The organism is Billgrantia endophytica (genome assembly GCF_002879615.1).
Classification (GTDB): domain Bacteria; phylum Pseudomonadota; class Gammaproteobacteria; order Pseudomonadales; family Halomonadaceae; genus Halomonas; species Halomonas endophytica.
Genome location: NZ_PNRF01000032.1, coordinates 169,279 through 224,586 on the forward strand (window position 1 = coordinate 169,279; position 55,308 = coordinate 224,586).

Below are 55,308 nucleotides of genomic sequence, written 5' to 3' on the forward strand. Positions count from 1 at the left end.
GGCCATGCGTGCCTCTATCGCGGTACCCGGCGTCATTACCCCCGTACATGTGGGAGAACAGACCCTGGTCGACGGTGGTCTACTCAATCCGCTACCCATCATTCCTACCGTATCGGCTCACGCCGACTTCATGCTGGCCGTGAACGTTACCGCTCACAGCCCGCATCCAGTGACACTGAAAGACCTGATGCCGCCTGAAGACGAGACTGCGGAGGCTGAGGCCGGTTCGTTGAGCGGCTGGATGGACGTGCGTGGCGTGACGCGTCGGTTGCTGGATGGGCTGGGCAATGGCGGCAACGAGACGGGTGGTGATATCGAGGAGAGCAAGGCCGGCAAGGTGGCCACGGGTCGTCGAGCCTGGGGGCGGCTGGACATGGTCCTGGCCTCCTTCGATACCACCCAGGCGGCATTGGCCAAGTACAAGATCGCCGGCTACCCCCCTGATGTGCTGATTGAAGTGCCCAAGACGGTCTGCGGCGCGTTCGAGTTCCACCGTGCCGAGGCGTTGGTTCGGCTGGGACAGCACCTGGCCATGGAAGCGCTGGACCGTTACGAAGGTCGCACCCGAAGTGGTCCGGGAGGTAACGCGGGAATGGTGGTGGAACCGGCACAGATAGCGGCGGAACGGGAGTCGGGGGGTGGGGCCTAGGCCTGGGATCGGCTAGGCATTCTGCCCATGGCGCCGGAGCAGGACATAGACGGCGCCCGTGCCGCCGTCGACATCCCGGGCCGACGTGAATGCCAGCACCGCGGGCCACTCTCGTAGCCAGGCATTGACATGGCTCTTGATGACGGGGTAGTTCGCCGTACTGCCCCACGCCTTGCCATGAACCACCAGTACGCACCGCATCCGGCCTGAGGTCGCCTCGCGCAAGAAGCTCTCCAGCTCGCGTCGGGCTTCATCCAGGGTGTGGCCATGCAGGTCCAGGCCCGCCTCCCAGGCTATCCGCCCCCGTTTCAGCTGGCTCCGGGTACGGTAGGGCAGGTCCGGCAGGGCAAACTCCAGGGCTTCCGATGGGCGAACCGGCTCGACACGGCCGTCGCTGGTCCGGCTGCCCGCCGCCTCGGTGTTGTCTGCGGCTACCGCGGCGGCACGGCGCTCGGCCGCAGCGGTGTCCTGGCGGCGGGGGCGTCCCGGGTCGGCACGATCAGTCGTGATAGGCCGCACGCCGGCTTCCCGCAACGCCTGGCGAAAGGCATTGACGTCGTCATCTTCCGGGGGCGGGTGGCGTCGGCTCATGCGGGACTCTTGCTGGCGAATCGAGCCGCCAGTATAGCGAGCTGAGAGCCGCTGTGAACCGCCCGCCGCCACGGGTACAATCAAGAACCTGTTCGCAACCGATCCGCAGGACCTCCCGTGGCCGAATCCCCCCCCGTTTCCCGTTCGACGTTGACTCTTGACGACGAGGCGCTCTGCGCCGGTCTCGTCACCCTGCGTGACTACCTGCGCTGGGCCGCCAGCGAATTCCACCTGGCCGGCCTGTTTCATGGTCACGGCACCGATTCCGCCTGGGACGAAGCCGTCACGCTGGCATTGGGGTCGCTGCATCTGCCCTGGAACGTGGATCCGGCCGTACTCGATGCGCGCCTGCTTCCCATGGAGCGCCTGCGCATCGTGACCCTGGTGCGGGAGCGTATCACCACCCGGCGACCGCTGCCCTACCTGTTGGGCGAGGCCTTCTTTGCCGGTTTCCCGTTCAGCGTCGATGAGCGCGTGCTGATCCCGCGATCGCCCATTGCCGAGCTCATCGAGTCGGGCTTCGCCGCCTGGTTTCCCGAGGAGCCTCCGTCGCGGGTGCTCGATCTGTGTACCGGATCGGGATGCATCGGCATCGCCACGGCACTGCACCTGCCCACCAGCGATGTGGACCTGACCGACATCAGCCCGGATGCCCTGGCCGTAGCCAAGCAGAACATCCAGCGCCACGACGTGGGCGCGCGTGTCCGGGCCGTCCTCTCGGATGTGTTCGACGGGCTTGCCGGCCAGCGCTATGACCTGATCGTCTCCAACCCGCCCTATGTGGATGCCCGCGACCTCGCCACCATGCCTGCCGAGTTCCGTCACGAACCGGCACTGGCGCTGGGGGCTGGCAGTGATGGATTGGATATCGTGAGGCGTATCCTGCGCGGTGCCCGTGCTCATCTTGCCGATGATGGGGTGCTGATCGTGGAAGTGGGCAACTCCGACCGCCACCTGGAAGCCGCCTTTCCCGAGGTGCCTTTCCTGTGGCTCGATTTCGAGCGTGGCGGTCAGGGGGTCTTCGCCCTTGCCGCTGCGGAACTCGACGCCCATGCGGCGTCCTTCGCCTGATCGTCCGGGGCGATCACCCGATACCAGGAGGCACGTCCATGTCCGGCAATACGTTCGGCAAGTTGTTTACCGTCACCACCTTCGGCGAGAGCCACGGCCCGGCCCTGGGAGCCATCGTCGATGGTTGCCCCCCGGGCCTTCCGCTTGCCGAAGCGGATCTGCAGCATGACCTGGACCGCCGTCGTCCGGGCACCTCGCGCCACACCACCCAGCGCCGTGAACCCGACCGGGTCAGGATCCTGTCCGGCGTCTTCGAAGGGGTGACCACCGGCACGTCGATAGGACTGTTGATCGAGAACACCGACCAGCGCTCCAAGGACTATTCGAACATCAAGGACCAGTTCCGCCCCGCTCACGCCGACTATACCTATCATCACAAGTACGGGGTACGCGATTACCGGGGCGGTGGGCGCTCAAGCGCCCGGGAAACCGCCATGCGGGTGGCTGCCGGTGCCATTGCCAAGCGCTACCTTGCCACCCGGGGAATCCGGGTGCGCGGTTACATGAGCCAGCTCGGTCCCATCGAGATCGCCTTCAAGAGCTGGGAGGGGGTGAACGACAACCCCTTCTTCTGCCCCGACCCTGGCAGGGTGGCCGAACTCGAGACCTACATGGATGAACTGCGCCGTGATCAGGATTCGGTGGGCGCGAAAATCACCGTCGTGGCGGACGGGCTACCGCCGGGCCTCGGTGAGCCGGTCTTCGACCGACTCGATGCCGAACTGGCCCATGGGCTGATGAGCATCAATGCGGTCAAGGGAGTGGAGATCGGTGACGGCTTTGCCGCGGTGTCACAGCGTGGCAGCGAGCATCGCGACGAGATGGCGCCGGAAGGATTCCTGTCCAACCATGCCGGCGGTGTCCTGGGCGGTATCTCCTCGGGCCAGCCGCTGATCGCTCATCTGGCGCTCAAGCCCACTTCGAGCATCACGACGCCGGGACGTTCCATCGATCGACATGGTAACCCGGTCGACGTCGTCACCAAGGGACGCCACGACCCTTGTGTCGGTATTCGTGCCACGCCGATCGCCGAGGCGATGATGGCGCTGACGCTGATGGATCACCTGCTGCGCCATCGGGCCCAGAACATCGATGTGCGGGTGACGACACCCATACTGCGTTGAGTGAGGTGCCTGGACCGGCCCGTCGAGACCGACACGGGCTGCTACACTCAAAGGACAACTAGAGCCGAGTATCGCCATGAAGATCAATGTCGAGTTCGACCTGACGCCCGACGAGTTCCGTCGTTCCCTGGGCCTGCCCGATGTCGAGGCCTTCCAGCAGGACCTGCTGAACCGGATTTACAAGCAGATGGAGTCCGGCGTGGAAGGCTACGACCCCATGAGCCTGATGCAGCCTTTCCTGCAGCAACAGGGGCTGCCGCAAGGGCTCACGCAGGGCCTTTCCCAAGGGCTTGCCAGTTTCGGCACCTATCAGCAGATGATGCTGGATATGCTGCGACAGGCGGGTAGCGGTGCAGGCAAGAGTCGTGCAGGAACGGCGGAAACGGAGAGCGGCGGCGATGGCAAGCAGAAGGGGGAAAAGGTGAAAGAGCCCCCCGGACGAGCAGCCAAGAAGACGGCGAGCGCTCGCTCTCGTTCACGGCGCAGCGAGTGAGCCCTGCGCCCGGTGCTGATGTTGGTCCTTGTGGTCGACATTGTGTTGCAACAGGGCTCATGGCAGACTACGCTTTGTGCAGTGCAGCATGATGCCATGCGGCTTGCTTGAGGTGCGAAACTGCGCCCCGCATGTTTCCCGGCCCACAGGAGGTTACCACCATGCAGGACAAGATGATCGACAACTTCAATCAGCAGACACGCCGCTTCTTCGAGCCCATGCGCAAGCTGAACTCACTGATGCTCGGCAACATGGAAAAGATGACCGAATATCAGCTCGAGGCCATGAAACGCTACAGCCAGATGGGTACCGAGCGCATGCGCAGTGCGTCTGAAATCAGCGATGCCGAGGGCCTCCAGCAGTTTGGCGCCGAGCAAGCCGAAATGATGAACGAGCTCTCCAAGCAGATGATGGAAGATGCCAAGGTGCTCGGCGAGATGAGCCAGGAATTCAAGACCGAGCTGGAAACGCTCTTCAGCGAGGCTAGCCAGCAACTGGCCGAGCAGGCCCGCGAGGCCGGTGCAAGTGCCAAGCAGGCCAAGGCGGACGCCCCGGCCAAGGCGGACGCCCCGGCCAAGGCCGCGAGCCAGTCCTCTCGCAAGAGCTGAGGGTCGAAAGCGAAAGGTGCCGGAACGGAAAGTGTCATTGCGCTGTTCGGGGTAGCCCGGGCAGTGCTACCTGCCTCCACAGGGCCCGGCAACGGGCCCTGTGGAGGCAGGTTCGTTGCAGTCACGCAGAGAGTCGATGATCAGGAGAGGGCTATGCAGCCAGGGTTGGAAGGTCCGTCTCAGGCCGAGTGGGAAGAGTGGAACGCACAGTTGCAGGAAGTGGGGCAGCAATACCAGGCCTTGTTGCAGGACCTGCTGGAAAAGATGGCGCCCGATGCGGCGGCCGATACCATCCATACCGATATGCGGGAAGCTTTTCAGGCCGGTGCCGAGTCGCTGATGCGCAACCCGCAGCTCCTGTGGCAGACCAAGGCTTGCCTGTTGCAGGATCAATGGCGGCTTTGGCAGAACGGCTGGCGAGCCGTTTCGGGTGAAGCGGTAGAGCCGCTGGTAGTGCCGATGCCTGGCGACCGGCGTTTCCAGGACGAGGCCTGGACCCAGGATCCCTGTTACCAGGCCATCCTGCAACAATACCTGCTGTTTTCCCGTACGGTCGAGGGGCTGATCGAGCAACTGGAGGGGTTGCCGGAACAGCAGAAGCGCAACCTTGCCTTCTATGCCCGTCAATTGGTCAACGCCATGGCGCCGACCAACTTCATTACCACCAACCCGGAGGTGATGCGCCGTATCCAGGAAACCCGCGGACAGAACCTCGTGGATGGCCTGACGCAACTGCGCAAGGACCTGGCCAATTCCTCCGATGGCCTGAATGTGACCATGACCGATCGCAGTGCCTTCGAGATCGGTCGCAACGTTGCCGTGACGCCGGGCCATGTGGTCTTCGAAAACGAGTTGATTCAGCTGATTCAGTACACGCCCACGACGGATACGGTATTCAAGACCCCGCTGCTCGTGGTGCCGCCCTGGATCAACAAGTACTACATTCTCGACCTGCGGCAGGACAACTCACTGGTCAAGTGGCTGGTCGACCAGGGTCATACCGTCTTCCTCATTTCCTGGCGCAACCCTGGTCCCGAACAACGCGACCTGACCTGGGCCGATTACATGCAGATGGGGCCGATCACGGCGATGGAAGCCATTGGGCAGGCCTGTGGCGAGAAATCGGTCAACCTGTTCAGCTATTGTGTCGGCGGTACTCTGGCAGCATCCACCGTGGCCTATCTCACCAGTACTCGTCGTGGCCGCAAGGTCAAGTCGGTCACCTACATGGCCACGCTGCAGGATTTCCGTGACCCGGGAGAACTCGGCGTGCTGCTCAGCGAGCCGATACTGGCCGGCATCGAGGCGCGGCTCGAACAGAATGGTTACCTGGATGGGCGCTCCATGGCCTATACCTTCAACCTGTTGCGCGAGAATGACCTTTTCTGGTCCTTCTATGTCAGCAACTACCTGAAGGGCGACAATCCGGCACCTTTCGATCTGCTCTACTGGAACACCGACGGCACCAATCTGCCGGCGGGCACCCACGGCTGGTATCTACGGCACATGTATCTGGAGAACCGGTTGGCGCAGCCTGGCGGCATCGAGCTGGACGGGGTCAAGATCGATCTGCGCAAGATTTCCACGCCCAGCTATTTCGTGTCCACCCGTGATGATCATATCGCCAAGTGGAACAGCACCTACTACGGAGCCCTGTTACCCAAAGGGCCTGTGACATTCGTGCTGGGAGGCTCGGGCCATATTGCCGGTATCGTCAACCCGCCTCACAGGAACAAATACGGCTATTGGACCAACAGTGAGCTGCCGGACACCCATGAGGAGTGGTTCGAGGGTGCCGAGTTTCACGAAGGCTCCTGGTGGCCACACTGGCAGCAGTGGATGACGGAAGGGGGCTACGCCGATCCGGACAAGCGGGTTCCGGCCCGACAGCCCGGCGAGGGGGAGCTGCCCCTGCTCGAGGAGGCTCCGGGCCGCTATGTGCGCGCGACCATCCCCGAGGTACTGGGCGAGGTGCCGTCCAGTCAGGCATGAGCCAGCCATCGCAGGTTGGTAAAAGAACGGGGCCCGCCGAGTGCGGGCCCCGTTTCGTCAGGTCCTGCAAGAAGGTTCAGGTCCGGGTAGTCGCATGGCCACGGCGTGGTAAGCGAAGGCCAGGTACCACGAGCAGGGCAGCCAACAGCCATGCCGGCCAGCTTCCGGTGCGGGTGAAGGGGGTCAGTCCCTGCATGGGAACGGCTTCGCCGGTCAACGCGATCGTCTCGAACTGTGGTGCGCGAGCGATAACCCTTCCCTGGTCATCAATGATGGCGGTAACGCCGTTGCTGGTAGCCCGGACCACGTAACGGCCATTCTCCAACGCGCGCAGCCTGGCCATCTGCAGGTGCTGCAGGGGGCCGATCGATTCGCCAAACCAGGTGTCGTTGGAAACCGTCAGGATCAGCTCGGCGTCTCTGGCGCGGTTGGCCACCAGGTCGGCGTAGATGATTTCGTAGCAGATGGCGTTCCCGATGGTGGTGCCTACGGCCTGGATTGGCGGCTGATCGGAAGGCCCGCGAGTCATCGCCGGCATGGGCAAGTCGAAGAAGGCAATGGTGCCGCGCAGCCAGCGTTCCAAGGGCAGGTATTCGCCGAAGGGCACCAGGTGCGCCTTGCGGTATTCGCCTTCCGTATCGCCGATCCCGATCACGCTGTTGTAGTAAAGACCCCGCCCCTCTCGCTGCAGAATACCGGTAAGCAGGGCGCTGCCGGGGGCAAGATTGGACTGGGCGCGCTCCAGAATCGGTAGCGCCTCGTCCTCGAACATGGGCAGCGCGGCCTCTGGCCATACGATCAGGTCGATGTCGTCCGGTTGGTCGCGTGTCATCTCCAGGTAGGTATTGGCGGCGATACGCCGTCCTTCAGGTGTCCACTTGATCAACTGCGGCAGATTGCCTTGCAGCAGTGCCACTCGAAGGGGGCTGCCCGCAGGCTCGGTCCACTGGTCTGGCAGGGCCAGGGGGGCCAGCCATAGAGCCGCGATCGGTGCCGCGGCCCACCAGCGGCGGCGCAGGAACTCGATCGCCAGAGTGCCGCTCAGTACGGTGATCAGCGACAGGGCGTAGACGCCGCCAATCGGTGCCCAGGGCGCCAGCGGTGAGTCGACATGGGCACTGCCCAGCAGGAGCCAGGGAAAGCCGGTGAACAGCCAGGTGCGCAGCCACTCGCCCAGCACCCAGGCGCCGGCGAACGTCAGGACGGCGAGTCGTGGTCCGGTCAGCAACCGGTATAGCCAGAGCGTCGCGGCGAAGAAGAGCGCCATGGCGCACACGAACAGGGTGGTCAGGAATAACGCCAGCGGGACCCCGGTGTAGCCATAGTCGTGTATGGAGACGTAGACCCAGGAAGCCCCGGAGCCGAACAGCCCGACACCATAGATCCAGCCCTTGAGGGCGGCCTGGCCGGGCGTCAGGGCGTGGATGCCGAGATAGATCAGGCCGGCGGCTATCGGCCCCAGCCACCAGAGTTCGAAGGGGGAGGCGGTCAGCGTGGTCAGCACCCCGGCGACAAGCGCCAGGAGGTGGCCGATCGCCGGGGATGGGCGTAGCTCGGTCATGGGTCGTCCCTATCCGGGGTATCGTTCATTCGTTCTGGGAAAGCGACTCATCGCACGCGGCGGCTTCCAGCAGTCGGATGCGCCGGTTGTCGGCATTGAGTACGGTGAAACGCCAGCCGCCGAGTTCGGCATGCTCGCCGCGTCCGGGAAGGTGACCGAAGCGCTGCATGATCAGGCCACCCACGGTATCGAACTCATCGTCGGAAAAACGCGTGCCGAAGCGCTCGTTGAAATCCTCGATGGGTGTCAGGGCGCGAATGGCATAGCGACCTTCGCCCAGCTCGCGGATGTCATCGTCCTCGTCGGTATCGTGTTCATCCTCGATGTCGCCGACGATCTGCTCGAGGATATCCTCGATGGTCACGATGCCTGCCGTGCCGCCATACTCGTCGACCACCACCGCCATGTGGTTGTGAGTGTCGCGAAACTCCTTGAGCAGGCTGTTGAGTCGCTTGGACTCCGGGACGAACATGACGGGACGCAGGACATCCTCTATCCGAAAACGCTCACGCTCCTCGTCGGGACAGTTGAGCAACTGTAACAAGTCCTTGACCAGTAACAACCCCTTGACCTCATCGAGGTTCTCGCCGATCACCGGGTAGCGGGAATGACCGGTCTCGTGGATCAGCGTCAGGTACTCTTCCGGAGGCTGGTCAGCGGCAATGGCTGCGACCTGGGAGCGGGGGATCAGGACTTCGCGTACCTGCTGATCGCTGATCTGCAGAGCCCCCTCGATGATCATCATGGCGTCCTGTTCCAGCTTCAGCCGGGTGGCGGCCTGGCGCAGGAACTCCATCAGTTCATCCCGCGAACTGGGGCCGTCATTGTCACCTGAAAGGGCGCCGAGTAGTCTTTCTAGCCAGGACTTTCCGCCCTGGCCGGTCGATCGGTCTTCGCTCATGGATCGAGTCTCTCGTCCTTGCTGTCGAAGTGTCGCTCGTTGTCGTGAATGTATCGGGGAGGCGCATAGGGATCCTCGATGCATAGACCGGCCAGTATGTCGCGCTCCAGCTGTTCCATCGTTTCCGCTTCGTCCTCTTCGAGATGATCGTGGCCCAGCAGGTGCAGGGTGCCATGAACAACCAGGTGTGCGTAGTGTTCTTCCAGGTTCTTGCGCTGCTCAAGGGCTTCCCGTGCGACCACCGGATGGCAGATTACCAGGTCGCCGAGTAGAGGGAGCTGGATACCGGGAGGGTTTTCGAATGGAAACGACAGCACGTTGGTGGGCCGATCCTTGCCACGGTAGTCGCGGTTCAGGGCTTGGCTCTCTTCACTGTCGACGAAGCGGATGGTGATCTCGAGCCGCGTTTCTTCGGGGTGGCGGGCCAGTACGGCTGCGACCCAGGCTTCGAGCTGGCCCTGTTCCGGTAGCGTCTTGCTCGACGAGGCTACCTGTCGGTCCACTTCCGGTGAAGGGGTCATGTCGCGCTGTCGCCCCTGTGGCGTTCGCGTTCCTGGCGCAATATTTCGCGCTCGCGGGTGCGTGCCTCCTGGCGGGCGCGCTCCTGAACCTCCTGGTCGGCCTCGAAGCTTTCATAGGCTTCGATGATCCGCTGCACGAGGGGGTGGCGAACCACATCCTTGGCGGCAAAGTGCGTCACACCGATGCCGGCGGCCCCCCGCAGGACTTCCAGTACCTGTATCAGGCCCGAGCTCTGGCCGCGGGGCAGGTCGACCTGGGTCACGTCGCCGGTGATCACCGCCGTGGAGCCGAAGCCGATCCGGGTCAGGAACATCTTCATCTGCTCGCGAGTCGTGTTCTGGCTTTCGTCGAGGATGATGAAGGCATTGTTCAGCGTGCGTCCGCGCATATAGGCCAGCGGGGCGATCTCGATCACTTGGCGCTCGATCAGCTTGCCCACCTGCTCGAAGCCGAGCATTTCATAGAGTGCGTCGTAGAGCGGGCGCAGGTAGGGATCGATCTTCTGAGCCAGGTCGCCGGGCAGGAAACCCAACTTCTCGCCGGCTTCCACGGCGGGGCGTACCAGCAGAATACGGCGCACCTCCTGCTGGTTGAGGGCCTCCACCGCCGCGGCCACGGCCAGGTAGGTCTTGCCGGTACCGGCTGGCCCGATGCCGAAATTGATGTCGTGGGTACGGATGCTCGAGACGTAACCCTGCTGGTTCTGTCCGCGCGGCTTGATCAGTACCTTCGGCGTGCGCAGCAGCACCTCTCCGTCGCTGTGCCCTTCGTCCTCTTCCAGCGCCTCGAGACCGGACTCCTGCAGGAAAAGATGCACGGTATCCGGCGATAGCTGGCTGGCTTCCGCTTCCCGATAAAGGTGCTCGAGGACATTCGCCGCGGCCTTCACCCGCGGCCCTGGCCCGGCCAACTGGAACACGTTGCCGCGATTGCGCAGGGTGACACCGAGTCGTTCCTCGACCAGTTGCAGGTGCTCGTCTCGCTGGCCGCAGAGATTGGCCAGTCGTTGGGGGTCATTGGGCTCGAGGCTCAATGTGATGATGCGGTTCGCCTGAGAGGTTTGCTGGCTCAAGACAGGGGGATCCATGCGTTGCGTGTAGGTAGTGCCCAGCTTACTGCCCCGGCGAAGGCCGGGGCAATGGCAGAATGCGCCGAGGCAGAGCGTTCCGTGGCAGCGTCAATCAGTGTAGCGCTGGTGAAGCCAACTCGCCGCGTAGCGAGTTGGGTAGCGCTTCCGTGATGGTCACGTCGACGAAGTGGCCGATCAGGGCCGTGGGGTTGGGCGCGCGGAAATTGACTACCCGGTTGTTCTCGGTTCTCCCGGAGAGCTGGCCCGGGTCCCTGGGCGAGAACCCGGAGATCAGGATGCGCTGGGTCGAGCCCACCATCCGGCGACTGATCTGCATCGCCTGCTGAATGATGCGATCCTGCAGGATCGCCAGGCGCTGTTTCTTGACGCTCTCCGGCGTATCGTCGTCGAGACTCGCCGCCGGTGTGCCTGGGCGAGCCGAATAGACGAAGCTGAAGGAGTGGTCGAATCCGATACGGTGAATCAAGGCCATCGTGTCCTCGAAGTCGGCCTCGGTCTCGCCGGGGAAGCCGATGATGAAGTCCGAAGAAAAGCTGATGTCCGGACGCAGCGCGCGGATGCGCTCCATCTTCTCGACGTATTCCTCCACGGTATGGCCGCGCTTCATCGCCGCGAGAATGCGGTCGGAGCCCGACTGCACCGGAAGGTGGAGGTGGCTGACCAGCTCCGGCACTTCACCGTAGGCTTCGATCAGGGTGTCGGAGAACTCAACGGGATGAGACGTGGTGAAGCGCACCCGGTCGATACCATCCACCGCCGCCACGCAGCTGATCAGCTCGGCCAGGTCGATCTCGTCGCCCAGCAGGTTCTCGCCCCGGTAGGCATTCACGTTCTGGCCCAGCAGATTGATTTCACGTACGCCCTGGTCGGCGAGATGGATCACTTCCTCCATTACCCCCTCGAAGGGTCGCGACACCTCTTCGCCCCTGGTGTAAGGCACCACGCAGAACGTGCAGTATTTGGAGCAGCCTTCCATGACCGAAACGAAGGCAGTGGCTCCATCGGAGCTTGGGCTCGGCAGGTGATCGAACTTCTCGATCTCCGGAAACGTCACGTCGACGACCGAGATCTGGTCGTTGCGGCGGGCATCCAGCATCGAGGGTACGCGGTGCAGGGTCTGTGGGCCGAACACCATGTCCACGTGGGGGGCTCGCTTGCGCAGGGCCTCGCCTTCCTGACTGGCCACGCAGCCGCCCACGCCGATCACGAGGTCGGGCTTGGCTTCCTTGAGCTTCTTCCAGCGGCCAAGCTGGTGGAAGACTTTCTCCTGTGCCTTCTCGCGAATCGAGCAGGTGTTGAGGAGGATGACGTCGGCATCGCCTTCGTCGTCGGTCAATTCAAGCTGGTGGGATTCCCCGAGCAGGTCCGCCATGCGCGCGGAGTCGTACTCGTTCATCTGGCAGCCATGAGTCTTGATGAAGAGTTTCTTCGCCATAAGAATAGAGGCCATGGTCGGTTGCCCGACGTGTGCGTCACCGGTGAGTGGAGCGTCGCGGATACGGTCGCAGGGGCCGTTCTCGAAGGTCAATCATTATACGGAAGCACTCGCGGCGGGGCCAGCATGGTCGCCTTGCCCCCCATTGACCCGTTGCGCGACAAGCCTCGGCGTTCAGACCGAGGAAGGATAGCGTGAACAGCGTAGCTGTTCTATAGTGCTGTATATCAATACAGCCAAGGTGCGGTAATGCAACGCCTCCAGGCCTTCAAATACGAACTGATACCGACAGGCGAGCAGGTGCGCAACATGCGCCGCTTCGCTGGCTCGTGCCGGTTCGTGTTCAACAAGGCGCTGGCGTTGCAGAAGGAGCGTCACGAGCGGGGCGAGAAGATGCTGGGCCATGCGGCACTGTGCAAGCGGCTCACCGGCTGGCGTCGTAGCGATGATACCCCGTGACCCACCCGCTCCAACAGTCGCTGAAAGACCTGGAGCGCGCCTACGCGCACTTCTTCGCCAAGCGGGCCGACGTCCCGCGCTTCAAGAAGAAAGGCCGGCGCGACAGCTTCCGCTATCCCGGCCCCAAGCAGATCAAGCTTGACCAGGGCAATAGCCGCGTCTTCCTCCCCAAGCTTGGCTGGCTGCGCTATCGCAACAGCCGAGACGTGTTGGGTCGGGTGAAGAACGTCACCGTGAGCCAATCATGCGGCAAATGGTTCGTGGCAATTCAGACCGAACGCGAGGTTGAACAGCCGGTGCCGAAAGCCACCCGCGCGGTCGGTATCGACATGGGGATTGCCCGCTTTGCCACGTTGTCGGATGGGTCACTCGTCGAACCCCTCAACAGCGTCAAGCGACACGCAACGGCCTTGCGCAAGGCGCAGCAGGCCATGAGCCGCAAGACCCGATTCAGCAACAACTGGAAGAAGGCCAAAGCCCGCGTCCAGCGACTCCACGCCCGCATCGGCAATGCCCGCCGCGACTACCTGCACAAGACCTCGACCACCATCAGTCAAACCCACGCGATGGTATGCATCGAAGACTTGCAGGTACGTAACATGAGCCAGTCGGCGGCAGGCACTACCGAACAGCCGGGCCGAAACGTTCGGGCCAAGTCCGGCCTGAACAAGGCCATCCTCGATCAGGGCTGGTTCGAGTTCCGTCGTCAACTGGACTACAAGCTGGCGTGGAACGGCGGTTGGCTCATTGCCGTGCCGCCGCGGAACACCATCCGCACTTGTCCCGAGTGTGGCCATGTGTCGGCGGACAATCGCCGGACCCAGGCGCGCTTCGAGTGCGTGGATTGCGGTTTCGCGGAACACGCCGATGTGGTCGGCGCGATCAATGTGTTAAGGGCAGGACATGCCGGTTCGCCTGTGAAGTGAGCGATGCGGTAATGTCGCCAGCAGCAGGAACCCACCGAGGTGAGTCAGCCCTGGTGGGCTGAACACGGTAGGAATCCCCTTCCTTTCCGCCCTTTCTTTGGGTGGTGAGCGTCAGCGAGAGGAAGGGGAGGATGTCAATGTGATACCCTTGCGAATCGGCATGGGTGCGCCCCGATCCGGTGGCGCAGAACGGCAAATTCGTACGGGAAGGAAACACGGTTTTATGGCGGCCAAGCCGATCTATCGGGTGGTTTTTCACCAGCAGGGTGAAGTCTGGGAACTGTATGCCCGCGAGATTTTCCAGAGCGATCTCTGGGGGTTCATCGAAGTCGAGGAATTCGTTTTCCAGGATGGTTCGAAGCTGGTGGTGGACCCGTCTGCCGACAGGCTGCGTCATACCTTCGATGGTGTGACGCGAAGCTATTTGCCCATCAACTCCATCGTCCGTATCGATGAGGTGGAGCGTGAGGGGACGCCGCGGGCAGTCAAGAGCGAAGGTCGGGTGGCGGAGTTCCCGCGCGGCCCGATGCCGCCGACTCGGGAGCGCTGAGGGCTGGTCAGGAATTGACCAGTTGGGCGCCGAACCATGCCGGGCTGCATGTGTCGGTTACTTTCCAGCGGTTTTCCCGGGACTTATCCACAGAAGCTGTGGATAGACTCAAGAAGACAGCAGTCTCATCGGCCGTCGTTAGAACGGGAGGTTCGGCAACGGCATACAGGTCGCGGCAAAGCAGCTGCCGCAGGAGCCTTCGATAGCCAGGACAACGGCATGACGATGCAACGATTCAAGACACTGTTGGCGGGTGTGGCCCTGGGGCTCGTGACCCTGCCATTGCAAGCCCAGCAGGACAATGACGGTACCCGGTGGGTGTCCGACGAGCTGACGACCTACGTGCGCAGCGGACCGACGGACGGGTATCGGATCGTCGGCACCCTGACGTCTGGTGAGCCGGTGACGGTTCTCGAGACCAGCGGTAACTACAGCCGGGTCGAGAACAGTGAAGGCAATACGGTCTGGATATTGAGCAATGAGTTGCAGCAGGAACCCAGTGCCCGGGAACAGTTGCCCGACCTGGAGAGCCAGGTCGTGGCGCTCCAGGCCGAGCTGGACGGTATCAACGAGACCTGGGAAGGGCGGGTCTCGGCGATGACCGAGACGCTGGAAGTGCGTGAGCAGCGCATCGCCGAACTGGAAGCACGCAGCCAGCAGTTCGATAGTGAAGCCGACCAGGCGCGCCAGACCATCCGCCAGCTCCAGGCCAGGCTGGACACCCAGGAAGAGGACCTGCTGATGCGCTACTTCATGTATGGCGGCGGTGTGGCCGGTGCGGGCTTGCTGGTCGGGCTGATCGTTCCCCACTTGCCCCGCAAGCGGCGCAAGCGTGACCGTTGGTTCTGAGGAGACCCCATGGCTCGGGAATGGCTGGACCGGTGGCGTGAGGGTCGAATCGGTTTTCATCGCTCGGATACGCATCCCGCCCTGATCCGGTACTGGCCTCTGCTTGGTGCCAAGCCCGGCACCAAGGTGCTGGTGCCGCTATGCGGCAAGAGCCTCGACATGCGCTGGCTGGCGCGGCACGATCATCCGGTATTGGGTATCGAGCTGGCCGAAGAGGCTATCGAGCAGTTCATTGCCGAGGGCCGGGGGGAGGTGTCGCGTTATCAACAGGGCCCTTTCTCCGTCTGTCGTCAGGGAAGCGTGGAGCTCTGGTGTGGGGATTTCTTTCATTTCCATATCGAGCAGGCCGCAGAGATCGGCGCCTTCTACGACCGAGCGGCACTGATTGCGCTTCCCCCGGCGACCCGTCAACGTTATGCCTTCCATCTCGCCCAACTGATACCGCCGGGGGCCCGCGGGCTGCTGGTCAGCCTCACGCGTGCGCCCGGTGACGACGGTGGTCCTCCCTTCACTGTCACCGCAGAGGAAGTCCGTGAGCTCTTTGAGCCCAACTTCCAGGTCACGCACCTGGAAGATGGTGATCCGGAAGAGGGCAGCGGGTTTCGCGAGAGTATCTGGGCGATGGTTCGCCGCGGGCCTCTGCTTTGCCCATGACCCGACGTGTCGTCATGGTGTGGCGCTGTGCTCAGCGGGCCAGCAGTTGACCGAGTTCGGGGTCGCGGAAGGCACGGTCGAGAGCGTCGCTGAGCAGGTCATTGAGCATGCGGGTATTGGTGTCCCGGTCCGGGCGCACGGCGAAGCTTTGAGTGCGCCGTGAGGTATAAGTACCGGTATAGGTGTTGCCCCGGTTGACCACCCTGGCCTCGAGTACGGCTTCCAGGCGGGCCTCGTCGATGACCGGCCGGCTTTCGCCCCGCTCGTAGCCCAGGTGCAGCAATGTCAGGGTGAGGCTGGGCTGCCCATCGGCAGCTTGAGTGGTGGGCGAGAAGCCCATGTCGCTGACGGCGCGCTCGGCCTCGCGCTGCAGGTGCGGTATCAGTTCGTGAGCGCTGACGGTAATGGTGGCGGTCGACATGGCACTGCCGGTACGGGTGCCGATCACTTCACCGTCACGATCATCGACTGCCATGACGGTGATGGACTGGCCGCTGCCGGTACTTGGCACGTCGGCGCTGCGCTGGGGGTTCAACTGCAGGTAGTGGGGGCTGGCGCAGCCAGCCAGCATGGCCCCGGCCAGCATGGCGGCACCGGCACGCAAGAAGTGACGTCGAAGCATCCGACTCTCCCGAGTGTCATGATGGGGCTCGATCCCTGGGCCTGATGCACAGGATACGAGCCTGGTTTGAGAAAGAATCCGTCTCGTCGAGACGCGGTAGTGACGCAAAGGGCGAGTATAACGTTCTTCATCGACCCTGACGTAAAACGCTTCGCCATGGCATCATTCCCCATCGCCAGGGGCCCTCCTGATCGAGGAGGGCCGCGGGGAATCCATCGGGCGGAGAGGACGAGGCCGTGATGGCCTTGCCGGGTCAGGACACGGTTTCGAGGAGGCTCATTGCCGCGGCAGTCCGCTCCTCGGGAAATCGGTGCCAGCGACGGGGCACCGCGAAGAGCCGCACACCGCGGGCCAGGTTCAGCCGCTCGAAGTCGGCATGGCGTATCGTGGCCAGCCAGGGTTCGCCCAGCCAGTCGGCTTCCAGTTCCACGCGCACTTCGGCACCAACCGGTGAAATGGCGGTGACGGTAACAGGCAGGTGAGCGTCGGCGGTGGGAGCTTCCACCAGCTCCACCTCATGGGGGCGCAGCAACAGCTCATCCTCGCCGTCGGGTAATGCCACCTTCAGGCTGGCATCGCCGCAAGTGAGCACACCACTGCGCACGGAGCCTTCCAGGTGGTTCACGTCCCCCAGGAACTCGAACACGAATCGGTTGACTGGTGCGCGATACAACGCATCCGGCGTATCGATCTGCTCGATGCGTCCATTGCTCATCACGACCACACGATCGGATAGCTCCAGGGCCTCTTCCTGATCATGGGTGACAAAGACGCTGGTGAAATTCAGTTCGTCATGCAGGTGACGCAGCCAGCGACGCAGCTCCTGGCGTACCTTGGCATCCAGCGCGCCGAAGGGTTCGTCGAGCAACAGGACATCCGGGCGCAGGGCCAGCGCCCGGGCCAGGGAGACACGCTGCTGCTGGCCGCCGGAGAGCTGGGCGGGGTAGCGATTCGCCAGTTGCTCGAGCTGCACCATTTCCAGCAGGCGGTGCACGCGGGCACGGATCTCACCGCTGGTAGGCCGGCTCTTGCGTGGCATCACGGTCAGTCCGAATGCCACGTTATCGAAGACGGACATGTGGCGAAACAGGGCATAGTGCTGGAAGACGAAGCCGACACGGCGATCCCGCACATGGAGGTTGGTCACGTCGCGATCACCGAACTGGATGCGGCCGGCGGGTTCCCGATCGGCCGATTCCAGGCCCGCCATGATGCGAAGCAGGGTCGTCTTGCCGGAACCCGATGGTCCGAGCAGACCCACCAGCTCGCCGTCCCGGATATCCAGGTTCAGCGGCTCCAGGGCGCGGCTGTTGCCGAAATGCTTGGCCACATTCTGTAGGCGGATGCTCATGCATGAACCTCCCGGCGCGCAGCGCGCCATTCCATGCTGGCCTTGGCGGCCAGCGTGAGCAGGGCGATCAAGGCCAGCAGCGATGCGCTGGCGAAGGCGCCCACGGTATTGTAGTCCTGGTAGAGCTGCTCCAGGTGCAGTGGCAGCGTATTGGTCTGGCCACGTATCGCCCCGGACACTACCGAGACGGCGCCGAATTCGCCCACGGCCCGCGCATTGGTCAGGATCACGCCATAGAGCAGTGCCCAGCGGATGTTGGGCAGCGTGACCCGGCGAAAGATGGTCCAGCCCGGTGCGCCCAACGTTACCGCGGCTTCCTCCTCGCGAGAGCCCTGGGCCTGCATCAGTGGAATCAGCTCACGCGCCACGAAGGGGCAGGTCACGAAGATGGTGACCATCAGAATGCCCGGCCAGGCGAACATCAGCTGAATGTCGTGTGTGTCGAGCCAGCCCCCGAGCCAGCCGTTGCGTCCGTAGAGCAACAGATAGATCAAACCGGCGACGACGGGCGAGACCGCGAAGGGGATGTCGATCAGCGTCTGCAGGATACGCCTGCCGGGAAAGCTGAAGCGGGTCACCAGCCAGGCCAGGGCCACACCGAATACCAGGCACATGGGTATCGTGAGCACGGTGACGAAGAGGGTGAGGCTGATGGCCGCCAGCGTGTAGTGGTTGTTGACGTTGGCCCAGAACACTCCGATGCCCTGAGCGAAGGCCTGGGCGAAGATCGCGACCAGCGGCAGCAACAGGAACAGGGCCGACAGAGCCACGGCCAGGAAGACGAGCAGGCGCCGGACCGCCGGGGCATCACCAATTCGCTGCATCAGCCGCGCCCTCCATGCAATCGCTTGATGAAGCGACCTTGCCAGATGTTGATGGCCAGCAGTAGTGCCAGTGACACGAACAGTATCACCGAGGCGATGGCCGAGGCGCCGGCATAGTCATATTCCTGCAGCCGGACGAAGATCATCAGCGAGGTGATCTCGGTCTCGTAGGGCATGTTTCCGGCGATGAAGATGATCGCGCCGAACTCCCCAAGCGAGCGCACGAAGGCAAGCCCGGTGCCGGTGACCAGCGCCGGCCAAAGATGCGGCAGGATCACCCGTCGAAAGGCGGTTCCATCCGACGCGCCGAGGGTCAGGGCCGCCTCGTCCACCTCGACGGGCATATCTTCCAGCACCGGCTGCACCGTGCGCACCACGAAGGGAATGCTGGTGAATGCCATGGCCAGGGCGATGCCCACCCAGGTATAGGCGACCTGCAGGCCCAGCGGCTCCAGCAGGCGCCCCATCCAACCGTTGCTGGAGTAGAGCGTGGCCAGGGTAATGCCGGCCACGGCCGTGGGCAGGGCAAAGGGCAGATCCATCAGAGCGTCGAGCAGACGCTTGCCGGGAAACTCGTAGCGTACCAGCACCCAGGCCAACAGCAGGCCGAAGGCGGCATTGACGATGGCGGCCACCGCCGCCGCACCGATGGTAACGATATAGCTGGCTACCACACGTCCATCGCTGATGATCGCCCAGTACTGGGCCAGGCTGAGGTCCGCCAGCTGCCCGACGAGCCCGGTCAACGGCAGCAGCAGCACCAGCGAGACGAAAGTCAGGCTGATGCCCAGCGACAAGCCGAAACCAGGCAGCACCCGCTTGGGGGTGCTGCCGATACCGATGGAAAGCGATCTGGTGCTCATGACTGGCGTCTCATGGCGTCTGTCTCATGACGTCTGTGGCGGTCGTCTCAGCGACGTTGCAACTGGTCGAGCAGGGCGCCGCCGGAGAAATGGGCGTCCATGGCCTCTTCCCAACTGCCGACGATATCCTCCACCCGCATCAGCTCGGTCTCGGGGAACTGGTCGGCGAATTCCTCCACCACGGCCTCGTGATGGACGCGGTAGTTGAAGCCGGCCAGCAGACGCTGTCCCTCCTCGGTATAGAGGTAATCCAGATAGCCGCGGGCCAGGTCATCATTGCCGTTGCGTTCGGCGTTGGTTTGTACCACGGCGACCGGGAATTCCGCCAGGATACTGATCGGAGGCACGATGACTTCATAGTCATCCTCGCCATATTCGCCGCGGATGTTGTTGACCTCGGATTCGAAGCTGATCAGCACATCCCCGATGCCGCGTTCGATGAAACTGGTGGTGGCGCCACGGCCGCCGGTATCGAACACCGCCACGTTGCGCAGGAAGGTGCGCATGAAATCGTGAACCTGCTCCTCGTCGCCGTCGAACGCCTCCTCGGCGAAGCCCCAGGCGGCCAGGTAAGTGTAACGCGCATTGCCGGAGGTCTTGGGGTTGGGGAACACCAGGCTCACGTCGTCGCGAGCCAGGTCGTCCCAATTTTCGATGCCCTTGGGGTTGCCCTCGCGGACCAGGAACGCGGTGGTGGAGTAGTAGGGCGAGGCGTTGTTGTCGAACTGCTCCTGCCAATCCTCGTCAACCAGGCCGGCATCCGCCAGCACCTGCACATCGGTGACCTGGTTGTAGGTCACCACGTCGGCGCGCAGGCCCTGCAGGATTGAGCGGGCCTGGGCTGAGGAGCCACCATGGGATTGCTGGACTGCGATGCTCTCACCGTGCTCGGCCTGCCACCACTCCTGGAACTCCGGGTTGATGGCGGAGAACAGCTCACGGGCGATGTCGTAGGAGGAGTTGAGCAACTCGCGGTCGCTGGCCATGGCGGGAGCCGTGAGGCTGGCGCCCAAGACAATGGCAACCACGGCACGGTGAAAACGTTTTAGTGCATACATGCATGTGACTCCAGATAGCAGGCGGATTGTCGTAAGGGTAATCCTGCAAAACAGGAATTACAATCATAGTTTTTATTCTATTTGGAGATATGACTGTGGCGCTTTCTTCTCTGGCTCCGGTCTCGTTTCCCGGCTTCTGACGGATCCTGATAGAATAAACCCTTCTTCCGAGGGACAGCCTGGACACCCGCCTATGACCGATGCGCCAATCACCGACGCGACCCGCGATTTTCTCATAGCCCCCTCCATCCTCTCCGCCAACTTTGCTCGCCTGGGCGAAGAGGTGGACAACGTGCTGGCTTCCGGCGCCGATATCGTCCACTTCGACGTCATGGACAACCATTACGTCCCGAATCTGACCATCGGTCCCATGGTCTGTGAGGCGCTGCGCCAGCATGGCATTACCGCCCCCATCGACGTGCACCTGATGGTACGGCCGGTGGATCGACTGATCGGTGACTTCATCGAGGCGGGCGCCACGTACATCACCTTCCATCCGGAAGCCTCCGATCACATCGACCGCTCGCTGCAGTTGATCCACGACGGGGGTTGCAAGGCCGGGCTGGTCTTCAACCCGGCCACGCCGCTGTCGTACCTCGATTACGTCATGGACAAGGTGGATATGGTGCTATTGATGAGCGTCAACCCGGGTTTCGGTGGGCAGGCTTTCCTTCCCGCTACGCTGGCGAAATTACGGGAAGCGCGCCAACGGATCGATGCATCGGAACGGGCCATCCGCCTCGAGGTCGACGGGGGCGTCAACATCGATAACGTCGCCGAGATCGCTCGGGCAGGTGCCGATACCTTGGTTGCCGGCTCGGCAGTGTTCAAGGCAGGGCGGGCGGCCGACCCGCACCGCTACGATACGGTTATCCGCGATTTTCGTGAGCGCCTGGCCAGTGTCCACTGACGCGCCTTCTGCGGTGTCGCGCTGCTGGCACCTCTACATGATCGAAACTGCCAGTGGCGCCCTCTATACCGGCGTCACCACCAATGTGGCGCGTCGTTTCGCGGAGCATTGCCATGGCAAGCGCGGTGCCAGGGCGCTGCGCGGCAAGGGCCCGCTGGCCCTGGTACACCAACAGGCGGCAGGCAGCCAGGGTGAGGCGCTGCGGCTCGAAGCCGATATCAAGCGGCTCAGTCCGGCAGCCAAGCGGGCCTGGCTGGCCGGCCAGGGTGGCGCCGGCGAAAGCCGGTGAGAGGTGCCCCCCGAGTAGGCCTGAAAGATGTCATGGTTGCCCGGGCGAGAGGAGAAAAGTCAGCCAGGCCAGGCCTGGCGACTTTTCTCCAGCGGCCCGTTCAGTGGAGCTTCATCCTGGGACGCAGGTAGCGATTCAGGCCGTCTACCACTACCGTCATGGTGGTCTTGATGGCACCATGAATGGCGAACTGGTGCATACGATACAGGGACGCATAGAAGAACTTTGCCAGGCGTCCCTCGATGAACAGGCTGCGTGCCGACGCGCCTCGCATCAGACTGCCGATGGCTTCGAAGTGGGCAAGGGAAATCAGCGAGCCGCGATCGCGGAAGATGAACGTCCTGAGTGGTTTCCCATCCAGTGTGGCTCGGAGGTTGTGATAGAGCAGGGTGGCCTGCTGATGAGCGGCCTGAGCCCGGGGCGGAACCGGCTTGCCGTTCGCCTGGAGACAGCTGGCGCAATCCCCGAGGGCAAAGATGCGATCATCGTCGAGGCTCTGCAGGGTCGGGTGTACCTTGACCTGGTGATTGCGTTCGGTCGACAGCCCCAGTTCGGACAGGAAGGGGGGCGCCTTGATGCCCGCCGCCCACACGCTCAAGTCCGTCTCGATGCGGGTGCCGTCTGCTGTCGTGAAGCTGGTTTCGTCGACACGGGTGACCCGCGTGTCGACATGCAGTTCGACCCCGAGCTTCTCGAGCTCCCGGTGAACCGCCGTGGTGATGCGCTCAGGAAGAGCGGGCAGAATGCTGGGCGCGGCCTCGATCAGATGAACCTTGAGCTGCCCGCTATCAAGCGATGTGAAGCCATAGCTGTGCAGCATCTTCGAGGCGTCGTAGAGCTCCGCCGCGAGCTCCACCCCCGTGGCACCCGCGCCGACGATACCGACGGCAAGTTTGACATGCAGGCGGCGCTTGGGATCGCTGTAGCGCAGGAATGTATTGAGCATGTCGCGGCGGAAGGCTTCCGCCTGGGCCGGGCTGTCGAGAAAGTGACAATGTTCGGCCACCCCCGGCGTGCCGAAATCGTTACTGACACTGCCAAGCGCGAGTACCAGGTAGTCATAGTCAAGATGCCGGGACGGGAGCACGACGCTGTCGTCGTCGTCCACGATGGGTGCGAGGGTCAGCCGCCGGGCCTCACGGTCGATGCCATCGAGGGTGCCGCGCTGGAAACGGTAGCCGTGGGTCTTGGAGTGGCCCTGGTAGGAAACCTCGTCGAGGCTGGAATCCAGGGCGCCGGTAGCCACCTCATGCAGCAAGGGTTTCCAGATGTGGGTAGGGTTGCGGTCGACGAGCACGACCTCGGCATGCTTGCGCTTGCCGAGCTTGCGACCGAGCCGGGTGACCAGCTCGAGTCCGCCCGCGCCTCCGCCTACCACCACGATGCGTGGTAGTGTCATTCGAGACTCCTGACTGAAAATGGAAAGGGGAAGGGTGGAAACAAGGTTGCCTGGGTCAGGGCGGATCGTCCTGCCAGATGAGCCAGGAAGCATGGCTCGGCGGCGAAGGGGGTTTCACTCTGCAATCGGCAACCGCCAGCCCCAGCATAGCGGGCTACAGGGGTCACTGACCATGGGCAACGCCAGGCACGAGCCGACAGTGGGTGATGCCGGCGGGGTCGCCCCGTGACACGGAGGAGTGGACTTGCATGCGATTCTGAAGGATATACGTCTTGTCGCATTCGACCTGGATGGCACACTTATCGATTCGGTGCCCGATCTGGCGGTTGCGGTGGACATGGCCCTGGCCGACCTCGGCCTGGCGCCGGCGGGCATGGAAAACGTGCGTGACTGGGTCGGCAACGGGTCTCGCAAGCTGGTGGAGCGGGCCCTGGCCGCTGCCTTGAACGATACGCCGCCTGCGGAATTGCTCGAACAGGGCCACCGGGGGTTTCTCGAGCATTACGGCCGTGATCCGAGCTCTCGCACCCGGATTTATCCCGGCGCTCGCGAGGCCCTGGATGGGTTGAGGACCGGCGGGATGCCGCTCGCGCTGGTGACCAACAAGCCGTTCGCGTTCATTGCCCCGATACTGGCGGGCTTCGGCCTGGAGCGGCATTTCGGGCTCTGCCTGGGGGGCGATTCACTGGACCGGAAGAAGCCCGATCCTGCTCCGCTGCTGCATGTGGCGGCCCAGTTTGGCCTGCACCCCCGGGATTGCCTGATGGTGGGGGATTCACGTCACGACATCGCCGCTGGGCAGGCTGCGGGTTTTCGTACCCTGGCAGTACCTTACGGCTACAATCATGGCGAATCGGTTCGTGATAGCCGGCCCGATGACGTGGTTGAATCGCTGGCGGAACTCGTTTAGGGTGATTTTGGATGACTTCAGCAATCGATACGGGGACCCCTCTCATGGTGGTCATGCTTCCCCTTTCATCATTGAGGAACCGGGGATGATGACCCTCGAACGTTTCCAGGAGCTGGCATCCGCCGGCTATAACCGCATACCGGTCACCCGTGAAGTGCTGGCTGATCTCGATACCCCGCTTTCCACCTACCTCAAGCTTGCCGACGAGCCCTGGACGTTTCTCCTCGAGTCGGTACAGGGTGGAGAGAAGTGGGGGCGCTATTCGATCATCGGGCTGCCTTGCCGCGAGCGTATCGAGGTGCGCGGTTTCGTCGTTTACCACATGATCGATGGCGAGCAGCAAGGCGCAGTCGAGGTCGAGGATCCGCTTGACTGGATCGAGCAGTTCCAGGCGCGGTTCAAGGTACCCCGGCTCGACGACCAGCCGCGTTTCGATGGCGGCCTGGTCGGCTATTTCGGCTATGACACCATTCGCTATATCGAGCCGCGCCTGCGTGGTGTCGAAAAGCCGGATCCGCTGGGCGTGCCGGACATCCTGCTGATGGTCTGCAACGACCTGGTCGTGTTCGACAATCTCTCGGGTCGCTTGACGCTATGGACCCACGCTGACCCCGCCGAGGCCGATGCCCATGAGGCGGCGGTCGTGCGCCTGGAGCAGTTGGAAGTCCGCCTGCGAAGCGCCACACTGAACACCATCAGTCCCGGCACGGGTCGCAGTGCCGTGGAAGAGGGGCATTTCACGTCAGGCTTCACCGAAGCGGGCTTCAAGGCGGCGGTCGAGAAGATCAAGGAATACGTGCTGGCGGGCGATGTCATGCAGTGCGTACCCTCGCAGCGAATGTCGATTCCTTATCAGGCTTCGCCACTGGATCTCTATCGTGCGTTGCGAAGCCTCAATCCGTCCCCCTACATGTTCTTCTTCAACCTTGGGGATCACCATGTCGTTGGTTCGTCGCCCGAGATCCTGACTCGGCTGGAGGATGGCGAGGTGACGGTGCGTCCGATTGCCGGCACCCGGATCCGCGGCAAGACCGAAGAAGAGGATCGAGCGCTGGAAGCCGACCTGCTGGGCGATCCGAAGGAGGTCGCCGAACACCTGATGCTTATCGATCTGGGGCGCAACGACGTGGGGCGTATCAGCGAGACTGGCTCCGTCGTGGTGACGGACCAGATGGCAGTGGAGCGTTATTCCCACGTCATGCATATCGTCTCCAACGTTACCGGCCAGCTCAGGCAAGGGCTCTCCGCCATGGATGTCCTGCGCGCCACCTTTCCGGCGGGCACGCTCTCCGGCGCTCCCAAGATTCGTGCCATGGAAATCATCGACGAACTGGAGCCGGTCAAGCGCGGGATCTATTCGGGCGCAGTGGGCTATCTCTCCTGGCACGGCAACATGGACACCGCCATCGCCATCCGCACGGCGGTGATCAAGGATGGTGAGCTGCACGTCCAGGCTGGGGCCGGCGTGGTCGCCGACTCGGTCCCCGAACTCGAATGGCAGGAAACCCTCAACAAGGGGCGTGCGATATTCCGTGCCGTTGCCATGGCCGAGCGCGGTCTCGATAATCTCTGAGCATCAAAAAAGACGATTGAAGAAGGGCGTGTATGGCGGCTCAGTCGACAGGGGGAACGCTTGCGACGCCACCAGCACGGGCGCCGCTTGAAGCCACGTCGAGGACTACCGAGAGATAGAGCCCCAGCACGGCGGTGAGCAGGCCTCTCTGCATGAAGTGATAGGAGAAGGGGGCTGCGATCGCCTCTGGCAGCAACCCGACGATGGTCGTCAGGGCTGCAATCAGCCCGTCGATGATGGCCATGCCAAACAGGTTCGCTGTCTCGATCACGGCAGGACTTCCCCATGTGCGCCGAGGGCCTTCACTTCGACCTGTCCGGCTGTCAGACGAGCCAGCATGGCATCAGTCAGCATGGCATCGGGTGCCCCCAGTACCTGAATGGTGCCGGAACCCCGCTTTCCTCTCTTTCTTCCCCTCGTTCCGTTGTGTTTCCTCTTGCTCCTTCGTTTCATCGACTTCCGTCAACGCGTCGCGAATTACCCGTGCATTGTGACGCATGAGGGCAATGTAGTTGGCTGCTTCCCCATCCGCCTCGCTAAGGGAATCGACATAGAGCGGACCCGCGACGTCAGCGCCGGTATCGTTGGCAATGCTGCGAACATGCCGGTCCGAGATGGTGCTCTCCCAGAACAGGGCGGCCGGCCTGGCTTCGTTGACCAGGTCGATGATGCGCATGACTTGCTGTGGTGAGCCTTCCGTCTCGGCATTCGTGCCCCAGACACCATCATGGCGGAAGTCATAAGCATCGGCGAAGTAGACGAAGGCGGCCTCACTGGTGATCAACAAACGCTTGTCGTCGGGAATATTGGCCAGCATTTCCGCGACTTCCTCATGAAGGTCATCGAGCGCCTCGCGAGCCTTCTCGGCGCGTGAATAAAAGCTGTCCGCCGCCTCCGGGTGCAACTCGGCGAGGGTGTCGGCAATGACCTGGACATAGGCCGCCGCAGCCCGGGGGGCCATCCAGAGGTGTGGATCCGGTTCACCCGTGTATTCGCCGGTCACGATTGGCAGAGTCGGGTATTCAGAGTCTTCGGCCAGGGGCACCAGTGGTGCGCGATTTCCCACCGTGGCATACACCTGGCGCATCCATTGCTCCAGTTGGTAGCCGTTGTAGAACACCAGGTCGGCATCTTCCAGGGCGATGAAGTTGTTCGGTGTCAATTCCCACTCATGAACCTCGGCTCCGGCAGGGGTGAGGGTGACCAGTTGGATATCCCTGCCACCGACCTGGGCAACGAGATCGCCCAGTATCGAGAAAGTGGCTACCACCTTGGGTGATGCTGCCGCTGCGTTGACACCGCCGACCATGGCAGCGAGGGGGAAGGCCAACCAGAGCAGGGCATGGCGGGTAGAGCGCATCGTCAATCTCCTTTTTGCGGTAGCGCATGGGGCCGATGATAGAGTCTGGCGTCTGGCCTGACCAGCCGTGGCAGGCCGAGCTGACCATAGGGGCTTGAGCTGTTCCTCTTCTGCTTGTCCCCCCCGGGTCAGCCTGGTTCATGCCGGCCTGGGAGGAACAAAAAGACCGCCACGCGAGACACCTCTCGGCAGCGATTGACGGCAGGACGATTCATTTCCTCGGGTGGGTTCACTCCTTGGGTCGGCTGGCCAAATGATCGCGAATCTCTCGCAGCAGAAGGACCTCTTCAGGCGGGGGGGCAGGCGGTGTTGGCGATTCGACCTGCTGGCGTCTGAGGCGGTTGATCGCCTTGACCAGCAGAAACACCGCAAACGCGACGATCAGGAAACTCACCACGTTATTGACGAACACGCCAGCATTGAGCGTCACGGCGCCCGCCGCTGTGGCCTCTGTCAGACTGGCATAAGGCCCCTCTCCCTTCAGCACAAGAAAGATGTCGGTGAAATCCACTCCCCCCAGCAGTAGCCCAATCGGCGGCATCAACACATCATTCACCAGGCTCGACACGATAGTGCCGAATGCACCGCCTATGATGATGCCCACTGCCATATCCACCACGTTGCCGCGAACGGCAAACTCCTTGAATTCCTTCAACATGGACGCTTCCTCGCAGATCCGGCGCACACGGCGACGGAGTCGGTTCAACCGGTCAAGTTGAGTGTAGCCGGAACCAGGCGGACTTTAATGACTCGTGCAGCACTGGCCCCAACAGGTATCGCGTTGTCATTATCCGTGTTTGGCCTTCGATTGCCATGGATTGACAGCCAGCCCGGCACAACGGCACTATTGCGTGCATGACATCATCAGATCACATTCGTTCGAGCCGGAAGTGGTGGCGCTCCTGAAGCGGGGCGGCACCGTTGCGTCTTGAATGACCATGCCGCCGTCAGGGCGGCATTTTTGTGGCTGATGTCCCTGCACGGCTGGTGCGGTCAACGAACTCGATCTGGGTAACCTCTGCAAGGCCGAATTGCCATCTGCAACAGAAACAGGACCTTACAGCCATGTCCGTGCTGATGATCGACAATTACGACAGCTTTACCTTCAACGTAGTGCAGTACCTGGGCGAGCTGGGGGCCGAGGTGGTCACCTTCCGCAACGATGCCATCAGCATAGAGCGGATCGAGGCGCTGGCACCGACACACCTGGTCGTATCGCCTGGACCCTGCACGCCCAACGAGGCGGGCATCTCTCTGGCAGCGATTCGCCACTTCGCCGGCGAGCTGCCTATTCTCGGGATCTGCCTTGGACACCAGGCCATCGGCCAGGTATTCGGCGGCAAGGTGGTGCGAGCGCCCCAGGTGATGCATGGCAAGACCTCGCGAATACGGCATCGCGGTCAGGGCGTTTTCAAAGGTCTTGAGGAACCGTTGGAGGTCACTCGCTATCATTCATTGGTGGTCGAGGCGGACTCGTTGCCCGAATGCCTGGAAGTCACGGCCTGGACCGACGAGGATGACGTGACCCCGGGCTTGATCATGGGGCTGCGCCATCGCGAGATGGACATCGAAGGCGTGCAGTTCCATCCGGAGTCGATTCTTACTCGCCAGGGGCATGAGCTGCTGGCCAATTTCCTGAAGCGTCGCTGACCCGCGCCCGACAGAGGAGTGACTGCCCATGCAGATGCGAGACGCCATTGCTGCGGTGATGCGCCGTGACAATCTGGGGTTCGACCAGACCCATGCGGTGATGCATCAGATCATGACCGGAGAGGCCACCGACGCGCAGATTGGCGGCTTGCTGGTCGGCCTGGCCATGAAGGGGGAAACCGCGGAGGAAATCAGTGCCGCGGCTCAGGTCATGCGCGAGCTGATGAAGCGGGTCAGGATAGAAGCCGACAATATCGTCGATATCGTCGGCACCGGCGGTGATGGCGCCAACCTGTTCAATATCTCTACGGCAGCCAGTTTCGTTGCCGCCGCTGCGGGTGCCCATGTGGCCAAGCACGGCAACCGCAGCGTGTCGTCCTCATCGGGCAGTGCGGATCTGTTCGACGTGGCGGGTATCCATCTGGATCTCAAGCCGGACCAGGTGGGGCGTTGCATCGAGCGGGTCGGGGTCGGCTTCATGTTCGCCCCCAACCATCACCCCGCCATGCGCTACGCCATCGGCCCAAGGCGTGAAATGGGCGTTCGCACCCTGTTCAATATTCTGGGACCGCTTACCAACCCCGCCGGGGCACCCAACCAGCTGTTGGGGGTTTATTCTCCAGCCCTGGTGCCCTTGATGGCGGAAGTCCTGCAGTATCTGGGTAGCCATCATGTCATGGTGGTGCATGCCGAGGATGGGCTGGACGAGATCTCGCTCGCTGCCCCCACGCAGGTGGCGGAGCTGAAGGATGGTGAGATTCTCCATTATACGATTACGCCCGAGGAGCTGGGTATCGAAAGCCAGGATATGGCACAGCTCAAGGTGGTCAGTGCCGAGGATAGCCTGCGTCTGGTGCAAGAGGCGCTGGTGGGTGACGGTGCGGCGGCGGACATCGTATCACTCAACGCCGGGGCGGCACTGTATTGTGCCGATATTGCCGATTCACTGAAAGAAGGTGTGGCCATGGCCCAGGACGCCCAGGCTTCCAGGCTACCATTGGAAAAAATGAAGGAATTGGCCGACTTTACTCGAGTGCTGATTCCCTGAGCACTCCCAGTCTGCGGCAGTCGACTGCCGCCTCGATTTCAGGACTTTTCGCCATGAGCCCGACGCAGGACGCTCCCCCCACCATTCTTACCCGCATCCTGGCCCGCAAGGAGCAGGAGGTCGATGAGCGGCGCCGTGCCGTGCCCGAAGCCGAGCTGCTGGCGCTGGCCGAGCAGCAGAGTGCCCCGCGGGGTTTCATTGCCGCCCTGAATCGCTGCATGGATGAAGGCGATCCGGCAGTCATCGCCGAGATCAAGAAGGCCTCCCCCTCACGAGGTGTCATCCGGGAGGATTTCCAGCCAGGCGAGATCGCCAGGCAATATACCGCTGGTGGGGCATCTTGCCTCTCGGTCCTGACCGATGCCGACTTCTTTCAGGGCCACGAAGACTTCCTGATCGAGGCGCGCGAAGCCTGTGAGCTGCCGGTTATCCGCAAGGACTTCATCATCCACGGCTATCAGGTCAGCGAGGCGCGGGCCATCGGTGCCGACTGCATCCTGCTGATCGTCGCCGCGCTGGAGGATGCCCGAATGGCGGACCTGTATCAGCAGGCGGTATTACTGGGCATGGATGTGCTGGTGGAAGTGCACGATATCCATGAGCTCGAGCGGGCTCTCAAGCTCGGTATCGGCCTGGTAGGCATCAACAATCGCAATCTGCACACCTTCGAGACACGCCTGGAAACCACGCTGGAATTGCTGACCCGCATTCCGGCCGGTGTCACCGTCGTGACGGAATCGGGCATCAACACCCGCAATGATGTACTGCGCATGCGTGAGCATGACGTCCATGCCTTCCTCGTCGGCGAAGCCTTCATGCGTGAAAGCGACCCGGGGGAGGCGCTGCGACGGCTATTTTTCTAGGCTACCGATTTAGCAGCCAGAGTATTGCCGAAACCAGCAGGCTCAGCAGAATCATGGTGGTGATGGGGAAATAGAACGAGACATTCTCTCGCCTGATGGCGATGTCGCCGGGAAGCTGACCGAAGGGCAGCCTGGAGAGCCATGGCCAGAAGAGACCGATGGCAACGATGCACAGGCCGATGATGATCAGGGTGCGTGACATGTTGCCTCCTGTTCGCCCTATGGGTGCGACCCGGGAGACCGACGGCGTGCCGCCGGCCATGCTCTGCCAGTTTACCAGTTGAGCTGACGGAAGAGCGCCAACAAGCCCTGCAACGGGTGTGGCAGGCCCTGGTCGGAAAGCCGCTTCGCCTGGCTGCGGCAGGAGTAGCCGGTGGCCAGCAGGCGCCCGCTGTTGGTCTCGTCTTCCACCACCGGCTGCCACGACTGGGCGTAGAGGGTGGCCGAGGTGTGGCGGTTGCGCGCCTCATGCCCATAGGTGCCGGACATGCCGCAACAGCCGGTGGCGATCAGGTCCAGCTCGAAACCGAACGCGGTGAACACTTGCTGCCACGCCTTGGGGCTGCCCGGGGCGTTGGTCTTCTCGGTGCAGTGGGAGAGCAACCGGAAGCCGGGATCGGCCAGGTTGTCCATCTGCTGGCTCAGCCCCGCCGGAACCAGCCGCTGGCCCTGGGCGACGAGCCACTCCTGAAGCATCAGGACATCGGGCACGGCATCGGGTCCCAACGCCTTCACGTACTCCTGGCGGTAGGTCAGGGTCATGGCCGGATCGATACCCACCAACGGTACGCCGAACTCGGCCAGGGCACGCAGGCGTCGGGCCTGCGTCTCGGCGGTGCGCGCGAAGGCACCGAGGAAACCCTGCACGTTGAGCGGCTTGCCGTTGGGCGAGTAGGGGGCGACGAAGACCTTGATGTCGAGACGCGACAACAGCTCGACGATGTCCATCACCAGCTCGGCCTCGAAGAAGCTGGTGAAGGCATCCTGGACGATGACCACGCTGCGGGTCTTCTGGGCGTCGGTCAGCAGGCCAAGCGAGGTCGGTGTGGCCTCGGCCACCCCCCAGGCTTGCAGCTGCTTGCCCAGGCGCGCCCGTGACAGCCGCGGACTGTCGACCAGGCCGATGGGGCCAGCCAGCAGTCTGTCGACCAGGCGGTTGCCCAGGGCGGCGTTGTAGAGCGGTGCGACCCGGGCCAGTACCGGCACGAAGAACTCCATGCCGCCGATGAGGTAGTCGCGCACGGGGCGAAGGTAGCGACCGTGGTAGACCTCCAGGAACCGGGAACGGAACTCCGGTACGTCGACCTTCACCGGACACTGGCCGGCGCAGGACTTGCACGCCAGGCACCCGGCCATGGCGTCGTAGACTTCGTGGGAAAAGTCGTCTTCCCCCTTGCGCCTCAGCGTGTTCAAGGCACGCCGGGGCAGGCGCTTGAGAAAGCCAAGGCCGCCCTCGGTCTGCTGCGCTCGCGACTCGTCGAGCACATCGATACCGGCGTTGCCCTGCAGGCGCAGCCATTCGCGCATCAGGCTGGCGCGTCCCTTGGGCGAGTGCACCCGGTCGCGGGTCGCCTTCCACGAGGGGCACATGGCATCGTTCGGGTCGTAGTTGTAGCAGGCACCGTTGCCGTTGCAGTAGACCGCGGCACCGTATGCTTGCCACACCCGCTCATCGATCTGGCGGTCGAGCTGGCCACGGGTGGGCACGGCGTCGATGGCCAGCAGGCCGGGATCGACCCACTTGACCACCTGCTCTTCGCTGGCGTCGGGCGGGGTGGGCAGCGGTGTGGCGATCTTGCCCGGGTTCAACTGGTTGTGGGGGTCGAAGGCGGCCTTGATCCGCCGCAGGCTGGGGTAGAGCTCGCCGAAGAACCTGGGTGCATATTCCGACCGCACGCCCTTGCCGTGTTCGCCCCACAGCAGGCCACCATATTTCCGGGTCAGTTCGGCGACCTCATCGGACACCTCGCGGATCAGCCGCTCCTGGGCGGGGTCCTTCATGTCGATGGCCGGGCGCACGTGCAGCACGCCGGCATCCACGTGGCCGAACATGCCATAGTCGAGCTCACGTGCGTCCAGCAGCGCACGGAACTCGGCAATGTAGTCGGCCAGGTGTTCCGGCGGCACCGCAGTGTCCTCGACGAAGGGAAGCGGTCGCTTCTCTCCCTTGACGTTGCCCAGCAAGCCCACGGCTCGCTTGCGCATGCCGTAGACACGCTGGATGGCCGAACGGCCCTCGGCCAGCGTATAGCCGAGGCGTTCGACGCTGTCATCCGCCTCCAAGTGGTGGCAGAAGACGGCGACCCGCTCGGCCAGGCGCGCGGGATCGTCGTCGTTGAACTCGATCAGGTTGATGCCGCGAATCGCCACTGTCTTGCCTGGGTGGGCGATAGTGCTGGTAGCGTCGCTATCATCGGCGCCGTGACCGGCAGCGGCCTCGCCGGGAAAGAATTCCGCCACGCTGTCCCAGACGAAATCCTCCATGGCCAGCTGCAGGACCTTGTCGTCCACCGTCTCGATGGAGGTGGGGCGCGCCTGCGGCTGGGTTTGTGAAGAGCTGCTGCTCGACATCAGTGCCCGAGCATCGCGCAGGGCGTCCATGAAGCCGGCATAGCGGACGTTGACCAGGGTCGAGTGCCGGGGAACCGGCAGCACGTTGAGCACCGCCTCGTTGAGGAAGCCCAGCGAGCCCTCGGCACCGCACAGCAGGCTGTTGATGTCGAGCCGGCCATCCGCGTCCCGCAGGTGCGCCAGGTCATAGCCGGTCAGGCAGCGGTTGAGCGGGGGGAACTTGGCGGCGATCAGGTCGCCCCGGGTATCGACGATCTCCCGGGCGGTGCGGTAGGCCGTACCGATCACGCCGTCACGGGCACATAGCGCCTCGAGTTCTTCCGCCTGGACCGGTCGGCTGACCAGCCGTTCGCCGCCGAGCAGCACGCTGTCGAGTTCCAGCACATGGTCGCGGGTCTTGCCGTACTCGCAGCTGCCCTGGCCGCTGGCGTCGGTGGAGATCATGCCGCCGATGGTGGCGCGGTTGGAGGTGGAGAGGTCCGGCGCGAAGAACAGGCCGTGCGGCTTCAATGCCGCATTGAGCTGATCCTTGACGACGCCGGCCTGGACCCGCACGCGGCGATTGGCGACATCGATGTCGAGGATTCGATTCATGTGTCGCGAGACATCCACCACCAGGCCATCGGTGAGCGACTGGCCGTTGGTGCCGGTACCGCCGCCGCGGGGCGTCAGCACCACCCGGCGATGTTCCACCTGGCCGGCGAGGTGTGCGATGCGCTCGAGATCTTCCGCCCCCTTGGGGTAGAGCACCGCCTGGGGCAGGCGCTGATAGAGGGAGTTGTCGGTAGCCAGTACCGTGCGGTTGGCGTAGTCCGGGGCGATTTCGCCGGCGAAACCGGCGGCCCGCAGGGCCTCGAGAAAGCGCACGTAGTGGGCGCCGAGTCCGTTCAGGTGGCTCGCTTGTGTCGTGTCCAGTCGTGCGATCATGGTGTCGTGTCGGCCTTGGTCGCTGTCACGGCGGGGCCGGACAGGCAGAAGGAATGCCGCTATTTTACCCCGAGAGGGCGGTGGTGCGCATCCCGGCGCGTGGCGCCCAGGCGGCCTTTTCCCTACAATGGGGCGCCTTGATTTCACCTGCGACGGACTGGATGCCATGCTCGATCCCAAACTGCTGCGCAGCGACCTCGACAGGGTCGCCCAACGACTGGCCACGCGGGGCTTTGTCCTCGATACCGAGCGGCTCACCGCCCTGGAGGCTCGGCGCCGTGAGCTGCTGACCGAGACCGAGTCGCTGCAGAACGAGCGGAATACCCGCTCCAGGGCGATCGGCAAGGCCAAGGCCCAGGGCGAGGACATCCAGCCTCTGCTGGCGGAAGTGAGTGATCTCGGTGATCGTCTCGACGCCGCCAAGGTTCGTCTCGCCGACGTGCAGGCAGAGTGGGAGGACCTGGTCAGCGGCTTGCCCAACCTGCCCCACGCCAGCGTGCCGGTGGGCGTGAGCGAAGATGACAACGTCGAGCTGCATCGCTGGGGCACCCCCAGGACGTTCGATTTCGAGGTCAGGGATCATGTCGACCTGGGGGCGCTCAGGGGCGACATGGACTTCGAGCTGGGGAGCAAGCTGACCGGCGCACGTTTCACCGTGATGCGCGGCCCCATCGCGCGGCTGCACCGGGCGCTGGCCCAGTTCATGCTCGACAAGCAGACCCTGGAGCATGGCTACGAAGAGTGCTACGTTCCGTACGTGGTCAACGCCGACTCGCTGTTTGGCACGGGCCAGTTGCCCAAGTTCGGCGAGGACCTGTTTCGCCTCGACGACGAGCGGGGCTATCATCTCATTCCCACCGCTGAAGTACCGCTGACCAATTTCGTCCGTGACGAGATACTCGATCACCGCCTGCTGCCGGTAAAGCTGACCGCGCATACCCCCTGCTTTCGCAGCGAAGCGGGCTCGCATGGCCGGGACACCCGCGGCATGATTCGTCAGCATCAGTTCGACAAGGTCGAGATGGTGCAGATGGTCGAGCCTGGGCAGAGCTATGAGGCGCTGGAAGAGATGCGTGGCCATGCCGAGGCGATCCTGCAGGCGCTGGATCTGCCCTACCGGGTCGTCACTCTCTGCACCGGCGACATGGGCTTCGGTGCCACCAAGACCTATGATCTGGAAGTGTGGCTGCCCAGCCAGCAGACCTACCGTGAGATCTCCTCGATTTCCAATTGCGAGGACTTCCAGGCGCGGCGCATGCAGGCGCGTTTTCGCCATCCCGAACAGAAGAAGCCTCAACTGTTGCATACCCTGAATGGCTCCGGCCTGGCAGTCGGGCGTTGCCTGATTGCGGTCATGGAGAACCACCAGAATGCCGAGGGGGCGATCACGATTCCGGAAGCGCTGCGTTCCCATATGGGTGGCGTCGAAGTGATCAATATCTGAGTCGGTTTCCCTGCCTTCGGTTGCTTCCCGGGCGCAGGGTGAGCGCCTCGAAAGCCGATATCGCAACGGGCCTGGCAAGTGCCAGGCCCGTTGCGATGCCGCATGCAGCGTCTCCGGTCAGGGCTCGATGGTCCAGCTCACGCTGACTCCGGCCTCGATGGTGATGGTGCCCGGGCGATACTCTGCCGCACCGGCGCTTTCCCGACTATCGGCGCTCATGGCCATCATGCGCGGGGCATAAATGGGGGAGCGGGTCTCACTGATGCTGATCACGGGACCCAGGGAGACATCGAGGGTGGAGGCCATCAGTTCGGCCTTGTGGCGGGCCTTCTCCAGCGCCTTGATCAGCGCTTCGTCGGTAGCGGCCTCCCGGTCGGTCAGGTCGTAGGTTACCCCGTCCAGTGCATTCACTCCCGCCTCGGTCAGTGCGTCGAGCAGTAGCGGCAGGCGTTCCAGATCCTCGACTTCTACCCGGAAAGGACGCTCCAGGCGAGTCCGTGCCAGCGTCTCGCGCTCTCCGTCGGCCGTTCTGGTGCCCGGCACGTATTCCGGCTGTACGTTCAGCGAGCCGGCGCTGATCGCGTCGCGCTCAAGCCCTGCTTCTTCCAGTGTACGGATGAGAACCGCGGCGCGCTCCTCGAGTCGGTCACGGGCTTCGCGCAGGGCGGTGGGGTCGCTCTCGGTCTCGTCATGCCGCGGAATGGCCGGCGTACGCTCCCAGAGGCGGGCGCTGAGGGTCGCCCGGTCTGGAACGACATCAAGCTGGGCCTCGGCCTGAACGTCCAGCCGCGAGCGGTTGTCATCGGCAAGGGTAGTGGCGGCCATCAGCGGCGTCGTGGAAAGCAGGGCACCCAGCAACAGGTACCGGAATCGGGTTTGGCGGGGCATGGGAGCCTCCTTGCAGCAGTGGATAATGGCCGGCCAACTCGCCGGGCTCTGATTCGAGAGAGAAAGCGGCGTATGGTTCCGCACATTGGCGTGGTTCCACCGAATCTGCATGTTTGATCCTGAAACGGGAGAATTTGTGTGCCGGCCTCGCAAGCGGCATGATGAAGACGGACACGCCAGACAGGGATAGATGGCATGCTTGACAGCAACGAGGATGGGCAGCACGGCTACCCCCTGATGCTCACGCTGGCGCTGGCTGCACTGGTGATCATCATCGCCGGTATGAAGGCCGGTTCGGATTTGATCGTGCCATTGCTGCTGGCGCTGTTCATCGCCGTTATCTGCACGGCACCAGTGCAGTGGTTGAATCGCCTGGGCGTTAGCCTGCGCTTCGCGGTCTGCATCACCTTGCTGGTCATTGGCGCCTTGCTGTCGCTGGTCGGCGTACTGGTTGCCAATACCTTCTGGACCTTCATCGAGGCCCTGCCCGGGATCGAAGACCGCCTGTACGAACACTACCTGGACATTCTCGCCAGTCTGGCCGACATGGGGCTGGCCATCGATCCCGACCGCCTGGCGGGACTGTTCGACATGGAAGATGACAGTGCCTGGGTGCCCATGCTGCTGGGAGAATTGGGCAATCTTGTCATGCAGAGTGTCGTGGTGGCCCTGCTGGTCGTTTTCATGCTCTTCGAGACACTCAATTTTCGCACCAAGGTATCCCAGGCCCTGGACGATCCGGCACCGAGCCTGAGGCGTTTCCATGAGTTCAGCTTGACGCTGAAGCGCTACCTGGCGGTCAAGACCTTGATCAGTCTGGTGACCGGGGTACTGGCCTGGCTGGCCTGTGTTCTGGTCGGCGTGGATTTCCCGCTGTTGTGGGGTGTCCTGGCCTTTGCCCTGAACTATATACCCAATATCGGGTCGGCACTGGCTGCGCTACCGCCCATCCTGCTGATGCTGGTGTCCCAGGATGGGGGGCTTTTTCAGGCTTTCGTGCTGGCAACGGCTTATCTGGCCATCAATTTCGTGCTCGGCAATCTGGTGGAGCCACGCCTCATGGGGCGGGCGCTGGGCCTCTCGACCTTTGTGGCGTTTCTCTCGCTGGTGGTATGGGGCTGGGTCTTCGGCGTGGTGGGGATGCTGTTGTCGGTGGTATTGACCATGACCTTGAAAATTGCCTTGAATAGCCACCCCCAGACGCGATGGATCGCTCGATTGCTGGGGCCGGGTCGGCAAACGGACGATGCGCCAGCAGTCAGAGAGGAGAGAGAGCCGCCACTGGAGAGAGTCGACAAGGCCGAGTGATGCCCCAAAAGCGTTCGCCCCGGCCATGGCCGGGGCGAGAGGGTATTCATGGCATGGGATCAGGCGTTCTGATCGATGAATTGCGCCAACTGGGATTTGGACTGTGCGCCTACCAGAGAGGCGACCTTGGAGCCCGACTTGAACAGCATGACGGTGGGAACGCCGCGAACGCCCTGCTCGGCGGCGATTTCCGGAGCGTCGTCCACATTGATGCTGACTACCTTGAGGTTGCCGGAACGTTCTTCGGCGACCTCGTCGATCACCGGCGCCATGACTTTGCAGGGGCCGCACCAGGGCGCCCAGAACTTCAGCAGCACGGGTTGATCTGCCTTGAGGACTTCCTGCTCGAAGTTGGCATTGGTGACATCGACGTTGTTGGCCATGTGTTTCTCCAGTTACGTTGCGCTGCATCGAGCGGATCGAGATGACACGCCCGGGGGCATGTCTGGTCGGCTGATGTTAGCGGCCGACCGGGTCGCTGGCAAATAGTGCTCGCTTGCGGCTGCGTGTTCCCGCTTTTCCTCCGGTTTCCTGAGTCATTCTGTTTCGGGGTGTTACCAACGGCAGCCCGAATCGTTTCCCAAGCGCTGGGCTTGACACGTCCGCTTCCTCCGGATTTTCTCTAACCTATTGCTTTTCATGACCTTCCAGCCCGTTGGCGTGCCTGGTGCCCCGCCATTCAGCGCCGGTCATGGCGCGACGAAGGACTTCGACAAGGGGCGGGGTCTCGGCTACGTTGCCAGAGACAGACCGGACGTAACAGGGCAGGGTTCGGCACAGGCGCGTGTTGCCGGCACGGCCACCTACTCTTGGGGCCAGGATCGTGGCGCCAGAAAAAAGCGGTGCGGGGAAGCCTCGGTGCTTTCCACAGGTCAATGCCGTGCGCGGGCGTGTGTTGCCAGGCCCGGACAAGGAGAGCCAGGCCATGACGCCAGATTGTACGATCGTATTCGATGGGCAGCGGCTATCGGGAGAAGCCGATGAGCCGCTCGTGGACTTCCTCGAAGGCCACGGTATCGCACTTCCCCATGTCTGCTATCACCCCTCGCTTGGTGCGCTGGAAACCTGCGATGCCTGCTGGGTCGAAGTCGATGGCGGGCTGAAGCGGGGCTGCTCGATACGCACATCAGACGGATTGACCATCTCCAGCCGTAATGAACATGCCGAAGCCGCACGCCACGAAGGGATGGATCGGCTGCTCGGCAAGCACGAACTCTACTGTACGGTATGCGAGAACAACAATGGCGACTGCACGCTTCACAACACCATGGTGGACATGCAGATACCCATCCAGCGCTACGAGTTCCAGCGCAAGCCCCATGAGAAGGACACTTCCAGTCCTTTTTATACCTACGATCCCGATCAATGCATCCTGTGTGGCCGCTGCGTAGAGGCCTGCCAGAATGTCGAAGTCAACGAGACACTGAGCATCGATTTTGCGAGCGAGAATCCGCGGGTGCTATGGGATGGCGGCAAGGCCATCGACGATTCCAGCTGCGTACACTGCGGTCATTGCGTCACGGTCTGCCCCTGTAATGCCTTGATGGAAAACAGCATGGATGGCCAGGCCGGTCCTTTCACCGCAATGCCATGGTCGCTCAAGCGCCCAATGATCGAGATCATCAAGGCAGTGGAGATCACCATTGGCGCGACGCCGGTCTCGGGGCTATCGGAAATGGACATGAAGATGCGACAGCCCGAGATCAAGCGTACCAAGACCGTCTGTACCTATTGCGGGGTCGGGTGTGCCTTCGAGATGTGGACCCGGGACCGTCACATCCTCAAGGTCCAACCGGTACCGGAGGCGCCCGCCAACGGCATTTCCACCTGCATCAAGGGCAAGTTCGCCTGGGATTTCGTCAATAGCGAGAAGCGCCTGACCATGCCTCTGATTCGTGAGAATGGTCGCTTCCGGGAGGCAGGCTGGGACGAGGCGCTCGATCTGGTGGCGCGGCGGCTGCTGGAGGTTCGCGAGGCCCATGGCCCGGATAGCCTGGGGTTCATCGGCTCGAGCAAGGCAAGCAATGAGGAGGCCTACCTGACCCAGAAGATCGCACGGCTGATCATTGGCACCAACAATGTCGACAATTCCTCGCGTTATTGCCAGAACCCGGCTACCCAGGGTCTGTTCCGCACGGTCGGCTATGGTGGCGATGCCGGTACGATCAAGGATATCGAGCAGGCAGAGGTCGTGGTGCTGGTTGGCAGCAACACCGCCGAGAACCATCCCGTGATCGCAGCCCGGATCAAGGCGGCCCAGAAGCTGCGAGGCCAGAAAGTGATCGTGATCGACCCCCGCCGGCATGAAATGGCCGACCGGGCCGATATCTTTCTGCGCCCCAACGCCAGCACGGACCTTATCCTGGCATCGGCGCTGTCGCGCTACCTGTTCGACCATGGCCTGGCGGACATGGAGTTTCTCGACCAGTGGGTCAACGGTGTCGAGGAGTACCGTGATTCGTTGGAGCCGTTCACACTCGAGTTCGCTGAAAAGATGACGGGCGTTTCCCGCCAGGAACTGATCGAAACGGCAGAAATGATCGGCCGGGCGGGCAGTGTCTGCCTGCTGTGGGCGATGGGCATTACTCAGCACAGCCACGGCTCTGATACCAGCACGGCGCTCTCGAACCTGTTGCTGGTGACCGGCAATTACGGCAAGCCCGGTACGGGCGGCTACCCCATGCGGGGTCATAACAACGTTCAGGGGGCCAGCGACTTCGGTTGTCTGAAGGACCGCTATCCCGGGTATGACCACGTCGCCGATGAGGAGAGCCGAAAGCGATGGGCCGAAGGGTGGGGGGTGACGCCTGAAGCGTTATCCAACGAGCCCGGTAAAGGCAACTTTCTGATGGTGCAAGCGGCAGACAAGGGCGATATCAAAGCGATGTATATCATTGGCGAAGAGACGGCGTTCTCGGATGCCAATACCCACAACGTGCTGTCGGCTTTCGAGAAACTCGACTTCATGGTGGTGCAGGACATGTTCCTGAGCCGCACCGCCGAATTTGCCGACGTGGTGTTGCCTGCGAGCCCAAGCGTCGAAAAAGAGGGCACTTTCGTCAATACCGAGCGTCGTATCCAGCGCTTCCATGAAGTGCTGCCACCGCTTGGGGACAGCCGGCCCGACTGGAGGATACTGACGGACCTGGCAGCCCGTATGGGTCATGACTGGGGCTATGAGCACCCCTCCCGGATCATGGACGAGTGCGCCCGAATTGCACCGATGTTTGCCGGTGTCAGCTACGATCGCCTGGCAGGCTGGAATTCGCAACTCTGGCCGGTGGCGGCGGACGGTACCGATTCTCCGCTGCTCTACACCGATGGCTTTCCCAACGAGGACGGCAAGGCCAACCTCTTTCCGCTTGAATGGCGGATGCCGGAGGAGACCACCGACGCCGAGTACGATCTCTCTCTCGATAATGGCCGCATGCGTGAGCACTTCCAGGCCTCCAACCAGACTGGCCGGAGCGAGGGGGTCTGGCAGCAGGTGCCGAGAGGGTTTGTCGAGGTGAGCCCGGAGCTGGCCTCCGAGCGAGGCATCGAGGAAGGGACCTGGGTTCGCCTGACCTCGCGTCGCGACAGTATCGAATTGCCGACCGTCATCACCGACCGGGTGGCGGGCAAGACACTTTTTCTGCCGATCCACTTCGGTAAGTTTGGTATCAACACGCTGACAGGTGAGCATAACGACCCCGACGTCCAGACGCCGGCCTATAAGGAGACTGCGGTCAAGCTGGAGGTCCTGTCGAAGCGGGGCGAGCCTCCTTTGCCGAGCACCAACTATCGCTTTGGCCAGCCTACCCCGACCCAGGGTGTCGAGGTGGCGGTCAAGTGGTCCCGTGGCGATTATGTGTTGCCGCCCGCACAGCAAGCCAACCCGAGGAAGATGTGATGGCTGAACGAATATCCCATGACGTGACGCCACCCAGGATCGGCATGGATGCTCACGAGGAGCTCGAACAGTTGCTGCAGACACTGCATGAGCATGGCGTGCTGCGCTTGACCAACAATGTGGTGGCTGCCAATACCGAGATTGCCAAGGTCCTGGTGGACGGCATCGGCAAGGAGGGCACTCTCAACGCCATCCAGAATCTCTCGGCGTTGGCGATGATGCTCTCCGCCATTCCGCCCGAGCGGTTCTACAAGGTGATGTTTGCCTTCAAGGAGGGCATCGACCAGGTCAGCCTGCATCAGCCCGGCAAGGAGGGCGAAGAGTCACCAGGGATCAGCGGAGCCTACAAGATGCTTCACGATGAACAGCTCTGGCATGCCGTGGCGCCGCTGATCGAGGGGCTCAAGGCCTTTGCCGAACGACTCGACAAGCCAGTCGACAAGCCAGTGACGGACTATACCGGCAAGCCGACCAGCGGGCCCTGAACGGCGATCTGTGTATCCGCTTCGCACCCTGCTGGCAGGGTGCGAAGCCATGTAGCAACGGCGTGGCCGGCAAGGAAGGGAGAAAGGGTGTCGTTGTCACGACACGTCAGCCGCGTCCGGTCAGTGCGCAAGGCTTTCCGTGCCATGCCCCCACGAGCCAGGTGCAGACTGGTCCAGGATCCGCTCCGGACAGGAGTAGATGTTGAAGCGGCCCTCACGCAGGAACCCCACCAGAGTGATACCGAACTTCCTGGCGAGACGGACCGCATAGCTGCTGGGCGCCGATATGGCGCATACCACTGGCACGCGGGCCATGATGCATTTCTGGATGAGTTCGAAGCTGGCACGGCCACTGAGAACGACGATCTGTCCGGTGAGCGGTAACCGGTGATTCAGCAACGCCCAGCCGTTCAGCTTGTCGAGTGCATTATGGCGGCCGACATCTTCTTGGACTGCCTGGAGCTCTCCCGAGTCATCGAAGAGTGCCGCAGCGTGGAGCCCCCCTGTCTCGGCAAAGAGCCGTTGGTGTTCACGAAGCCGGGAGGGAAGGGAGCAGAGCAACTCACCCGACACGGCTGGTCCCGGCGACAGTGGTCCCAGATTTTCCATCGTGCCCAGGTCGAGTCTTTTCTTGCCGCAGACGCCACAAGCACTATTGGAGAACGAGGAGCGTTGCAGCATCTCTGCCTTTTCATTGCTGAAATGCTTCAGTGCGATCTGCACGACGTCTGGCTCATCGACAAGATGGCAAAGCATCTCGAAATCGCCGCGGGTTCTTGCCAGCCCTTCGCTCAGCATCAGGCCGGCAGCAAGCTCACGGTCCTGCCCCGGGGTGCGCATGGTGATGACCGGCTCGGTGCCGACCACGCGGATCTCCAACGCCTCTTCGATGGCCAGTACATCTTCCCGGGTGGTTAGGCCTTGCGGTCCCATCGTCACGATATCGATTCGGGCACCACCCGCTACGTCGGTTCCCATAGGCTGCTCCCTGTAGAAACGGGTCGACACGCCATCTTCCTGAAGCTTATTTGAGGCTAGTTCACGGGGGGCCGCTTTCCAACCCTGCCATGGGCGGCATGGCCCGCCCCTTCCGAAGAGCGACTGATACGTCACGCGATAATGCGACGATGCATCACTTTACGCCATGCTTATGAAGTCAGCAGAGGTGGGTGGTTTTCTTTTATGCTATTTAGTGATTACATGATGCTGCTTTAATCGCTATTTTGTATTGATCCGCCGGGCGGTAGGTAGAGGGAGCAAGTTCACCATGAAACTTCAGCAGCTGCGCTATGTCTGGGAAGTGACCCGTCACAATCTCAATGTGTCGGCAACTGCCCAGAGCCTCTATACCTCTCAACCGGGCATCTCCAAGCAGATACGGCTACTGGAAGATGAGCTGGGGGTCGAGATATTCGCCCGCAGCGGCAAGCACCTGACACGGGTCACGCCTGCCGGTCAGGCTATCGTCGAACTGGCGGGGCAGGTGCTGAGGCTGGCCGAAAACATCAAGCAGGTGGCACAGGAGCATAGCGATGAGCGGCGCGGAAGCCTGTCCATTGCCACGACCCACACCCAGGCCCGCTATGCGCTGCCGCCGGTGATCGGCGAGTTCACGAAAAAATATCCGGAGGTGGCACTGCACATGCAGCAGGGCACGCCCAAGCAGATCGCCCAGATGGTCAGTGATGGCCAGGCCGACTTCGCCATCTGCACCGAGTCGCTGGAACTGTTCAACGATTTGATCCTGCTGCCCTGCTATCGCTGGAATCGCTGTGTGCTGGTTCCGCGTGGGCATCCGTTAGCCGAGGGCGAACTGACACTGGAACGCCTTGCCGAGCAGCCACTGGTGACCTATGTCTTCGGCTTCACCGGGCGCTCTCAGCTCGACGATGCGTTCCGGGCCAAGGGCCTCTCGCCCAATGTGGTGCTGACTGCCGCCGATGCCGATGTGATCAAGACCTATGTCCGGCTTGGCCTGGGCGTCGGTATCGTGGCGCATATGGCGGTAGACCCGGGGCTGGATGACGACCTCGTGGTGCTCGAGGCCGGTCACTTGTTCGAAAGCTCCGTGACCAAGATCGGCATTCGCCGGGGCACCTTCATGCGCGGATACATGTATGACTTCGTCAAGGGCTTCGCCGATCATCTCGACCGGGAGCTGGTCGATGCCGCCCTGGCCGCTGGGCCGCGCCATGAGCACGGATTGTTCAAGGAGATCGAGCTGCCGATCCGGTAGAAGGCGTACAAGAACGCCGTGCCGATACGCTCGTGACAGGCTCGATCTCGCCCTGCCAGTCAACGTGAAGCGAGATTGGCCACGTGAAGCCCGCACTCCTTGCCGCCCTGGTCTTCCCACCACCACCGACCCTCGCGTTCGTGTTGATGGGGCAGGGTGGGGCGAGTGCAGGGTTCGCAGCCGATGCTGACGAATCCTCGCTCATGCAGCGGATTGTAGGGCACATCGAACATGCGGATATAGGTCCACACGTCCTCGCTGGTCCAGTGCGTCAACGGATTGATCTTGTAGAGAGGCGAAGCCTCGCTACCGAAGGCGCCATCACGCTCGGCGATCTGAAGCGTCGAGCGCGTGCCCGGGCTCTGGTCACGCCGTTGACCGGTGACCCACACCGTAAGCCCCTGCAGGCGTTCACGCAGCGGCGCGACCTTGCGGATGCCGCAGCACTCCTGGTGCCCATCGCGATAGAAACTGAACAGGCCCTTCTCGCGAACCAGCGCCTGTATTGCCTGGGTATCGGGAAAGCGGACATCGATCTCGATACCGTAGTGTTCACGAACCCGCTCGATGAAGGCATAGGTTTCGGGGTGTAGTCGCCCGGTGTCCAGCGAGAAGACATGTACCTTCTCCTTTGGCGCTATCTTGAGCGCCAGGTCGATCAGTACCACGTCTTCGGCACCGGAGAAGGAAAGCGTCAATTCACTGAAAGCGGCATAAGCAGCACGCAGGATATCCTTGGGTGAGGCCTGGTCGTGCTCAAGAACGAACTGGGCGGTCTGGAAGGACGCCATTATCGATCTCCCTGGTAGATGATGAACGTACCCTACCAAAGGCCGTGGCTCATGCCCCAATACCGATTGGTTTGACACTTATATGCCATTTTGTGCTTAGCCCTTGTCCTGCTTATTCCAGGGCCTTCATCAAATGACGAATCTTGTCCAGTGTCTCGGTGTACTCGGCGTTCACGTCCGAGTCCGCCACCAGCCCGCCTCCCCCCCAAAGATGAAGCCTGCCGGCATCGGCCACTGCGGTACGTATGGCGATGGAGGTGTCCATGTGCCCACGTACATCGACATAGCCCAGGCTGCCGCAGTAGACACTACGCCTGCTGGGCTCCAGTTCATCGATGATCTGCATGGCGCGTACCTTGGGGGCCCCGGTAATCGAGCCGCCGGGAAAGGCCGCGGCCAGCAGGTCCAGCGCCTGGCGCCCGGGCGCGAGATCTCCACGCACGATGCTGACCAGATGGTGCACGTTGGCGTAGCTCTCCAGCCCGCACAGCTGGGGTACTCTTACGCTACCGGGGCGGCACACCCGGCCCAGGTCATTGCGCAGAAGATCGACGATCATCACGTTCTCGGCACGATCCTTGAGGCTGGCCGCCAGCTCCTGGGCCAGCCGCCGGTCTTCCTCGAGAGTCCGTCCGCGAGGGCGAGTGCCCTTGATGGGGCGGGTTTCGATGCCTCCGTCGTCGTGACAACCAAGGAAGCGCTCCGGAGATAGTGACAGGATCGCCTGGTTGCCCCAGGCCATGTATGCAGAAAATGGGGTGGGCGTTGCGTGTCGAAGCCGCTGATAGGCAGCCCACAGGTCGCCTGTAAAGGGGGCGCTGAAACGCTGGGCCAGGTTGATCTGATAGCAGTCCCCGGCTCGAATGTAGTTCTGCACGGCCTTGAAGCGGCGCGCATAGCCTGAATGATCCAGCTCGCCCTGGAAGGGGGCCAGTAGCCGAAAGGGGGCGGCCGGAGCGGGTGCCGCTTCGAACCACTCCATGACCTGAATCCGGCGCTCCGCGCTCGCGACCAGCCATGTCTCGCCTTTTTCGTGATCCTGGACGACGGCCCAGTCGTAGAGGCCAACGCGGCTTGCCGGTAGGTGCACGACCGGCTGTGACCGGCCCCCTACCGGTTCCAGGCAACGGCCCAGGTCGTACCCCCAATAGCCGATCAGACCACCGAGAAAGGGCAGGTGGCTATCGGGCGTCTCGAGAGACAGGCTGTCCAGCAGCCTCTGCTGGGCGGTAAACGGGTCGTGGCCCGAGGTGCCCGGTACGCCACCTGATACCTGCCCCTGCTCATCGACGGTCAGTGTCGCCAACGGATCACTGCTCATGATGTCGTAGCGTCCGCCGGGAGCGGCAGGGCGCCCGCTATCCAGCAATACCGAACCGGGGCGGTTCCGCAGGAGGGCGAAATAGCCCAGCGGGTCGTCCTGGTAGGGTAGGGGGGTGATCTCGAGTCGTGTGGTCATCAACGGGGCCTTTCGGAACAGGCGACCCATTCTAGGGATCAGGCTGCGTTTTGTCCTATCCCGCAACACCCAGGATAGTGCTACCGCCCTCAACGGTAGAGAAATTGTCGACAGCAGTCCCGAGCAGATGCTTGGTTGTCTACAACCAAAGACGTAGCATGTTGGGCTTGTTCGGCGGTTGACCGGGCAGGAGCCAATGTCTAAAGTCTTCTCATCATTCAATTGTCGACAATTGCCATGAACTCATTCGTATCAGAACAGGTCGCTCCCGAGGTTCGCACTCTTGCCGAACGGGTCTTCCATGAACTGCAGGATGCCATCGTCCGGGGCAAGCTGGCGCCGGGAAGCAAGATTACCGAACCAGGCCTGTCCAAGGCCTACGGTATCTCGCGCGGCCCGTTGCGCGAGGCGATGCGACGCCTGGAAGCGCATCGCCTCATCGAGCGAGTACCTCACGTGGGTGCGCGTGTCGTCAAGCTCTCGATGAAGGAACTGCTGGAATTGTTCGACGTTCGCGAAGCGCTCGAGAGCATGGCGGCCCGGCTGGCGGCGGAACACATGACCGCCGAGGAGATCGCCGGCCTGCGCGAGGTGCTATCGGTCCATGAGCGTCAGGCCGACCTGCGCAAGGGCGAAGCCTATTACCAGCGTGAAGGCGACCTGGACTTCCACTACCGCATTGTCCAGGGCAGTCACAACCGAATGCTGATGACGATGCTGTGCGATGACCTTTATTACCTGGTGCGGCTCTATCGCACCCAGTTCAGCGCCAGCGGAACGCGGCCTCATCGCGCCTTCGTCGAACACCATCGTATCGTCGATGCCATCGAGGCCGGCGACGCCGAACTGGCCGAGCTGCTGATGCGCCGTCATGTCAGCGCCTCACGGGCCAACGTGGCCGACCGTTACGCCACGATTCTCCAGCAGCAAGCCGAGGCGGCGACCTGAGGCCAGCCCGGACATACAGAGGAGCATTTTAATGACTCAAGCCACTCCCGGCGCGCGTTTCCGTGCCGCCCTGCAAGCCAATCGGCCTTTGTCGATTGTCGGTACCATCAATGCTTATACCGCCATGATGGCCGAGCGAGTGGGGCACCAGGCCATCTACCTTTCCGGTGGTGGCGTGGCGAATGCCTCCTTCGGCCTGCCCGACCTGGGCATGACCACCATGAATGACGTGGTAGCGGATGCCCACCGTATCTGTGGCGCCACGGACTTGCCGCTGCTGGTGGACATCGACACCGGATGGGGCGGTGCCTTCAACATCGCCCGGACCGTCAAGGAGATGCAGCGTGCCGGCGTAGCCGCCGTACATATCGAGGATCAGGTGGCCCAGAAACGCTGCGGCCACCGTCCCAACAAGGCGATCGTTTCCCAGGAGGAGATGGTCGATCGCGTCAAGGCGGCCGCCGATGCCCGGATCGATCCGGACTTCTACCTGATCGCCCGCACCGACGCGTTCCAGAAGGATGGTCTGGATGCCGCCATCGAGCGTGCCAGTGCCTGCATCGAGGCCGGTGCCGACGCCATCTTCGCCGAGGCGGTGCACACCCTGGACGACTACCGCGCCTTCTGTGAGCGCGTCGATGCGCCGATCCTGGCCAATATCACCGAATTCGGGGCCACGCCGCTGTTCAGTCAACAGGAGCTCGGTGAGGTTGGCTGCCGCATGGTGCTCTATCCGCTGTCGGCGTTCCGCGCCATGAACGCCGCCGCGCTGACGGTCTATCAGAGCATCCACGACAAGGGGCATCAGCGGGACGTGGTCGAGCTGATGCAGACTCGGGATGAGCTCTATGACTTCCTCAACTATCACAGTTTCGAACAGAAGCTGGACGCCCTCTTCGAGAAAGGCACTGATTGAAGAGAACGCCCACAGGGGCGACAAGGCATGCACCCCGGGGAGTCCACATGAGGCCTGAATCCTGGCCCTGTACCGTGGCGCCCAAGACAGATACAGAAAAAAGACCAAGGAGACACGACATGTCAGAGAAACCCGTCAGTAGCACAGGTCTGCGCGGCCAGAGCGCCGGCACCACGGCCCTATGTACTGTTGGCAAGACCGGCTCGGGCCTGACCTACCGCGGCTTCGACGTCAAGGAACTGGCCGAGAAGGCGCGTTTCGAGGAAGTGGCCTACCTGCTGCTCAAGGGCAAGCTGCCGAACCAGGCCGAGCTGGATGCCTATATCACCAAGCTCAAGGGGCTGCGTGGCCTGCCCCAGGCGCTCAAGACCGTGCTCGAACAGATTCCGGCTAGCGCCCACCCGATGGATGTGATGCGTACTGGCGCTTCCATGCTGGGCAACCTCGAGACCGAAGAGAGTTTCGACGAGCAACAGGACGTTTCCGATCGCCTGCTGGCGGTGCTGCCATCGATCATCTGTTACTGGTATCGCTATTCCCACGATGGCGTGCGGATCGAGACCGAGACCGACGACGAGTCGGTGGGTGCCCATTTCCTGCACCTGCTGCGTGGCGAAGCGCCCAGCGACCTGCACGCCCGGGTGATGAACGTCTCGTTGATTCTCTATGCCGAGCACGAGTTCAACGCCTCGACCTTCACCGCGCGTGTCTGCGCCTCGACGCTGTCCGACATGCACTCCTGCGTGACCGGCGCCATTGGCTCGCTGCGTGGTCCGCTGCATGGCGGTGCCAACGAGGCGGCCATGGACATGATCGAGAACTGGAAGTCGCCGGAAGAAGCCGAGCGCGAGATCATGGGCATGCTCGACCGCAGGGAGAAGATCATGGGCTTCGGGCATGCCATCTATCGCGAGTCCGACCCGCGCAACGCCATCATCAAGGAGTGGTCCGAGAGGCTGGCCCAGGACGTGGGCGACACCGTGCTCTATCCGGTGTCGGTGCGTGTCGAGGACGTCATGTGGCGCGAGAAGAAACTGTTCTGCAACGCCGACTTCTTCCATGCCAGTGCCTACCACTTCATGGAGATCCCCACCAAGCTGTTCACGCCGATCTTCGTCTGCTCGCGTGTCACCGGCTGGTGCGCCCATGTCTTCGAACAGCGGGCCAACAATCGCATCATCCGTCCCAGCGCTGACTATATCGGCCCCGAAAAGAGCGAGTGGGTACCGATCGAGCAGCGCGACTGATCCGCGCCACCTGCGGCGACCGCCCCGCGGTCGCCCTGTTCCTCTTCAACAGGGGCGGGCGGCAACGCCAACTCCGTGCCTCTGTGCTCGACTCGACGGATGCCTGACGCCATGAATACCGAATATCGCAAGCCCTTGCCCGGGACTGAATTGGACTATTTCGACGCGCGCGCCGCCGTCGATGCGATTCAGCCTGGTGCCTATGAAACACTCCCTTACACCTCACGGGTGCTGGCCGAAAACCTGGTGCGTCGCTGTGAGCCCGGCATGCTGACGGACTCGCTGAAGCAGTTGATCGAGCGCAAGCGCGACCTGGACTTCCCCTGGTTTCCGGCGCGCGTGGTGTGTCACGATATCCTCGGCCAGACCGCCCTGGTCGATCTGGCCGGCCTGCGCGATGCCATCGCCGCGAAAGGTGGCGACCCGGCCAAGGTCAACCCGGTGGTGCCGACCCAACTGATCGTCGACCACTCGCTGGCCGTCGAGCATGCCGGTTTCGAGAAGGATGCCTTCGAGAAGAACCGTGCCATCGAGGATCGCCGCAACGACGATCGCTTCCACTTCATCAACTGGACCAAGACCGCGTTCGAGAACGTCGACGTGATTCCGCCGGGCAACGGCATCATGCACCAGATCAATCTGGAGAAGATGTCGCCGGTGGTCCAGGTTCGCCCCGATGAGAATGGAAGGCGCGTCGCTTTCGTCGACACCTGTGTCGGTACCGACAGCCACACGCCGATGGTCGATGCCCTGGGCGTGATCTCCGTCGGTGTGGGCGGCCTGGAAGCCGAAAGCGTCATGCTTGGCCGTGCCTCTTACATGCGTCTGCCGGATATCATCGGTGTCGAGCTGACCGGCAAACTGCAGCCGGGCATCACCAGCACGGACATGGTGCTGGCACTGACCGAATTCCTGCGTCGCGAGCGGGTGGTGGGAGCCTATCTCGAATTCTTCGGCGAAGGCGCCTCGAGCCTGACCGTGGGCGACCGGGCCACCATTTCCAACATGACCCCGGAATATGGCGCCACCGCCGCCATGTTCTATATCGATGAGCAGACCATCGATTACCTCAAGCTGACCGGTCGCGAGGACGACCAGGTCGCCCTGGTGGAGCGCTTCGCCAGGGAGACCGGCCTGTGGGCCGGCAGCCTGGAAAACGTCGAGTATGAGCGGGTGCTGACCTTCGACCTGTCCAGCGTGGCGCGTACCCTGGCCGGCCCGTCCAACCCCCATGCCCTGCTGCCCACCTCGGAACTGGCGTCACGCGGCATCAGCGGGACGGTGGAAAACGAGGAAGGCCTGATGCCCGATGGCGCGGTGATCATCGCGGCCATCACCAGCTGCACCAACACCAGCAACCCTCGCAACATGGTGGCGGCCGGCCTGATCGCCCGTAACGCTAACAAACTGGGCCTGACCCGCAAGCCCTGGGTGAAGACCTCCCTGGCGCCGGGCTCCAAGACGGTGAAGATGTACCTGGAAGAGGCCAACCTGCTGCCCGAGCTGGAAAGTCTCGGCTTCGGCGTGGTGGCCTTCGCCTGTACCACCTGCAACGGCATGAGTGGGGCCCTGGACCCGGTGATACAGCAGGAGATCATCGACCGCGACCTCTACGCCACGGCGGTACTATCGGGCAACCGCAACTTCGACGGCCGGATTCATCCCTATGCCAAGCAGGCCTTCCTGGCCTCGCCGCCGCTGGTGGTAGCCTACGCCATCGCCGGCACCATCCGCTTCGACATCGAGAAGGATGCGCTGGGCTTCGATCAGGATGGTACCCCCATCACGCTGAAGGACATCTGGCCCAGCGACGAAGAGATCGATGCCATCGTCAAGGCAAGCGTGAAGCCCGAGCAATTCCGGGAAACCTACATCCCGATGTTCGACATCAGTCGGGAGCGCAGTGTCCGCGTCGAGCCGCTTTATGACTGGCGCCCGCAGAGCACCTATATCCGCCGCCCGCCTTACTGGGAGGGTGCGCTGGCCGGTGATCGCTCGCTCACGGGCATGCGCCCCCTGGCGGTGCTGGGAGACAATATCACCACCGACCACCTGTCGCCGTCCAATGCCATCATGATGGATAGCGCGGCGGGCGAATACCTGCACAGGATGGGCGTGCCGGAGGAGGACTTCAACTCCTACGCCACCCACCGGGGCGACCACCTCACGGCCCAGCGTGCCACCTTCGCCAACCCCAAACTGCTGAACGAAATGGTGCAGGAGAACGGTGAAGTGAAGCAGGGCTCTCTGGCCCGCGTCGAGCCGGAAGGCGAGGTCACACGCATGTGGGAGGCGATCGAGATCTACATGGATCGCAAACAGCCGCTGATCATCATCGCCGGTGCCGACTACGGCCAGGGCTCTTCCCGTGACTGGGCGGCCAAGGGTGTGCGTCTCGCCGGCGTGGAGGCCATCGCCGCCGAAGGCTTCGAGCGCATTCACCGCACCAACCTGATCGGGATGGGAGTGCTGCCGCTGGAGTTCGGGCCGGGCACTACGCGGAAAACGCTGGATATCGACGGTACCGAGACCTTCGATGTGGTGGGCGAGCCGAGGCCCCGTGCGACCCTGACGCTGGTGATCAACCGCAAGAGCGGCGAGCGTGTGGAGGTGCCGGTGACCTGTCGCCTCGATACCGCTGAAGAGCTCTCGATCTTCGAGGCCGGCGGCGTGTTGCAGCGCTTCGCCAAGGACTTCCTCGAATCGGAAACGGCGGCCTGAATAACCGCCTGAGAAACGTGACCCACTGACCTGCCCGCCGACCCGGTGCCGCCGATACCGCACCGGGTCGGCGGTTTCCAACAGGACGCTATTGCCATGGCACATGCACCCCAGCACCATGTTTCCCAAATCAGGATCCCTGCCACCTATATGCGTGGCGGCACCAGCAAGGGCGTGTTCTTTCGCCTGCAGGATCTGCCCGATGCGGCCCAGATCCCCGGTGAGGCGCGGGACAAGCTGTTGATGCGCGTGATCGGCAGCCCCGATCCCTACCAGAAGCAGATCGATGGCATGGGCGGGGCGACCTCCAGCACCAGCAAGACGGTCATCCTGTCGAAGAGCACCCAGCCGGATCACGATGTCGATTACCTGTTTGGCCAGGTCGCCATCGACAAGGCTTTCGTCGACTGGAGCGGCAATTGCGGCAACCTGTCGGCGGCCGTGGGGCCCTTCGCCATCAGTAATGGCCTGGTGGACCCTGTGCGTATTCCGCAAGATGGCGTGGCTACGGTACGCATCTGGCAGGCCAATATCCGCAAGACCATCATTGCCGAGGTACCGATGACAGGCGGCGCCGTGCAGGAAACCGGCGACTTCGAACTCGACGGCGTCACCTTTCCGGCGGCGGAGATCCCGGTGGCGTTCATGGACCCGGCCGATGGGGAGGGTGAGATGTTCCCCACAGGCAATCTGGTCGATGACCTCGAAGTGCCGGGTGTGGGCACGCTGAAGGCGACCCTGATAAACGCCGGCATCCCGACCATCTTCATCAATGCGGAAGCCATCGGCTATACCGGGAACGAGCTGCAGGACGCCATCAACGGCAACCCCGATGCGCTGGCCATGTTCGAAAGAATTCGGGCCCATGGCGCCGTGCGCATGGGGCTGATCCGGCACGCGGACGAGGCCGCCAGCCGCCAGCACACACCCAAGGTGGCTTTCGTCGCCAAGCCGGTCGACTACATCGCCTCCAGCGGCAAGGCGGTCAAGGCCGCCGATGTGGATCTGCTGGTGCGCGCTCTCTCCATGGGCAAGCTGCACCACGCCATGATGGGTACGGCCGCGGTTGCCATCGGTACCGCCGCGGCGGTACCGGGAACACTGGTCAATCTCGCGGCGGGCGGTGGAGACCGCACTTCGGTTCACTTCGGGCATCCTTCGGGCACCCTGCGCGTTGGCGCGGAAGCCACTCAGGTGAACGGCGACTGGACGGTGACCAAAGCGATCATGAGCCGCAGCGCGAGGGTCCTGATGGAAGGCTGGGTGCGGGTCCCTGGCGACACATTCCCGGTGGGTTGACGCCAGGGCCAAGACGACGCTGGCAGCCCGGGCTCTGGGCACCGATACTCTTTATTGAGTGGTTTTTTTCAGTTCGCCGAGACCTTGCTTCACAGCAACGAGGGGGCAGACGATGAATGTAACCGTCGAAACCAACGTTCGTCCGGATTACGACGCGGAACTGCAGAAAATTGCCGACTATGTCCTGGACTACAGGATCGAGAGTGTCGAAGCCTGGGACACCGCTCGCAATTGCCTGATGGACACGCTGGGCTGCGGCCTGCTGGCGCTTCGCTTCCCGGAGTGTACGAAACACCTTGGCCCGATCGTGGAAGGCACCATCGTGCCGCACGGTGCCCGGGTCCCCGGGACCTCGTTCCGCCTCGACCCGGTCAAGGCCGCATGGGACATCGGCTGCATCGTGCGCTGGCTCGATTACAACGATACCTGGCTGGCCGCCGAGTGGGGGCACCCCTCCGACAACCTGGGCGGTATCCTCGCCGTGGCCGACCACCTTTCCCAGAAGCGGGTCGCCGTGGGAGAGGTGCCGCTGACCATGCGCGACGTGCTGGAAGCCATGATCATGGCCCACGAGATCCAGGGCGTGCTGGCATTGGAGAACTCCTTCAACCGCGTCGGACTCGACCACGTGGTGTTGGTCAAGGTGGCGACCACCGCCGTGACCGCCAAGATGATGGGGGCCGATCGTGAGCAACTGCTCTCCGCCCTGTCCCACGCCTGGGTCGATGGCCAGAGCCTGCGTACCTATCGCCATGCGCCCAATGCCGGCTCGCGCAAGAGCTGGGCCGCCGGTGATGCCACCTCCCGCGGGGTGCGCCTGGCCGATATCGCATTGCGCGGCGAGATGGGCGTGCCGGGGGCACTGTCGGCGCCGCAGTGGGGTTTTTACGACGTGTTGTTCAGCCATACCAACAAGGACCTGGCGACCAAGCCGGAAAGAGAGCGCAAGTTCACCTTCCAGCGCGACTTCGGCACCTATGTCATGGAGAACGTGCTGTTCAAGATATCCTTCCCGGCCGAGTTCCATTCCCAGACCGCCTGTGAAGCCGCCGTTACCCTGCACCCGCAGGTGAAGGACCGCCTGGACGAGATCGACAGGATTGTACTGACCACGCACGATTCGGCGATCCGCATCATCTCCAAGTCCGGGGCCTTGGCGAATCCGGCAGACCGGGACCATTGTCTCCAGTACATGACTGCCGTGCCGCTCGCCTTCGGCAGCTTGGTGGCCGACCATTATGAGGATGAGTTCCACGCTGCCAACCCGATCATCGATGAACTGCGCAACAAGATGGAAGTGGTCGAGGACGAACGCTATTCGCGTGACTATCACGATCCCGACAAGCGCTCCATTGCCAACGCCATTCAGGTCTTGTTCAAGGACGGCAGCGCCACCGACAAGGTCGAGGTCGAGTACCCCATCGGGCATCGACGTCGCCGTTCCGAAGGGATCACCGTGCTGGAAGACAAGTTCAGGCGCAATCTGGCCACTCGCTTTCCACAGGGGCGTACCCGCACGATTTTCGAACTGTGCAAGGACCAGGCGTGTCTGCAACGTATGCCTGTCCACAAATTCGTCGACCTGTTCGTGATTTGACGAGATAGTAAGGCGAATCCTTGACGGTGGTCATGGTGCACTCTGCAAGAGTGGACTATAGTTTTTTGACGAGTAGGGGTTGTGTACTTCCTCGGTAATGAGTAAAGTACGCATCCGCTGCCGGCAACGGGTAATGTTGCCAGCGGTGGAAGTGGAGAAAGTGCTTGTTTCTGTTTGGTTTTTTTTCGAATCGGCTAGAGCGGTTCGCGATTGACAGAAGCGCCGGAGACGGTAGAATGCACGCCACGCTGAAGGTCGCCGGCAGGACCGGCGCTTCGCGGCAGGGTCACCCCGGTGACGGCCGCGAAGCGAGTTGACAAGCTTGGCCGAATGAGTAGAATACGCCTTCCTCGCAGGGCGCTGGCGGGGCCGCTGACAGAGTCG

Annotated in this window: 52 protein-coding genes (1 of these 52 only partly in view); 29 read left to right on the top strand and 23 right to left on the bottom strand. The window is 62.7% G+C overall.

The window, feature by feature from the left end; translation table 11 throughout:
- Positions 1-649, top strand: partial view of a patatin-like phospholipase family protein gene (locus C1H69_RS16260; RefSeq protein ID WP_102654424.1) — the 3' portion only. 413 nt of this gene lie to the left of the window's left edge; only the last 649 of its 1,062 coding nucleotides appear in the window; the start codon falls outside the window, past its left edge; it ends in the stop codon at positions 647-649.
- Positions 650-661: 12 nt separating this feature from the next.
- On the opposite strand, the gene C1H69_RS16265 is transcribed toward C1H69_RS16260, so the two are convergent.
- On the bottom strand, positions 662-1,240 hold the full coding sequence (locus C1H69_RS16265) for a Smr/MutS family protein (RefSeq protein ID WP_102654425.1): 579 nt from the start codon (positions 1,238-1,240) through the stop codon (positions 662-664).
- Between the two features lie 117 nt (positions 1,241-1,357).
- On the opposite strand from C1H69_RS16265, the gene prmB reads away from it, so the two are divergent.
- The 5 genes from prmB (at position 1,358) to phaC (ending at position 6,528) form a co-directional block, all read left to right on the top strand.
- Positions 1,358-2,311, top strand: coding sequence for a 50S ribosomal protein L3 N(5)-glutamine methyltransferase (prmB, locus tag C1H69_RS16270; RefSeq protein ID WP_102654426.1), 954 nt, complete (start codon positions 1,358-1,360; stop codon positions 2,309-2,311).
- Between the two features lie 38 nt (positions 2,312-2,349).
- Complete coding sequence (gene aroC / locus C1H69_RS16275) at positions 2,350-3,435, top strand: chorismate synthase (protein ID WP_102654427.1); 1,086 nt, start codon at positions 2,350-2,352, stop codon at positions 3,433-3,435.
- Between the two features lie 76 nt (positions 3,436-3,511).
- Positions 3,512-3,928, top strand: a complete 417-nt coding sequence (locus C1H69_RS16280; protein ID WP_102654428.1) for a hypothetical protein — start codon at positions 3,512-3,514, stop codon at positions 3,926-3,928.
- Between the two features lie 161 nt (positions 3,929-4,089).
- Positions 4,090-4,536, top strand: coding sequence for a phasin family protein (locus C1H69_RS16285; protein ID WP_102654429.1), 447 nt, complete (start codon positions 4,090-4,092; stop codon positions 4,534-4,536).
- A 153-nt stretch (positions 4,537-4,689) separates the two neighbouring features.
- Positions 4,690-6,528, top strand: coding sequence for a class I poly(R)-hydroxyalkanoic acid synthase (phaC, locus tag C1H69_RS16290; RefSeq protein ID WP_102654430.1), 1,839 nt, complete (start codon positions 4,690-4,692; stop codon positions 6,526-6,528).
- A 76-nt stretch (positions 6,529-6,604) separates the two neighbouring features.
- Here the strand turns inward: phaC and lnt are convergent, their stop codons facing one another.
- From lnt to miaB, 5 genes are all read right to left on the bottom strand, one after another.
- Positions 6,605-8,089, bottom strand: a complete 1,485-nt coding sequence (gene lnt, locus C1H69_RS16295; protein WP_102654431.1) for an apolipoprotein N-acyltransferase — start codon at positions 8,087-8,089, stop codon at positions 6,605-6,607.
- A gap of 25 nt (positions 8,090-8,114) precedes the next feature.
- Positions 8,115-8,990, bottom strand: a complete 876-nt coding sequence (locus C1H69_RS16300) for an HlyC/CorC family transporter (RefSeq protein ID WP_102654432.1) — start codon at positions 8,988-8,990, stop codon at positions 8,115-8,117.
- Positions 8,987-9,511, bottom strand: coding sequence for an rRNA maturation RNase YbeY (gene ybeY / locus C1H69_RS16305; protein WP_102654433.1), 525 nt, complete (start codon positions 9,509-9,511; stop codon positions 8,987-8,989). Before ybeY ends, C1H69_RS16300 begins: the two co-directional genes overlap by 4 nt.
- Positions 9,508-10,584 carry a PhoH family protein gene (locus C1H69_RS16310; RefSeq protein WP_102654434.1) on the bottom strand — a complete coding sequence of 359 codons (1,077 nt, stop codon included), beginning with the start codon at positions 10,582-10,584 and terminating at the stop codon, positions 9,508-9,510. The genes ybeY and C1H69_RS16310 overlap by 4 nt, the downstream gene beginning before the upstream one ends.
- 109 nt (positions 10,585-10,693) lie before the next feature.
- The gene (gene miaB / locus C1H69_RS16315) at positions 10,694-12,037 is read right to left on the bottom strand and encodes a tRNA (N6-isopentenyl adenosine(37)-C2)-methylthiotransferase MiaB (RefSeq protein WP_102654435.1); all 1,344 of its coding nucleotides are present in this window, start codon (positions 12,035-12,037) and stop codon (positions 10,694-10,696) included.
- 249 nt (positions 12,038-12,286) lie between these two features.
- Here miaB and C1H69_RS23870 point away from each other — a divergent pair, with 249 nt between their 5' ends.
- The 5 genes from C1H69_RS23870 (at position 12,287) to C1H69_RS16335 (ending at position 15,475) form a co-directional block, all read left to right on the top strand.
- The gene (locus tag C1H69_RS23870) at positions 12,287-12,496 is read left to right on the top strand and encodes a helix-turn-helix domain-containing protein (RefSeq protein WP_205738513.1); all 210 of its coding nucleotides are present in this window, start codon (positions 12,287-12,289) and stop codon (positions 12,494-12,496) included.
- Positions 12,493-13,422, top strand: coding sequence for an RNA-guided endonuclease InsQ/TnpB family protein (locus C1H69_RS16320; protein ID WP_205738514.1), 930 nt, complete (start codon positions 12,493-12,495; stop codon positions 13,420-13,422). Before C1H69_RS23870 ends, C1H69_RS16320 begins: the two co-directional genes overlap by 4 nt.
- Positions 13,423-13,645: 223 nt before the next feature.
- Positions 13,646-13,972, top strand: coding sequence for a DUF1820 family protein (locus C1H69_RS16325; RefSeq protein ID WP_102654436.1), 327 nt, complete (start codon positions 13,646-13,648; stop codon positions 13,970-13,972).
- A 219-nt stretch (positions 13,973-14,191) separates the two neighbouring features.
- Complete coding sequence (locus C1H69_RS16330; RefSeq protein WP_102654437.1) at positions 14,192-14,821, top strand: TIGR04211 family SH3 domain-containing protein; 630 nt, start codon at positions 14,192-14,194, stop codon at positions 14,819-14,821.
- 9 nt (positions 14,822-14,830) lie between these two features.
- Entirely contained in the window at positions 14,831-15,475 is a 645-nt protein-coding gene (locus C1H69_RS16335) for a thiopurine S-methyltransferase (protein WP_102654438.1), read from the top strand.
- Between the two features lie 31 nt (positions 15,476-15,506).
- Here C1H69_RS16335 and C1H69_RS16340 read toward each other — a convergent pair whose 3' ends face one another.
- The 5 genes from C1H69_RS16340 to cysP form a co-directional block, all read right to left on the bottom strand.
- Positions 15,507-16,097 (bottom strand): YajG family lipoprotein, encoded by a 591-nt coding sequence (locus tag C1H69_RS16340; protein WP_102654439.1) that lies wholly within the window; start codon positions 16,095-16,097, stop codon positions 15,507-15,509.
- A gap of 253 nt (positions 16,098-16,350) precedes the next feature.
- Positions 16,351-17,448, bottom strand: a complete 1,098-nt coding sequence (locus C1H69_RS16345; RefSeq protein ID WP_102654440.1) for a sulfate/molybdate ABC transporter ATP-binding protein — start codon at positions 17,446-17,448, stop codon at positions 16,351-16,353.
- Positions 17,445-18,272, bottom strand: coding sequence for a sulfate ABC transporter permease subunit CysW (gene cysW / locus C1H69_RS16350; protein WP_102654441.1), 828 nt, complete (start codon positions 18,270-18,272; stop codon positions 17,445-17,447). The genes C1H69_RS16345 and cysW overlap by 4 nt, the downstream gene beginning before the upstream one ends.
- Complete coding sequence (gene cysT / locus C1H69_RS16355; protein WP_102654442.1) at positions 18,272-19,135, bottom strand: sulfate ABC transporter permease subunit CysT; 864 nt, start codon at positions 19,133-19,135, stop codon at positions 18,272-18,274. The genes cysW and cysT overlap by 1 nt, the downstream gene beginning before the upstream one ends.
- 47 nt (positions 19,136-19,182) lie before the next feature.
- Complete coding sequence (gene cysP / locus C1H69_RS16360; protein WP_102654443.1) at positions 19,183-20,193, bottom strand: thiosulfate ABC transporter substrate-binding protein CysP; 1,011 nt, start codon at positions 20,191-20,193, stop codon at positions 19,183-19,185.
- A 193-nt stretch (positions 20,194-20,386) separates the two neighbouring features.
- Here cysP and rpe point away from each other — a divergent pair, with 193 nt between their 5' ends.
- Together rpe and C1H69_RS16370 are read left to right on the top strand one after the other, a co-directional pair.
- The gene (rpe, locus tag C1H69_RS16365) at positions 20,387-21,103 is read left to right on the top strand and encodes a ribulose-phosphate 3-epimerase (RefSeq protein WP_102654444.1); all 717 of its coding nucleotides are present in this window, start codon (positions 20,387-20,389) and stop codon (positions 21,101-21,103) included.
- 13 nt (positions 21,104-21,116) lie between these two features.
- Positions 21,117-21,392 carry a GIY-YIG nuclease family protein gene (locus C1H69_RS16370; protein WP_422666904.1) on the top strand — a complete coding sequence of 92 codons (276 nt, stop codon included), beginning with the start codon at positions 21,117-21,119 and terminating at the stop codon, positions 21,390-21,392.
- Positions 21,393-21,492: 100 nt separating this feature from the next.
- Here the strand turns inward: C1H69_RS16370 and C1H69_RS16375 are convergent, their stop codons facing one another.
- Complete coding sequence (locus C1H69_RS16375) at positions 21,493-22,791, bottom strand: NAD(P)/FAD-dependent oxidoreductase (protein ID WP_102654446.1); 1,299 nt, start codon at positions 22,789-22,791, stop codon at positions 21,493-21,495.
- Positions 22,792-23,035: 244 nt separating this feature from the next.
- Between C1H69_RS16375 and C1H69_RS16380 the strand changes: the two genes are divergently transcribed.
- Complete coding sequence (locus tag C1H69_RS16380) at positions 23,036-23,701, top strand: phosphoglycolate phosphatase (protein WP_102654447.1); 666 nt, start codon at positions 23,036-23,038, stop codon at positions 23,699-23,701.
- Positions 23,702-23,789: 88 nt separating this feature from the next.
- Positions 23,790-25,274 (top strand): anthranilate synthase component I, encoded by a 1,485-nt coding sequence (gene trpE, locus C1H69_RS16385; RefSeq protein WP_102654484.1) that lies wholly within the window; start codon positions 23,790-23,792, stop codon positions 25,272-25,274.
- Between the two features lie 40 nt (positions 25,275-25,314).
- Here trpE and C1H69_RS16390 read toward each other — a convergent pair whose 3' ends face one another.
- The 3 genes from C1H69_RS16390 to mscL all read right to left on the bottom strand — a co-directional run bounded on the left by C1H69_RS16390 (position 25,315) and on the right by mscL (position 27,292).
- Positions 25,315-25,545: a hypothetical protein gene (locus tag C1H69_RS16390; RefSeq protein ID WP_102654448.1), complete on the bottom strand. Its 231-nt coding sequence runs from the start codon at positions 25,543-25,545 to the stop codon at positions 25,315-25,317.
- A 72-nt stretch (positions 25,546-25,617) separates the two neighbouring features.
- Positions 25,618-26,634: a metal ABC transporter solute-binding protein, Zn/Mn family gene (locus C1H69_RS16395; protein WP_102654449.1), complete on the bottom strand. Its 1,017-nt coding sequence runs from the start codon at positions 26,632-26,634 to the stop codon at positions 25,618-25,620.
- Positions 26,635-26,863: 229 nt separating this feature from the next.
- A complete protein-coding gene (gene mscL / locus C1H69_RS16400; protein ID WP_102654450.1) occupies positions 26,864-27,292 on the bottom strand; it encodes a large conductance mechanosensitive channel protein MscL in 429 nt (142 codons plus the stop codon).
- Between the two features lie 407 nt (positions 27,293-27,699).
- Between mscL and C1H69_RS16405 the strand changes: the two genes are divergently transcribed.
- Genes C1H69_RS16405 through trpC form a run of 3 tightly spaced genes read left to right on the top strand, consistent with a single transcriptional unit; the run spans position 27,700 to position 30,195 of the window.
- A complete protein-coding gene (locus tag C1H69_RS16405) occupies positions 27,700-28,284 on the top strand; it encodes an anthranilate synthase component II (RefSeq protein ID WP_102654451.1) in 585 nt (194 codons plus the stop codon).
- Positions 28,285-28,312: 28 nt separating this feature from the next.
- Complete coding sequence (trpD, locus tag C1H69_RS16410) at positions 28,313-29,332, top strand: anthranilate phosphoribosyltransferase (RefSeq protein ID WP_102654452.1); 1,020 nt, start codon at positions 28,313-28,315, stop codon at positions 29,330-29,332.
- A gap of 53 nt (positions 29,333-29,385) precedes the next feature.
- Entirely contained in the window at positions 29,386-30,195 is an 810-nt protein-coding gene (gene trpC / locus C1H69_RS16415) for an indole-3-glycerol phosphate synthase TrpC (protein WP_102654453.1), read from the top strand.
- Position 30,196: 1 nt separating this feature from the next.
- Here trpC and C1H69_RS16420 read toward each other — a convergent pair whose 3' ends face one another.
- On the bottom strand, positions 30,197-30,397 hold the full coding sequence (locus tag C1H69_RS16420) for a DUF2905 domain-containing protein (protein WP_102654454.1): 201 nt from the start codon (positions 30,395-30,397) through the stop codon (positions 30,197-30,199).
- 71 nt (positions 30,398-30,468) lie between these two features.
- Positions 30,469-33,693, bottom strand: coding sequence for a D-2-hydroxyglutarate dehydrogenase YdiJ (ydiJ, locus tag C1H69_RS16425; protein ID WP_102654455.1), 3,225 nt, complete (start codon positions 33,691-33,693; stop codon positions 30,469-30,471).
- Positions 33,694-33,859: 166 nt separating this feature from the next.
- Between ydiJ and serS the strand changes: the two genes are divergently transcribed.
- Complete coding sequence (gene serS, locus C1H69_RS16430; RefSeq protein WP_102654485.1) at positions 33,860-35,137, top strand: serine--tRNA ligase; 1,278 nt, start codon at positions 33,860-33,862, stop codon at positions 35,135-35,137.
- Between the two features lie 117 nt (positions 35,138-35,254).
- Here serS and C1H69_RS16435 read toward each other — a convergent pair whose 3' ends face one another.
- Positions 35,255-36,025 (bottom strand): SIMPL domain-containing protein, encoded by a 771-nt coding sequence (locus C1H69_RS16435; RefSeq protein ID WP_102654456.1) that lies wholly within the window; start codon positions 36,023-36,025, stop codon positions 35,255-35,257.
- Positions 36,026-36,220: 195 nt separating this feature from the next.
- Here C1H69_RS16435 and C1H69_RS16440 point away from each other — a divergent pair, with 195 nt between their 5' ends.
- Positions 36,221-37,333 (top strand): AI-2E family transporter, encoded by a 1,113-nt coding sequence (locus C1H69_RS16440; protein ID WP_102654457.1) that lies wholly within the window; start codon positions 36,221-36,223, stop codon positions 37,331-37,333.
- Between the two features lie 59 nt (positions 37,334-37,392).
- On the opposite strand, the gene trxA is transcribed toward C1H69_RS16440, so the two are convergent.
- Positions 37,393-37,716 (bottom strand): thioredoxin, encoded by a 324-nt coding sequence (gene trxA / locus C1H69_RS16445; protein ID WP_043515801.1) that lies wholly within the window; start codon positions 37,714-37,716, stop codon positions 37,393-37,395.
- A 542-nt stretch (positions 37,717-38,258) separates the two neighbouring features.
- Here trxA and fdhF point away from each other — a divergent pair.
- Positions 38,259-41,225 carry a formate dehydrogenase subunit alpha gene (gene fdhF / locus C1H69_RS16450; protein WP_102654458.1) on the top strand — a complete coding sequence of 989 codons (2,967 nt, stop codon included), beginning with the start codon at positions 38,259-38,261 and terminating at the stop codon, positions 41,223-41,225.
- A complete protein-coding gene (locus C1H69_RS16455) occupies positions 41,225-41,710 on the top strand; it encodes a helical membrane plugin domain-containing protein (protein WP_102654459.1) in 486 nt (161 codons plus the stop codon). Before fdhF ends, C1H69_RS16455 begins: the two co-directional genes overlap by 1 nt.
- Positions 41,711-41,830: 120 nt before the next feature.
- Here C1H69_RS16455 and fdhD read toward each other — a convergent pair whose 3' ends face one another.
- On the bottom strand, positions 41,831-42,688 hold the full coding sequence (fdhD, locus tag C1H69_RS16460) for a formate dehydrogenase accessory sulfurtransferase FdhD (RefSeq protein WP_102654460.1): 858 nt from the start codon (positions 42,686-42,688) through the stop codon (positions 41,831-41,833).
- A gap of 289 nt (positions 42,689-42,977) precedes the next feature.
- On the opposite strand from fdhD, the gene cysB reads away from it, so the two are divergent.
- Positions 42,978-43,946: an HTH-type transcriptional regulator CysB gene (gene cysB / locus C1H69_RS16465; protein ID WP_102654461.1), complete on the top strand. Its 969-nt coding sequence runs from the start codon at positions 42,978-42,980 to the stop codon at positions 43,944-43,946.
- 59 nt (positions 43,947-44,005) lie between these two features.
- Here the strand turns inward: cysB and C1H69_RS16470 are convergent, their stop codons facing one another.
- Positions 44,006-44,737 (bottom strand): phosphoadenylyl-sulfate reductase, encoded by a 732-nt coding sequence (locus tag C1H69_RS16470; protein ID WP_102654462.1) that lies wholly within the window; start codon positions 44,735-44,737, stop codon positions 44,006-44,008.
- Between the two features lie 112 nt (positions 44,738-44,849).
- Entirely contained in the window at positions 44,850-46,196 is a 1,347-nt protein-coding gene (pabB, locus tag C1H69_RS16475) for an aminodeoxychorismate synthase component I (protein ID WP_102654486.1), read from the bottom strand.
- Between the two features lie 237 nt (positions 46,197-46,433).
- On the opposite strand from pabB, the gene C1H69_RS16480 reads away from it, so the two are divergent.
- The 6 genes from C1H69_RS16480 to prpD all read left to right on the top strand — a co-directional run bounded on the left by C1H69_RS16480 (position 46,434) and on the right by prpD (position 54,924).
- On the top strand, positions 46,434-47,144 hold the full coding sequence (locus C1H69_RS16480; protein WP_102654463.1) for a GntR family transcriptional regulator: 711 nt from the start codon (positions 46,434-46,436) through the stop codon (positions 47,142-47,144).
- A 31-nt stretch (positions 47,145-47,175) separates the two neighbouring features.
- Complete coding sequence (prpB, locus tag C1H69_RS16485; protein ID WP_102654464.1) at positions 47,176-48,060, top strand: methylisocitrate lyase; 885 nt, start codon at positions 47,176-47,178, stop codon at positions 48,058-48,060.
- A gap of 119 nt (positions 48,061-48,179) precedes the next feature.
- Positions 48,180-49,307, top strand: a complete 1,128-nt coding sequence (gene prpC / locus C1H69_RS16490) for a bifunctional 2-methylcitrate synthase/citrate synthase (protein WP_102654465.1) — start codon at positions 48,180-48,182, stop codon at positions 49,305-49,307.
- A gap of 111 nt (positions 49,308-49,418) precedes the next feature.
- The gene (gene acnD / locus C1H69_RS16495) at positions 49,419-52,028 is read left to right on the top strand and encodes a Fe/S-dependent 2-methylisocitrate dehydratase AcnD (protein WP_102654466.1); all 2,610 of its coding nucleotides are present in this window, start codon (positions 49,419-49,421) and stop codon (positions 52,026-52,028) included.
- 96 nt (positions 52,029-52,124) lie between these two features.
- Positions 52,125-53,327, top strand: coding sequence for a 2-methylaconitate cis-trans isomerase PrpF (gene prpF / locus C1H69_RS16500; RefSeq protein ID WP_102654467.1), 1,203 nt, complete (start codon positions 52,125-52,127; stop codon positions 53,325-53,327).
- 112 nt (positions 53,328-53,439) lie between these two features.
- Entirely contained in the window at positions 53,440-54,924 is a 1,485-nt protein-coding gene (gene prpD, locus C1H69_RS16505) for a 2-methylcitrate dehydratase (protein ID WP_102654468.1), read from the top strand.
- Positions 54,925-55,118: 194 nt separating this feature from the next.
- Here prpD and C1H69_RS23875 read toward each other — a convergent pair.
- Positions 55,119-55,308 (bottom strand): hypothetical protein (locus C1H69_RS23875; protein ID WP_205738515.1); only part of this gene is annotated, 190 nt, incomplete at its 5' end.

What these genes read in the sequence shown, in the direction of transcription:
- C1H69_RS16265 (WP_102654425.1), bottom strand. Translation starts at nt 1,240, where the DNA reads ATGAGCCGACGCCACCCGCCCCCGGAAGATGACGACGTCAATGCCTTT.
- aroC (WP_102654427.1), top strand. Translation starts at nt 2,350, where the DNA reads ATGTCCGGCAATACGTTCGGCAAGTTGTTTACCGTCACCACCTTCGGC.
- C1H69_RS16280 (WP_102654428.1), top strand. Translation starts at nt 3,512, where the DNA reads ATGAAGATCAATGTCGAGTTCGACCTGACGCCCGACGAGTTCCGTCGT.
- C1H69_RS16285 (WP_102654429.1), top strand. Translation starts at nt 4,090, where the DNA reads ATGCAGGACAAGATGATCGACAACTTCAATCAGCAGACACGCCGCTTC.
- phaC (WP_102654430.1), top strand. Translation starts at nt 4,690, where the DNA reads ATGCAGCCAGGGTTGGAAGGTCCGTCTCAGGCCGAGTGGGAAGAGTGG.
- lnt (WP_102654431.1), bottom strand. Translation starts at nt 8,089, where the DNA reads ATGACCGAGCTACGCCCATCCCCGGCGATCGGCCACCTCCTGGCGCTT.
- C1H69_RS16300 (WP_102654432.1), bottom strand. Translation starts at nt 8,990, where the DNA reads ATGAGCGAAGACCGATCGACCGGCCAGGGCGGAAAGTCCTGGCTAGAA.
- ybeY (WP_102654433.1), bottom strand. Translation starts at nt 9,511, where the DNA reads ATGACCCCTTCACCGGAAGTGGACCGACAGGTAGCCTCGTCGAGCAAG.
- miaB (WP_102654435.1), bottom strand. Translation starts at nt 12,037, where the DNA reads ATGGCGAAGAAACTCTTCATCAAGACTCATGGCTGCCAGATGAACGAG.
- C1H69_RS23870 (WP_205738513.1), top strand. Translation starts at nt 12,287, where the DNA reads ATGCAACGCCTCCAGGCCTTCAAATACGAACTGATACCGACAGGCGAG.
- C1H69_RS16325 (WP_102654436.1), top strand. Translation starts at nt 13,646, where the DNA reads ATGGCGGCCAAGCCGATCTATCGGGTGGTTTTTCACCAGCAGGGTGAA.
- C1H69_RS16330 (WP_102654437.1), top strand. Translation starts at nt 14,192, where the DNA reads ATGACGATGCAACGATTCAAGACACTGTTGGCGGGTGTGGCCCTGGGG.
- C1H69_RS16335 (WP_102654438.1), top strand. Translation starts at nt 14,831, where the DNA reads ATGGCTCGGGAATGGCTGGACCGGTGGCGTGAGGGTCGAATCGGTTTT.
- C1H69_RS16340 (WP_102654439.1), bottom strand. Translation starts at nt 16,097, where the DNA reads ATGCTTCGACGTCACTTCTTGCGTGCCGGTGCCGCCATGCTGGCCGGG.
- C1H69_RS16345 (WP_102654440.1), bottom strand. Translation starts at nt 17,448, where the DNA reads ATGAGCATCCGCCTACAGAATGTGGCCAAGCATTTCGGCAACAGCCGC.
- cysW (WP_102654441.1), bottom strand. Translation starts at nt 18,272, where the DNA reads ATGCAGCGAATTGGTGATGCCCCGGCGGTCCGGCGCCTGCTCGTCTTC.
- cysT (WP_102654442.1), bottom strand. Translation starts at nt 19,135, where the DNA reads ATGAGCACCAGATCGCTTTCCATCGGTATCGGCAGCACCCCCAAGCGG.
- cysP (WP_102654443.1), bottom strand. Translation starts at nt 20,193, where the DNA reads ATGTATGCACTAAAACGTTTTCACCGTGCCGTGGTTGCCATTGTCTTG.
- rpe (WP_102654444.1), top strand. Translation starts at nt 20,387, where the DNA reads ATGACCGATGCGCCAATCACCGACGCGACCCGCGATTTTCTCATAGCC.
- C1H69_RS16375 (WP_102654446.1), bottom strand. Translation starts at nt 22,791, where the DNA reads ATGACACTACCACGCATCGTGGTGGTAGGCGGAGGCGCGGGCGGACTC.
- trpE (WP_102654484.1), top strand. Translation starts at nt 23,790, where the DNA reads ATGACCCTCGAACGTTTCCAGGAGCTGGCATCCGCCGGCTATAACCGC.
- C1H69_RS16395 (WP_102654449.1), bottom strand. Translation starts at nt 26,634, where the DNA reads ATGCGCTCTACCCGCCATGCCCTGCTCTGGTTGGCCTTCCCCCTCGCT.
- mscL (WP_102654450.1), bottom strand. Translation starts at nt 27,292, where the DNA reads ATGTTGAAGGAATTCAAGGAGTTTGCCGTTCGCGGCAACGTGGTGGAT.
- C1H69_RS16405 (WP_102654451.1), top strand. Translation starts at nt 27,700, where the DNA reads ATGTCCGTGCTGATGATCGACAATTACGACAGCTTTACCTTCAACGTA.
- trpD (WP_102654452.1), top strand. Translation starts at nt 28,313, where the DNA reads ATGCAGATGCGAGACGCCATTGCTGCGGTGATGCGCCGTGACAATCTG.
- trpC (WP_102654453.1), top strand. Translation starts at nt 29,386, where the DNA reads ATGAGCCCGACGCAGGACGCTCCCCCCACCATTCTTACCCGCATCCTG.
- C1H69_RS16420 (WP_102654454.1), bottom strand. Translation starts at nt 30,397, where the DNA reads ATGTCACGCACCCTGATCATCATCGGCCTGTGCATCGTTGCCATCGGT.
- ydiJ (WP_102654455.1), bottom strand. Translation starts at nt 33,693, where the DNA reads ATGATCGCACGACTGGACACGACACAAGCGAGCCACCTGAACGGACTC.
- serS (WP_102654485.1), top strand. Translation starts at nt 33,860, where the DNA reads ATGCTCGATCCCAAACTGCTGCGCAGCGACCTCGACAGGGTCGCCCAA.
- C1H69_RS16435 (WP_102654456.1), bottom strand. Translation starts at nt 36,025, where the DNA reads ATGCCCCGCCAAACCCGATTCCGGTACCTGTTGCTGGGTGCCCTGCTT.
- C1H69_RS16440 (WP_102654457.1), top strand. Translation starts at nt 36,221, where the DNA reads ATGCTTGACAGCAACGAGGATGGGCAGCACGGCTACCCCCTGATGCTC.
- trxA (WP_043515801.1), bottom strand. Translation starts at nt 37,716, where the DNA reads ATGGCCAACAACGTCGATGTCACCAATGCCAACTTCGAGCAGGAAGTC.
- fdhF (WP_102654458.1), top strand. Translation starts at nt 38,259, where the DNA reads ATGACGCCAGATTGTACGATCGTATTCGATGGGCAGCGGCTATCGGGA.
- C1H69_RS16455 (WP_102654459.1), top strand. Translation starts at nt 41,225, where the DNA reads ATGGCTGAACGAATATCCCATGACGTGACGCCACCCAGGATCGGCATG.
- fdhD (WP_102654460.1), bottom strand. Translation starts at nt 42,688, where the DNA reads ATGGGAACCGACGTAGCGGGTGGTGCCCGAATCGATATCGTGACGATG.
- cysB (WP_102654461.1), top strand. Translation starts at nt 42,978, where the DNA reads ATGAAACTTCAGCAGCTGCGCTATGTCTGGGAAGTGACCCGTCACAAT.
- C1H69_RS16470 (WP_102654462.1), bottom strand. Translation starts at nt 44,737, where the DNA reads ATGGCGTCCTTCCAGACCGCCCAGTTCGTTCTTGAGCACGACCAGGCC.
- pabB (WP_102654486.1), bottom strand. Translation starts at nt 46,196, where the DNA reads ATGACCACACGACTCGAGATCACCCCCCTACCCTACCAGGACGACCCG.
- C1H69_RS16480 (WP_102654463.1), top strand. Translation starts at nt 46,434, where the DNA reads ATGAACTCATTCGTATCAGAACAGGTCGCTCCCGAGGTTCGCACTCTT.
- prpB (WP_102654464.1), top strand. Translation starts at nt 47,176, where the DNA reads ATGACTCAAGCCACTCCCGGCGCGCGTTTCCGTGCCGCCCTGCAAGCC.
- prpC (WP_102654465.1), top strand. Translation starts at nt 48,180, where the DNA reads ATGTCAGAGAAACCCGTCAGTAGCACAGGTCTGCGCGGCCAGAGCGCC.
- acnD (WP_102654466.1), top strand. Translation starts at nt 49,419, where the DNA reads ATGAATACCGAATATCGCAAGCCCTTGCCCGGGACTGAATTGGACTAT.
- prpF (WP_102654467.1), top strand. Translation starts at nt 52,125, where the DNA reads ATGGCACATGCACCCCAGCACCATGTTTCCCAAATCAGGATCCCTGCC.
- prpD (WP_102654468.1), top strand. Translation starts at nt 53,440, where the DNA reads ATGAATGTAACCGTCGAAACCAACGTTCGTCCGGATTACGACGCGGAA.